Below are 57,671 nucleotides of genomic sequence, written 5' to 3'. Positions count from 1 at the left end.
GTACCTTGCCTACCTGGAAGAGCAGCTGGCAGAAGATAAAAAAGCAGATCAGCTGATACAAAAGAAGAAATATTATAACGGCTTCTTCAAGCAGCTGGCCAATGGCATTGCTTACTATCGCGGGTTATCCGCCGAAGCAGTGATCACGGATAATGGCTTTTTGCCAGGGCTGGATGCAGCAGAAATACGCCTGAATGAAATAAAACAGGGTTATGACATCTGTAGCATAATACCCGCAGAAAAATAAAACAACTTAATAAAAGACATTTTTGTCTTTTATTAGATTTGGCTGTACCTTTGAAATAAATAAACCAGTTTATTATGACTACCACATCAACACTGGATGTTACACTGATTGAGCCAAGATTGAAACATCCTGTTATTTTCAATTACTTTGATGCACTACAGCCAGGGGAGAGTTTTATTATTCACAATGATCATGATCCCAAACCGCTATACTACCAGCTACTGGGAGAAAGAGGGAATATTTTTACCTGGGAATACCTGGAACACGGTCCTGAAAGCTGGGAGGTGAAAATTGAGAAGATCCCGGACGATAAAGAAACGGAAACCGTAGGCGCCCTTGCTGCTGCTGATTACCGCAAAGCAGAAGTGTTCCGGAAAATGGGAATTGATTTCTGCTGTGGAGGCAACAAAACATTGAAGCAGGCCAGCGAGCAGGCGGGCATTTCCGAAGCGGTATTAAAGCATGCGTTACAGGAAGCGGATAAAACACCTGCATCTCACTTACAGGATTTTAGTCAATGGGATCCCGGTTTCCTGGCAGACTATATCATTAACACGCATCACCGGTATGTGAAAGATAATGCAGCGGTCATCAGCGCCCTTGCGCAAAAAGTAGCACAGCATCACGGTAACGCACATCCGGAATTGCCAGAGCTGGCCACAAGAACCGGCCTTTTCTTAAATGACCTGTTAAAACATTTGGCTAAAGAAGAAGAGAGCGTGTTCCCGGCAATTAAACAGCTGGCAAGCAAGGGGAAAAGCACACCGGACGCCTGTACGGTTTCAATAGCAGCAGCAATTGATAATATGGAAGAGGAGCATGAAGCGGCTGGTGATGACCTGCGTTTCTTCCGCAACCTTTCCAATAACTACAACCTGCCGCCTGATGCCTGTAATTCCTATGCTTATCTCTTTGAAAAGATGAAGGAATTTGAAAGTGACCTGTTCCTGCACATACACCTGGAAAATAATATCCTGTTCCCAAAGGCCATCCGGCTGGAAGAAGAACAGGGCCAGCAGCCGCGTTAAAAAAAATGTCTGAAGATCATGTTCACCATTAATCAGCACTCGAAGATCGCCGCTATTATCAGGGCAAATAAAGACAGCATTCCCGCCATCGCTTCCCTGGCAAGGCCGCTTGAAAAATTGAAAAACCCGTTATTGCGGAAATTACTGGCAGCAAGGGTTACCGTTGCAGAAGCGGCAAAAATAGGCGGATGCACTTTGCAGGATTTTGCAGATGCGCTGGCGCCCCTGGGTTTTATATTTGAATTTACAGGGCCCGCGGAACATGAAGCGGAGGTGCAAAAACCGGCCTGGCTGCAACACATCCCTGAAGCAGCTATAAAGAGTTTTGATGTGAGGCCCATACTCACCACTGGCAATGATCCTCTGAAAGCAATATTGCAGCAGTACAGTGAGCTGGAAGGCGGCAGCATACTGCGCATTGTTAATTCATTCATCCCTTATCCGCTTATAAAGTTACTGGAAAAGAAAAAAGCGCTGTGTTTCACTACAGCTGTAAGTGCGGCAGAGTATCATACCTGGTTTTTAAAACCAGCAGAGGAAAACGCGCTGCAAACAGCTGCTGAAGGAAACGTGTTTGTTGAAACGGAGCAGTCGTTTGCGGCGGTTTGCGGTAATTTTTCAGGAGATCAGCTATCGGAAATTGATGTACGCCAGCTGGAAATGCCTGGCCCCATGCAAAGGATCCTGCAGTACCTGGAACAGCAGCAGGATGGGCAGGCTTTGTATGTATACCACAAAAGAGTGCCGGTATACCTGCTGGAGGAGCTGGCAGACAAAGCCTGGCATGTGCATATCCTTACGTATTCGGCAACAGATACCCGGTTGCTGATCTTTAAAAACTTCCCGGTCAATGGCTGATATTAGTATAGAAAAGGCGCCGCAGAACATAGCCGTGATCCCCTTTTACGGGACAGGCGCTTTTTTCTTTCTCCTGCTTACGGTCCTGCTCTTTCTTTCTGCTGATGACCTCCGGGGATTTTATTTCACGCCTCATTTACTGGCCATCGTACATACGGCAGCGTTAGGCTGGGGAAGTATGGTAATATTTGGCGCCGCTTATCAGCTGCTGCCGGTTATATGTGAAAGAGAGCTGTTCAGCGTACGCCTTGCCTTTATTTCGTATATACTTCTTTTCCTGGGTGTTAGCTGGCTGGTAGCGGCATTCTGGTACTTTATACCCGGCGGGCTGATGATCACAGGAGGTACATTGGTTTTCAGCGCTGCGGTATGTTACCTGGTGGATCTTGGTTTAACGGCCGGCGCCTGCAAAAAATATACGGTCATAAAGGGTTTTATCTTCAGCTCGGCAATCTGGCTGGTAATAACCACAGGCGTAGGTTTGCTGCTGGCTATTAACCTTCGTTATCCATTTATAACAGGGGATCATCTTAATATTTTAAAGCTGCATGCGCACGCAGGGCTGGCAGGATGGTTCCTGCAGCTGATAACAGGGGTAAGCGCCAAAATGGTTCCCATGTTCCTGCTGGGTAAATCAAAAAAAGAAAAGCTGCTGCAAAGCGCTTTCCTGTTGCAGAATGCAGGACTGGTACTCTTTGAGGCAGATGCCTTTTTTGCAGGTATAACAGCAAGGGTACTTTTATATGCATTGCTGCTGGCAGCAGGGGTAGGGTGCTGGCTGCTTTATTTATATGATGCGTACCGCCACAGGATGAAAAAAGTGATAGATACGGGGATGAAACATACAATGTTTTCATTCATAGGGCTGCTGGCCGCATTGCTGCTTATCCCGGTCATTTATTACAGCACAGCTCCCAAATGGAGTATCCTGTACGGAACATTACTGTTCCTGGGATGGATCAGCGGTATCATATTGGGCAAAACATTCAAAACATTGCCATTTATTATATGGAATGAGCATTACAGGAAATTGAACGGGAAGGTGAAGATTCCCATGCCTAAACATCTCTATGCTGAAGGGCTGCTGAAATACCAGTTCAGCGCTTATATCATTGCTTTGTTATTGCTGGTAGCAGGGATCCTCACCGGCAGCCTGCCTGTCATCAGGGTTGCCCTGCTTGTTTTTATAGGGGTGGCATGTTGTTATTGCCTGAACGTAGCAAAAGTTTTAATGCATAAAACTAAAACAGCAGATGGAAATATCAGTAAATGAGCCGTTCTATAATGAAAAGCTAAAAGCGTTATCTGCTTTGTACAGCGTAATGGATCCTGAACTGATGGTAAATATTGTTGACCTTGGATTGGTGTATGGCCTGCGCTTTGAAGAAGAAGGCGTGCTGCTGGTAACCATGACGCTTTCAACACCTCACTGCCCGCTTGGGGAGGCTATAACAACCGGCGTAAAAAATGCATTATCCCAGGTATTCCCCGAAAGAACGGTACAGGTAGAAATTGTATGGGAGCCCGCCTGGGATCCGGAAATGCTCACTGCTGAAGGCCGCTGGCAGCTGGGCAGGTAGTTATGCCTGCCCTGACTGACAAAAATTTCAGCTCCGCAGAAAAAATGACAGGATTGCTGAAAAAAGATCAGCCTCTGAGCGCCTGGCATTCCGGTTGCAAAGAACAAAATTGAAAGGTTGGCCAACCAATATTTAAAAACATTTATTGTTCACTTATTTAAAAGGAGGTTAACTATGTCACTGATCAAAAGGAACGGGAACACATTCCCTGCATTCCCTGCGCTGTTCGACGACTTTTTTGGCCGCGAACTTTTTAACTGGGGAAACAATAACTTCTCATCTACCAGCACCACCGTACCGGCCGTGAATATTAACGAAACTGCAGACGCTTTCGAAGTGGAAGTAGCCGCGCCCGGTATGGAGAAAAAAGACTTTAGCATTACGCTGGATGGGAACCTGCTCACCATTTCTTCCACAAAAGAGCAGCAGGAGGAAAAGAAAGAAAAGAACTATACAAGGCGGGAATTCAGCTACCAGTCTTTCCAGCGCAGTTTTGAGCTGGCAAAAGATGTGGTGGACGAAGACAAGATCAACGCCCGCTACGAGAACGGATTATTACACCTTACTATTCCAAAAAAAGAAGAAGCAAAACAAAAAGGACCACGCACTATCCAGGTAGCGTAAAAAAGTATTCATATGACCTCAGCCAGCTATGAAATCATCATGAATATGCGGGTGCCGGAAGGTTATATTGAAACAGGCAGGTTCTTTATTGGTCCTGATAAAGAAGCGGCCTGCGAAATGTTTGCCCGGTTGCAGGGGAAGCCCGCTCTCACCAGTAGTGCTATGCTGCGAATGGATCTTGTAGAGCAGCAGGAGGGTATTGCCACCGTGATACAAGCCCTGGGCTGTACCCTGTGTGAAGTGTCGGAGAATATGAAAACGATCCTGAGGGAAACATTCAAAATGCTCAATCTTGAGCCTTAAGAACCTGGAAACAAAATGGATAAAAGCTGTCTGTATAAGGCAGCTTTTTTTATGCCCGCGCTGTTTTCCCCGTATCAAACACCCCCAGTGGATCCGCCTGAGAAAATGCCCGGTTGAGGGGTTGTTCTGTCTAACTCGCCATAAAATCAGTTCTCATAGCCCAGGCCAGCAGCTACTTTTGTTAAACCTGAGGCACACAAAAACGATCAATTAAAATCTGAGAACATTATGGCATCTGAAAAAAATTTTAACCGCCGCCGCTTTTTAAGCATGGCCGCTTTAACCTTCACCGCAGCAAAGCTCGCCCCCTTAAATGTACTGGCCTCCACCGGAAGTGGGCACAGGGATCATTATAAAAGCACAAACCAATCTCAAGCCGTTTTTACTGAAATTAAGCAGGTGAAGGCCGGGCTGCTGGATGTTGGTTATGCCGAAACCGGCCCTGCAAACGGCCAACCCGTAATACTCCTGCATGGCTGGCCTTACGATATTAATAGTTACGCAGAAGTAGCGGCATTACTGGCAGCAAAAGGTTACCGGGTCATCGTACCTCATTTGCGGGGCCACGGCAGCACGCAATTCCTGTCAGCACAAACCTTCAGGAATGGCCAGCAGGCAGCAGTGGCACTGGATATTATTGCGCTTATGGACGCGCTCAATATTAAAAAAGCCATTATAGGTGGTTTTGACTGGGGCGCAAGAACCGCCAATATTATTGCAGCATTATGGCCCGAACGCTGTAAAGCAATGGTTTCTGTGAATGGTTATCTCATCAACAACCTGGAGCGGAACAAACAACCGCTGCCGCCAAAAGCAGAATGGGGTTGGTGGTACCAATACTACTTTGCCACGGATCGTGGGCAGCTGGGTTATACCGCCAATTGGCACGACTTCAATAAACTGATCTGGAAAAATGTTTCTCCGAAATGGGACTTTGATGATGCAACGTATGAACGTTCTGCCGCCTCTTTCAAAAACCCCGATTATGTTGCAATTGTTATTCATAACTACCGCTGGCGGCTGAACGCAGCGCCGGGCGAAGCACAATATGACCTGCTTGAAAAGCGGTTGGCCGCAGCACCGGTTATTACTGTTCCGTCAGTTACTTTGGATGGTGATTCAGATGGCGTGGTGCCTGCCAGCGATGGTTCGGCCTTTGCCAAAATGTTCACCGGCAAACATACGCACCACATTATCAAAGGAGCCGGCCATAACCTTCCGCAGGAAGCGCCCCGGGCATTTGCCGATGCGGTCATGGAAGCAGACAGTTACGCAAAATAATACCTGGAAAAAAAACAGATCATGAAGTTTACACGAAATACAAAAAGACTGGCCCTGGGAATAACAATCTTTGTATTGTTTGTAACCGGCATGCAATTCATTCAGCCGCCCGTTCAAAATCCGCCGGTAAATACGCCTCTGGCCGCACCTGGCGAAGTAGTGGAAATACTCCAGCGCGCCTGTTACGATTGCCACTCCAATCAAACTAAGCTAAGCTGGTATGATAAAGTAGCCCCGGTTTCATGGCTTGTTTCAGCGGATGTTAAGGAAGCCCGGTCACGCTTTAATTTTTCCACCTGGGACACACTCAGCCCTGCCGACCAACAAGGCAGGGTATGGGAAATGGTCAATATGGTACTGACGAAAAAAATGCCTTTAAGTACTTATGCAGCCATCCATCCCCGGTCTAAGCTCTCTGAAAAGGACATCGCTGTGTTGAAAAAATATGCAAATGACCTGAGCCCCGCGAATTATCATGATACCGCCATCATTAGCGAAGCAGACAAGGAATTTAAAAAGTTCCGGGAGATACCGGTCCCCACGGAAGCATTGCCGGTGGCCGCCAATGGTGTAAAATACATTCCCAACTACCAGGATTGGCAGGTGATCAGCACTACCAACCGGTTCGATAATCACAGCATACGGGTGGTATACGGTAATGCCATTGCCGCAAAAGCCATTAAGGACAAGCAGATCAGCCCTTTCCCCGATGGCAGCACCATTGTGAAAGTAGTTTGGAACAGCATTGAAGAAAAAAACGGAGATATTAAACCCGGTTCTTTGAACAGTGTGCAGATCATGACCAAAGACGGCAAAAAGTTCCCGGACAGTAAAGGCTGGGGATTCGCAAAATTCAACGGTATAGGGCTTAAGCCATATGGCAGAACACCCCTGTTCAATACCACCTGTTTCAATTGCCATAAAATTGCCGGTGCAAATGATTATGTGTTCAACCTCCCCCTGGAACAACCGGTGCCGGGTAAAACACCCGCCCGCGCAATGTTTGATGCCGGCAGCCTGCAGGTCATTACCTCGTTTGCAAACAGGAAACAGCAAACCATGTCTGTTTTATATGGGAATGCGGCCGCTAAAAAAAGCGCGTTGTCCGCATATAACACACACATCCCCGGCGAAGTATTTAAGCTGGTGGTGTATAAGCAGGCAGATAATAAATACTGGTACGGCAGTTACATAAATGGTGCAGTTGAAAGCGTTGAAACGGTTGCAGGTACGCAATCCGCAGCAGCGGCAGCTCCCTTAACCTACCAGCTGGATCAGGGGACTGCGCCCAGGGATAGCGCAGGTTATAAAATGAGCGCAGCTAACAGGATGGCCTATATATTTTCCCACAGGCCCTCTGTTTTCCCATGATCCCTTTCCGTGCGAATGCAAAAAGTATTAATAACTTTGTGAATAGTGAAAAGATCAGGTCTTAATATATCTCATGTTACTATTTGGATCAGCTCAATTTTTCTTGGGCTGTTGTCCTCTGTGCCACAAATTGCCGAACGTCATTTTAATATGGCAGAAGCAGCCGTTAATGCAGGTTTAACAGCCACCTTCGCCCTGCTGATGTGGTACTTCAACATCTTTATGATGTCGCGCCGGCCCAATAAAGCCCGGAAGCAAAGCATCTCGTATTCAAAACTTTTGAGCAGCCTGTTATTTGGCCTGGTGGTGATGCTGGGGCTTGCCTGGATCCAGCAGCTGATCCTGGCCCATATCAATTTTGGCCCGGTAATGCTGATGGTGGAAGTGCGGGGTATTCTGATCAACCTGGTATTTTATATGTTCCTGCACCTGCTGCAGCAGAATTATGAGAACCAGCACGTGAGCATGGAGCTGGAGCGCATCAAGAACGATCATCTCAGCGCCCAGTATGAGCTGCTGAAACAGCAGGTAAACCCTCACTTCCTGTTTAACAGCCTGAATACCTTAAAAGCAATGGTGGAAAGCGGCGACCAGGAATCGGTGGACTTTATTCTCAAGCTCTCTAATTTTTACCGTTTCACATTGGAAAGCCGCAAGCTGGATCTGATCCATGTGCATGAAGAGATGGATATACTTAACGCTTACCTCTTTCTTCAAAAGGCGCGGTTCGATGGCGGCTTCACTTTTGAAAGTACGCTTAGCAAACAGGCGATGGGTACGCTTATTCCTCCCTTCACACTGCAGCTGCTGGTTGAAAATTGTATCAAACATAATATTGTTTCCCTGGAAAAACCGCTGCACATCAGGATCTACGAAGAGCAGGACAAGATCGTTGTTGAAAACCAGATCCAGCAGAAAAAGGGGGAGGATAATTCATTGGGTGTAGGATTGAAAAATATAGACCTGCGCTATAGCCATTTGCTTGACAGGCACATTGAGATTATCGACGATCAAAAGGTTTTCCGGATCAAACTTCCGTTTATTTATGAACATCATCATCATTGAAGACGAGCTGAAAACAGCTAAGTCACTTGAGAATATTATACTGGGACTGAAGCCGGATGCTAAAATAGCCGGCCAGTACCAAAGCGTGGAAAGCTCCGTGAAGGCGCTGTCAGAAGGCCCCATGCCTGACCTGATCTTTATGGATATTCAGCTGGCCGATGGCCTTTGCTTTGAGATCTTCAAATTGGTGAAGGTCACCTGCCCGGTGGTATTCTGTACGGCTTACGACGAATATTCCCTGGAGGCGTTTAAAAATAACGGCGTTGATTATGTGCTGAAACCCTTTTCCAAACAGGATATCCAGGAAGCCCTGAAAAAGGTGGATGAGCTAAAGAACTTCTTTCAGCAAAAGACCCTGCCGGACCTGGGTGATCTGCTCTCAAAGCTGGCTGCCCCTAGCGGGAAAAGCAGCTTTCTTATTTTTCAGAACCAGAAGTACAAAACGGTGAACGTTGAAGATATTGCCTTCTTCTATGTACGGCATGATGCTACCTGGATCATGTGCTTCGATAAGCAGCAGTATACCATTAACCAGTCTCTTGACCAGGTAACAAATGCGGTTTCTGCCAGGCAGTTCTTCCGCCTCAACCGGCAGTACCTCATTAATTTTAAGGCCATCAAAGAAGTGGAGCCTTATTTTCTGCGTAAGCTGTATGTTAAGCTGATTATTGAAACGCCGGATAAGCTCCTTGTAAATAAAGAAAAGTCCCATAGCTTCCTGACCTGGATGGAGGAACGTTAAGTACGTAAAATGTTCCCGCTCTGTTATTCCGGGTTGGGGGCTGGATATGTCTAACCGGAGGCTTTTTCACTTACTGAAGGCGCAAATGAGTGATACTTTTGAGTTAAATAAAATTCAAAAGATATGAAATCAGTAAAGTTGTCGATATGCACCGCAATGGTGTGCACGCTATTAACCGCGGTAGCCTTTACCAGGAGTACCGCTTCAAAGAAACAGGATGATGCCGCCAAAGGCAATGGCTTTGCCGTGCTGGAGCTGTTTACTTCAGAAGGATGTTCCAGCTGCCCGCCCGCTGAAGAACTTTTAGCCCGGATCCAAAAAGAAGCCGGCAATAAACCCATCTATCTCTTAGCTTATCACGTGGATTATTGGGACCGTCTTGGCTGGAAAGATATCTTCAGCAACCCTCAATTCTCAAAGCGACAATATCAATACAGCCAGCAGCTGCCTGCCCAGGTATATACCCCCCAGCTGGTTGTTAATGGCAGCTCAGAGTACATAGGATCAGACGAAAGAGCAGTAAGCAATGCTATAAAAGCTGCGCTGAACGGCGCTAGCGGCGTATCCCTGAACATAACAGGCCAGCTGCAGCCCGGGAAGCTGAACCTCAATTACCAGGTTACAGGCAACACCGGCAAAAGCCAGCTGCTGGTAGCCGTGGTACAAAAGCAGGCTGTGAGTGAAGTGAAAAGAGGGGAGAACAAGGGGCGCACGCTTTCCCATGTGCAAATTGTGCGGGACCTTCATGTATTTAATATAAAACCCGGCCACCAGGGCGCTGAACAAATTAGCCTGCCTGCCGGCTTTAATAAAGAAGAATGGGAATGCATCAGCATGATACAAAACCCGGGAACAGGAGCAATCGAAGCAGCCACACGGGTTGCTATATAACTACCCCATTCATACTACGGGTAAGCAGCGCAGGAACACTGCTTACCCTGCCAATCATCTTCATTTCTTAGATACAAAATCAATAATTCAATGACAACGAGAAACATTTTGAACAACCTTAAAAAGGTTGTAATGGCTACTGTATTAGTAATGGCGCAGCTTTTAACCGGTTTCAAAAGCGGGAATGCGCAAAACAAACCTGTTAAGAACATTGTACTGGTGCACGGCGCATTTGCTGATGGTTCCGGATGGAAGCAGGTATATGATATCTTAACGAAAAAAGGATACCATGTAAGCATTGTGCAAAATCCTTTAACCTCGCTTAAAGATGATGTGAATGCTGCTAACAGTGTGATCGGCGCTCAGGATGGCCCTGTGATCCTGGTTGGGCATTCCTGGGGCGGTGCAGTAATTACAGCAGCTGGCGTAAATCCTAAAGTAGCCGGTTTAGTATATGTTGCCGCCTTTGCGCCGGACCAGGGTGAAACTGCCGGTAAATGGGTTTCAGCTGCTCCACAGGCCCCGGAGGCAGGTTTTACCAAACCGGATCAATTCGGGTTTGTATACTTTGATCCTGCAAAATTCCACGGCGGTTTTGCCGGTGATCTCAGCAAAGCCCAAAGCGATTTTCTCTGCGCTTCGCAGGTGCCTATCATCGGCCATTGCTTTGAAGAGCCGGTTGAGCAGGCCGCCTGGAAAACCAAGCCAAGTTATGGTATTGTTGCTACGGAAGATAAGGCGCTGGATCCCGGAACAGAACGTACTATGTACAAACGGGCCAATGCAAAGATCACGGAGATAAAGGGCAGCCATGTTATTTTTATTTCACAGCCGGAAGCAGTAGTCAGGGTAATTATGGCCGCAGCTGAGAATAAATAGGATCGCTTAGCCAGGAACTTTTCCGGAAGCGTTTACGCAGATCCTGCGTAAACGCTTTTTTGTTTTAAAGCACCTCAGGCACAAAAACAGCAGGCCATCTCAATTATTGAGACGGCCTGCTGCATTTAATGAAAGATGTTAAAGAATTTTATAATTCAGGATCGGGATACCGCGAAAACTGCATATTTAAACCGGGGTACACTTTTCTAAACATGGTATAAGTTACGGTTACCATAATAAATGCAATAATGGCGTCAAGGGTAGCCGGCAGGCCAAGTACACTCAGTTTGGAAGCAAACGCAAAAAGGATATCGAAAAATATTCCTGCAAACACCCATTCTTTTAACCTGAGCAGCTTGCCTGGAATTAAAAGCACGGCTACTCCGGATAGTTTGGCAATACCAAGTGTATAAATGAAATGCGGTGGGTATCCTAATTGCTGTGTGATGCCCCATACAATCGGGTTGCCGGTGATCTCAAAAAAGCCGCTTGCTCCAAACCACATAGAGGTTAACGCGGTTCCTGCCCAGTAGATTATTGTAGCTGTTTTCTGTGTCATAAGTTTATTGTTTTATTTGGTTAATGACACAAAATTGCGGCAGGGCCGTTGAACATGCCAGGCAATTCAATCTGAAGTGGACAATTTGAAATGCTGGTTAGACAATACAGGATGTAAGCATCCCCGTATCCATCAAAGACCTAGTGTATATTAGATCCTACATTTTTTCCTTAAATTACAAACCTGGAAAATTGAAGTGTGAGATCATTATACATTTTTTAAAGCCCAACTTTGTTATTATTCCCATGAATAGATCAACATTACTGCTGCTCCTGTTTTCTTTATTCACAACCCCCTGTTTTGCTCAAAGCCATGAAGAACTTGCCCAAAAGGCGCAGGACGCTTATAACAGGAAGGACTATGCGAACAGCGCAAACCTTTACAGTGAGGCCATTAAAAAAGGCGGCCTTGATGCAAACAATTATTACAATGCTGCATGCTCCTATGCGCTTGCAGGGGATAAGGAGAATGCTTTTAAGTTCCTGGACCAGGCTATCAGGTACGGTTATGTGAATACGGCCCATTTGCAAAAAGATACAGACCTGGATCCGCTGCATGCAGATCAGCGCTGGCCGCAGATGGTGGCAAATAGTGAATCCACGGGTAAGAGGATTAAAAAGTTCTGGGATGGCCCTGCATTAAAAACCCCCTATAAGCCGGATCTGACGGCAGAGGAAAAGATCGCAGGCCTGTCTAAGTTATGGTCGGAGGCAAAGTTCAGCTTTGTTAATTTTGAACTGGTGCCGCAGCTGGACTGGGATTCCCTTTACATGGCTTACCTTCCAAAGGTAACTGCTACAAAAAGCACTGCGGAGTATTATACCCTTTTATCCGCTATGATAGCACAGCTGCATGATAGCCACAGCAATGTGAACGCGCCCGGTGAGCTGAGTAATACTTTATATGCAAGACCTGCTTTCCGTACACGGCTTGTGGAAGATAAAGTAGTGGTGGTAACCATATGGGACAATGAGCTACGGAAACAGGGCCTTAAAGAAGGCGCAGAGCTGCTGGAGATCAATGGTATGCCTGTTAAGGAATATGCTGAAAAATATGTAAGGCCCTATCAAAGCGCTTCTACCCCGCAGGATCTTGATACCCGTACCTATGAGTATACCTTGTTTTGCGGCCCGCTGGATTCTGTGGTGAATACAGTGTTTGCTGATGAAAAAGGAAAGCGTTTTAATTTCCCTGTAAAACGTATCCCCGTAGCAGAAAACGGAAAGTACGCAAGGCCTGCATACCAGCTAACATGGCTGAAAGACAGCATTGCCCTGGTGGCATTAAATACGTTTGCTTCCGATGAAGCAGCCAACGCATTTCTGAAAGATTTTGATATAGTATCCAAAGCATCTGCTATTATTTTTGATGTGCGCAATAATGGAGGCGGCAACAGTGATGTAGGTTATGAGGTGCTGAGATGCCTTACCCGGGATACCCTTGCAACCAGCAGCTGGTATACCCGCGACTACCGCCCGGCCTACAGGGCCTGGGGTAACAATGAGGGAAGGTATGGTTACGGCAGTGGCGGTGTTACGCCTAACGAGAAGTATTGCTACACCAAACCTGTAGTAGTGCTCACAAGCCCCCGGACATTCTCCGCAGCAGAAGATTTTACCGTGGCTTTTGACGCCATGCACCGCGGATTGATTATTGGTGAGCCAACAGGAGGCAGTACCGGGCAGCCCATGTTCTTCTCGCTGCCGGGCGGCGGCAATGCAAGGGTTTGCGCAAAACATGATATGTATCCTGATGGAAAGGAGTTTGTAGGGGTAGGCATTCAGCCAGGTATGCTTGTAAAACCAACGTTGAGTGATCTTAGAAAAGGGAAGGATACGGTGTTGGAAGCAGCGATTGCGGAGCTGGGGAAAAAGAGGAAGTAAAGACCTTTCCCATCGGGAACGGCTATATGGTTTGCAATGCCCAGGCACTGCAAACCATATTTTTACGGTTCAGGCTAACCTTTAATTAAATGAATGCCGGAACTCCAGTGGTGAGAGGTTTGTTTTGGCTTTGAATAGTTTGCTGAATGATTGCAGGTGCTCGAATCCCAATTCGTAAGCGATCTCGCTTATAGAAAGGTTCGTAGTTGAAAGTTTTTCTTTTGCCAGCTCTATTAGCTTGTCGTGCAAATGCTGTTGTGTACTCTGGCCGGTTAAGGATTTAAGCAGGCTGCTCAGGTAACCCGGTGAAATATTTAAAGTTTCGGCGATGAGCGTAACGCTTGGCAGGCCCTTGCTGGCTAATGCTCCGCTGTTGAAATACCCTGATAAAAAATCTTCTAAGCGTGTCAGCAGTTCATGGCTGGTTACCTTCCTGGTAATGAACTGGCGTTGGTAGAACCTTTCCGAATAGGTCAAAAGAAGCTCCAGCTGGGCAATTATAACGTTCTGACTGAAGTGGTCTATGTTCGCATTATACTCCTGTTCTATCTGGCTGGCAATAGCCGTGAGCACGCCCTCCTCCTTATCTGAAAGATAAAGTGCTTCATATACAGAATAGCTGAAGAACTCGTATTGTTTGATGTTTTTTGCCAGCGGCGTATTCCATAAAAAGTCCGGGGGGATCAGGATCATCCAGCCTTCAGGCCGTTTTGCCTCACTTATATTCACCGGCAGATCAATACCGAATAGCTGACCTGGCGACATGAAGAACAATACACCTTCATCGAAATCACTTGCCTGCTGTCCATACTTATACCTGGTATGATGTGCCTTTTTTAGTGAGATCGAATAAAAGTCGAAGATCATGCTGAAAGGAATTTGGGCGATGGGTACATGAACATCGTCCATATGAACAACGCTGATCAAAGGGTGCGCAGGATTGGGCAAACCTGCGGCCCGGTGATATTCTGTTATCGTGTTGAAACGAAAAAGTTGAGGACTGTTCATCGGCATAAAATTACTACTTATAATCTTTCGCAAATTCATTGGCAAAATCGGTCAGCTTGATCTTACCCATTTGGGGTTTGTTCCGGTGAAAGTTCTCCAAAGCTTTACCGCTATGCATAGCAGCCTGCATTTCCACAAGCGTACCGGCCAGTTTTTCCGGCACTTTGGCCATCTTCAAACCTTGCAGCATTTCCTTGTCTGACAGCAGCACCCATTTCAGCCATGGTTTACCTACAGCAGTGCCTATGATCTTTGCCGCCTCGTTACAGGTCATTTCCTCGCTGCCCACATAACGGATCATTTTCTTTTCAGGATGTAATAACAATTCCTCCGCAACAGCATCCGCAATATCTTTTGGTGATACGAAAACAATCCGGTCCTCTCCGCCATAATTTCCCATCAGCAGGCCGGTTTTCCCGGTGATCAAAGCCCAAAGCCCCAGATACCGCAGTGTTAGGAACTTGCCTATCAGGCCTTTTCCTTTGATCAGGTCCATGGACTGATAGAAATTGGTATAAAAAACAGCCGGGCGCATGATCGTAAGAGAGGTTTTCAGATCATCAAAAACATCCTCTACATTTTCACCCTGGGTCAGGTCAGCTGCCCAGCCGCTCAGCAACACTACACGTTTGGTACCCGCCTGTTTTAGAGCCTGTACATAGTTCTGTGCCATCCGGCGTAAATAACCGCCCAGGTCAGGCTCTGTAAAACTCAGGGGTATCATGGCGTAAAGGGCATCCGCATCTTTGAGCGTGTCCGTTAAAAATTTAACATCGGAGATTGAGCCGATAGCAGGTGTGGCTCCCAGGGCTTCAATAGCCGCCTTTTTTTTCTGATCACTGCTAACCACTGTTACATGATGTCCCTGGGCAACCAGCGTTTCTGCCAATGGTTTACTGATGTTCCCTAAGGAACCGGTTACAATAACTTTCATCGCTTTTATTTGGTATAAATGCCATTATCAATATCAGAAAGCAGCGTTGAGTGCGTAGGGCGCCAGCTCAAACGTTCCTGCGTTAATTTACTGGATGCCGGGCAGTCGATCGCAGCCATCTGTGAGAACCAGCCAAAATGTTCGGCGGCGGCTTCAGGTGTTATTGATCTTACCGGGATATCTAGTTGCCTGCCTATTGCTTCAGCGATAGACCTGACCGTGATCGCTTCTTCGGCGGCAGCATGATAGCGGGCGCCCGGTTCAGCATTTTCTAAGGCCAGGCGGAATAAATGGGCAGCATCCAGCCGGTGCACCGCATTCCACTGATTGAGCCCATCGCCGATATAAGCGGAAAAACCTTTTTGCCGGGCAGTATTGATCAGGATCGGGATAAATCCATGTTTATCGTCAACACCATGCACCGACGGTGACAAACGGACGGCCGCCGCACGCACGCCCAACCCGCATACAGTATCAGCTGCTTGCTCAGAAGCACGTGGCCACGCCGGATTTAAAGGGGGAATAATATCTTCCGTAGCCAGTTTCCCCGGGCTAACCAGCGCAGTGCCGGAAGTAACGATAAATGGACGATCAGAACCGGCCAGGACTTCGCCAATAATTTCTATAGCTTTCCTATCTACATCGCAAACCTCCCGGAACCGGGTAAAGTCATGAATAAAGCCGGCATGGATAACGCCATCAGCTCCGGCAGCGCCTGTCCGTAAACTATCCAGGTCTTCCAGATCACCGCGTTGAACCGCCGCACCTGCTTCGGCCAGCTTTTGGGCAGAGGCATCTGAGCGGGCCAGTCCAAGTACCTGGTGGCCGGCGCTTATTAGTTCTTTCACGATGGCTGTGCCAACGAAGCCAGTGGCTCCTGTAACAAATACACGCATAAGTTTTTCTTTTGGTGCTACAAAGCTCACTTACTTGCGTCAAACGCATTTATCCAAATCTGCTTTTGGTTTAGCCGGATCCGTTATTAACAATTCAGAGCACTTAAAAAAACTTTTGGGGTCAGCATGTGGGGGAGGCACCTAACCCAATCATGTTTGATAATTGTAGTAACTTAATAAACCCCATTCTACTTAATCCAAAAACATACATTATGGAAGAAGCACAAATACGTGAAGCCCTGAATGCACATTGGCATGCGTCAGCAGCTGGCGAAGTCAATGGGTTCAGCAGATTGTGTGATGCGGTAATAGGACAAGCCTTTGAATAAAGCTTGTCCCGTTACTTAGACTAATTTTGATTGGCAGGTAGCGCTAATTGATTACGAAAACAGCTTTACCTGGTATGCTCCCTTTCATTACTTCGTCATAGGCTTTCCTGTAGTCACGGAAGTCATAGCGCTTGCTTATGAATAACTGCAAACCGGAGGCTGCCAGCATTTCAAGGTAGGAGGCAGCGGGTTTTAAAACCAGTAGCTTGTAGCGGCCGCCGGAAAACAGTGAACGGATCATTTCCAGTGGGCTTGGCAAGGTGTTTACATAGATCCCATGCTTCTTCAAAATGGTCTTGGCTGCCTTATAAGCCATTTTCCCGGACAGATCGATGACCGCATCGAAGGTTTTTCCAATTGTCAGTACATTTTCCTGTTTGTAGTTTACAACGGCATCGCTGCCCATCCTGGCTGCCATATCAATGGCGGCAGGTCCGGCAACCGCGGTAACAATGGCGCCGGCCTTTTTTGCCAGCTGAATAACAAGCGGCCCAATGCCACCACCTGCACCGTTGATCAGCACCTCCATGCCTGGTTCTATCTTCAGGAGTTTATTGAAGATCTGCAGGGCGGCAGAACCGGCCACCGGAAAGCCTGCCGCTTCTTCGAAAGTGATAGCTTCGGGCTTGTAGGTTATATCCTCCGCTTTTACAGCTACATATTCCGCGAGCGCCCCGCCTTTGAATATGCTGGTCATGCCAAATACTTCGTCGCCTTTATGATATTTTACGTTGCCCTGCTCTACTATGCCTGAGAAGTCGATCCCTACTGATTTTGGAAATTTCCGGCCGCTCATCAGCTTCATATCTCCCTGCCACAGCTTCCAGTCAAGTGGATTGATCGAAACAGCCTTCACTTTCACAATGATGTCTCCTGCAGGCATGGGAGCATCCGTCATTTGCAGTACTTCCGTTCCGCCGAAGCGGTTATACGTTATCTTTTTCATAATACAGAATAGTCTGTGTAGCCCACCGGACCGGGGGTATAGAGGGTGTTATAATCGGGTTGATTCAAAGCGGCCCCTGTTGCAATACGTTTGTCCAGGTCAGGATTAGCAAGGAAAGAGCGGCCAAACGCCACCAGGTCAGCAAAACCGGCATTCAGGGCTGCCTCCGCCGTTTCAGGCGTAAGATTGTTGCAAAGGATGATAGTGCCTTTAAATTCTTCCCGTATAGCGTCAAAAGTTTTTTGAGGAATAATGGCAGACACCCCTATATGCAGATAGGCAATATTGATCTTGTTCAGTTCTGCCGCCAGCAGTGAGTAGGTTTCATGCACCTCTTGTTCATCATAAGGTGTCAGGTCGCCCAGGGTGGAGTATGGCGAAAAACGCACGCCCACCTTGTCAGCTCCAATCGCAGCGGCCATTTCCTCAACAATCCTGATGGCCAGCCTGATCCTGTTCTTTATACTTCCGCCCCAGGCATCAGTGCGGTTATTGACATGCGGGTTCAGGAACTGTTCTACCAGGTATCCGTTGGCGCCATGCAGCTCAACACCGTCAAAGCCCGCTTCCATAGCGTTGCGGGCTGCGCTCACATGCTCGGCTATCACTGCCTCCAATTCTTTGTCCGTTAATGCCGCTGGTTCAGGGTAAGCCTGGTTGCCTGATACATCAGTCCAGATCTCGCCCGCAGCTTTGATAGTGGAAGCACCAACCAGGCGGGCGCCGGCAGGGAGATTGGCCGGGTGACCGATACGCCCGGTGTGCATGAGCTGTACGAAGATCTTACTTCCTCCCGCGTGTGCCGCATCAGTTACGGCTTTCCAGGCGATGGTCTGTTCTTTGGAAAAGATGCCGGGAATTCTCGAATAACCCAGGGCATTGGGTGATGGTGCAGTGCCTTCAGTAATGATCAGACCAGCTCCGTTCCTTTGCGCATAATAGGCTACCATTAATTCATTTGGCAGGTTGTTGATGGCCCGGCTGCGGGTCATGGGTGCCATGACCAGGTGGTTTTTCAGCTGCAAAGAGCCTTTGGTATAAGGCCTCAGTAATTTGTTCATGTTGTTATCGTTTTGATGACAACACAAAATTGCTCCAACCCAAAGGGGTAAAATAGCCGCTTGTGGCTGAAAATTAGTCCTATCCGCCGACGGCGTATTTTTTAGGCTTGACTCCGTGATACTTCTCGAAGAGGCGTCCAAAATGACTGAGATTGGCAAAGCCAAGCTGGTAGCCCGTTTCCGAAACAGATAAACCGCCATGTTTAAGGAGAAAGGCGGCTTCTTCCATCCTGGCCTGCTGATAATAGTTGTATATAGTATCGCCAAATACCTGTTTAAACAGGTCTTTCATCTTTGTTTCACCGAATCCTGCCATCTTTGCCAGCTCCGGCAAGCTGGGTGGTATAGAAAGATCTGAAAGAATGGCTGCCCTGATCAAAGACAGCTTTTCCACATCATCTTTATGAACAGCGCTATGGCGTTGGGTTTCCCGCTTTTGCAGCTTTTCAAATACCAGGTAAAGCAGTTCCTGCACCTTCAGCCGGTGGTAAAAATTACCCAGCTCATTGTCTTCACGGGCATCCGTCAATTGTTTGACGATCTTATGAATTTCAACACTCATGCTTTCATAGAACAGGAATCCAGGTGCTGCATTTAATATGGTTTGTACAACACGGTTAGGATCTTTGATAGCAAGCAGCTCCTTCAGGGCATCTTTCATAATGCCTACTACCACAAAGTAGATATCTGTGTTGGCCGGAAAACGGATCTGTGAGTTAAGGTCTGTTGATGCGATCTGTATGGCAAATGCACTGCTTCGTGAAAGCGGATTGGCCTTTTCCCCTGTATCCACGCTGGCTGTAGCTTCATTACTGTGAAATATTACACTTACAAGGTTGTTGGGCGTGTCGGTTCCTACCCTGTTCAGAATAAAGTCCTGCTTAAGCTTATAACGGTGAACTACGAGTTTGAGTCCGGCAGATAAAGCAATCTTTCTGATACTGCCCGTGCCCATAACAGGCGGAATGGTTAACCGGTCACCTTCTACAGGTACATTGAACTTTTGGGCAAAGCTCGTCAGAAAATCAAACTGCGGGTTGGGTACAAATTCAAAAAACATATATAAATATATAAGAACAGCGGGTAATTATTATAGTATTGGTGCCGGTCCCGGTTGCAGTTATCCGGGCGCTCTCCTGTACTATTTGATACCTTAATAAATTCAAATGGCTAAATTCAACATGAAAATTCAGAAAGGGTATGACTAAAACAGAAATTTCTGGCATTGCACCATTCTTTATCGTTAAGAATGTTCCCACCGCACTAAGGTTTTATCGCGACCGTCTGGGATTCGACATCACATTTCAGGGACCCAGTGAGGATGATATCTTCTTCGGCATCGTCCAACGGGGTGCGGCAATGATCATACTGAAGGACATTGGTGTTGATCCCGTGCCAAACTACACACGGGATGTCAAAAAAGGCATTGCCCGTTGGGACGCTTACCTCCATGTCCTGGAGCCGGATGCCCTTGCGGCAGAATTCTCGTCGCGTAATGTTGAGTTTTTTCAACCGCTCAGGGAGGACGGCGATGATGATTTGTGGGGATTTGAAGTCAAAGACGCTGACGGATATATCTTGTTCTTCGGGCGTCCAAAAGAAGGATAGCTATGTTTGAGGTTATATCGGGCAGGTTTCCTGCTTCAATGACCGTCTTCCCCGATGATATTTATTATAACGTGAAAAACATGCGTATCTAAGCAAAAAATAAATGGGTGCGTCCTCCCTTTTGCCTTCCTGGAGCGGGCTTCTGCTGAAAAAGAAAAAGGGAACTTCCAAGCCTGCCTTGAAAATTCCCTTTCAGTACCGCGTACGGGAATCGAACCCGTGATTCATCCGTGAAAGGGTTGCGTCTTAACCCCTTGACCAACGCGGCAAAACAATTTGGGATTGCAAAGGTAATATCTAACCGCATATTTCCAAAATAAATTTCCTTAACGCAAATTTCTATTGATTAATCCCTGTATAGCTTGTAAATTCGCATCTCTATTTTTCAATTCAAATCACAGTGTAAAATGGGAACGTCTCTTAAAATCGGTATTAACGGGTTCGGTCGTATTGGCCGTTTGGTATACCGCCAGATCTACAAAATGCCCGGTATTGATGTGGTAGCAATCAATGACCTTACCAGCCCTAAGGTGCTGGCTCATCTGCTGAAGTATGACTCCGCGCAGGGTAGATTTGACGCTGATGTAAAGTCTTCTGACAATGCTATCTCCGTTAATGGCGATGAAGTAAAAATATATGCACAGAAAGATCCTTCACAGATCCCCTGGAAAGACCACGGTATCGACGTTGTGATCGAGTGCACCGGCTTCTTTACCGATAAGGAAAAGGCCGAAGCTCACCTGAAAGCAGGCGCTAAACGCGTAGTGATCTCTGCCCCTGCTACCGGCGACCTGAAAACTATCGTGTTCAATGTAAACCATGAAATCCTGGATGGTAGCGAAACCGTTATCTCCTGCGCTTCCTGTACTACAAACTGCCTGGCCCCTATGGCTAAGGTAATGAACGATACATTCGGTATTGTGGCCGGTCAGATGACCACCATCCACGCATATACCAACGACCAGAACACCCTGGATGCCCCGCACCCCAAAGGTGATCTGCGCCGCGCCCGCGCTGCTGCCGCCAACATCGTACCCAACAGCACCGGTGCTGCCAAAGCCATTGGCCTGGTGCTGCCCGCGCTGAAAGGTAAGCTGGACGGTGGTGCACAACGTGTACCTACCATCACCGGCTCTTTAACTGAATTAACAGTTGTTCTGTCTAAGAAAACATCCGTAGAAGAAGTGAATGCAGCGATGAAAGCCGCAGCCAACGAATCTTACGGTTATAACGAAGACGAGATCGTAAGCACTGATATCGTAGGTATGCACTTCGGTTCCCTGTTTGACGCTACACAGACTAAGATTGTGACTGTAGGCGACACGCAGCTGGTGAAAACCGTAGCCTGGTACGATAACGAAATGAGCTACGTATCCCAGCTGGTACGTACCGTTAAGTACTTTGCAGGTCTGATCAGCAAATAATACAGCTTACCATAGTGAAAGGTGGAAAGTGAAAGGTGAATATAGTTCACACTTCGCTTTTCACCTTTTACGTTTTTCCGTTCACTTTATTAATGGAATTGTTATGAGTAAATTCTCCGGTTATAACTTCAAAGGCCATAAAGCCCTGGTGCGTGTGGATTTTAACGTGCCCCTGAACGATAAATATGAGATCACGGACGATACCCGTATGCGTGCCGCCGTGCCCACCATCAAAAAAATATTGAAAGATGGCGGCGCCGTGATCCTGATGTCCCACCTGGGTCGCCCCAAGGACGGGCCTACGGATAAGTATTCCCTCAAACACCTGGTATACCACCTGGTAAGTTTGCTGGATGGCACTACCGTTAAGTTTGCAGAAGACTGTATAGGTCCCAAAGCACAGGAAGCCGCCTCCAACCTGCAGATGGGCGAAGTGCTGCTGCTGGAAAACCTGCGTTTCCACAAGCAGGAAGAAAAAGGCGATGCCGCTTTTGCGCAGGAGCTGGCCAAGCTGGGAGATGTGTATGTGAACGATGCCTTTGGCACCGCCCACCGCGCACACGCCTCTACAGCCGTAATTGCACAATACTACCCTACAGACGCACGTATGTTCGGTTTGCTGATGGAAGCCGAAGTAAGCAACGCGGAAAAAGTGCTGCATAACGCTGAAAACCCCTTCACCGCTATTTTAGGCGGCGCTAAGGTGAGCGATAAGATATTGATCATAGAAAACCTGATGGAAAAAGCCAACAACATCATTATTGGCGGCGGTATGGCTTATACCTTCCTGAAGGCGCAGGGTAAAGAGATCGGCAACTCCCTGGTAGAAAACGATAAGCTGGACCTGGCAAAAGAGCTGGAAGCCAAAGCAAAAGCTAAAGGTGTAAACCTGCTGCTGCCGGTGGATTCCGTTGCGGCAGATAAGTTTGCAGCCGATGCCAATACACAGGTAGTATCCAACGACAACATTCCCGCCGGCTGGATGGGACTGGACATTGGAGAAAAGTCCATACAAAAGTTCAGCGAAGTAATTGCCCGGTCCAAAACTATTTTGTGGAACGGGCCGATGGGCGTATTTGAAATGGAAGCCTTCCAGAAAGGTACTAAAGCCGTGGCAGATGCTATTGTGAAAGCTACCTCACAGGGCGCTTTTTCCCTGGTAGGTGGTGGCGACTCCGTAGCTGCGGGGGATCAGTTTGGCCTGGCCGACAAGGGAAGCTAGGGATCCACAGGTGGTGGGGCTATGCTGGAATACTTTGAAGGTAAAGAGCTGCCGGGTATTGCTGCAGTAAATGCCTAAACGAAATACTACTTATACAAGTACAAGCCCTCCGCTTAGCGGGGGGCTTTCTTTTACGCTAAAGTGCCGCTCCCATCTTAAACTTTATTTGTATTTTGGAATATATGAAGAAGTTTTACCAACATCTCTATTTCCAGGTAATAGTAGCTATCATACTGGGTATTATAGCAGGGTTACTGTTTCCCGGGATAGCCGGCACTGCTAAGCTGATCAGCGATATATTCATTAACCTCATCAAAATGCTGATAGCCCCTATCATCTTCCTCACCATTGTGCTGGGCATTGCCCGCATGGGGGATATGAAAAAGGTAGGCCGGGTAGGCGGTAAGGCTTTATTATACTTTGAGATCGTAACCACCCTGGCCATTATTATTGGGCTGATAGTGGCCAATTGCCTGAAACCCGGTCATGGCGTGGCCTTTACGCATGTAAATGTAGCTGCTGCCGCCAAAATAGAAAAAGATGCAGCCGGCATGAACTGGGTGGAATTCTTCCTGCACATTGTACCCTCTAACGTATTTGAATCATTTGCCAAAGGCGATATTTTGCAGGTGCTGGTATTCGCCATCCTGTTCGGTTACGGTATTACCCGTATGAAAGATGCCGGTATTCCCCTGTTACATACCTTTGACCGTATATCACAGGTGTTCTTCAACATTCTGAAAGTGATCATGAAGCTGGCGCCCCTGGGAGCTTTTGGCGGTATGGCCTATACAATCGGCAACTTTGGCGCAGGAGCTTTAATCCCTTTGCTGAAGCTTATGCTGTGCGTGTACCTGACCATGTTCCTGTTTATTTTCCTGGTGCTGGGCAGCATAGCGCGTATTTACCGCTTCAGCCTCTGGAAGTATTTAAAATTTGTAAGTAATGAAATACTGCTGGTGCTGGGCACCTCCTCCTCAGAATCCGCATTGCCGGGTATGATGGAGCGCCTGGAGCAGCTGGGCTGTTCCCGCTCCGTGGTAGGGCTGGTAATACCTGCCGGTTATTCCTTTAACCTGGACGGTACCAGCATCTACTTATCCATGGCCGTTATATTCCTGGCGCAGGTATTTGGTGTAGATCTTACGCTGGCACAGGAGATAACCATCATAGGTATACTGGTTATTACCTCCAAAGGCGCAGCCGGCATTACCGGCAGCGGGTTTATTGTACTGGCATCCACGCTCACAGTTATTAAAGTAATACCGGTAGAAGGGCTGGCCATCCTGATAGGGGTGGACCGTTTTATGTCAGAAGCCAGGGCTATCACTAACCTCATAGGCAATGGCGTGGCCACTATTGTGGTGGCTAAAAGTGAAAGGGAGTTTGACGAAGCCCGCTACCAGGCAGCTATAAACGCATAAATTAAAATTTAACCGTTATGAAAACACAACACAATCCCCTTTTTGCCGGCCTGCTCATAGCCGCCGGCCTGCTGGGTGTATTACCCGTTACAGCCCAAGCACAAGTAACCCTGGAAAAACAATGGGAAACGGATACCACCCTCCGCGTGCCGGAATCCGTTTATTTTGATGCTAAAAGAAATGTGCTGTATGTATCCGATATTGAAGGCGATGGCGCTGCCAAAGATGGGCAGGGCTTCATTTCCCGCCTGTCGCCGGAAGGGAAGGTGCTGGACCTGGAATGGGTAAAAGGACTGAATGCACCCAAAGGATTGGGCGTGTACAGGAACTTTTTATACGTAGCTGATCTTACTGAAATAGTAGTAATAGATATTGATAAAGGCAGCATTGTAGAACATGTTCCTGTAGAAGGGGCTATATTCCTGAACGATATTACCGTTGACAATAAAGGCACAGTATACGTTAGTGATTCACGGACCGGTAAGGTGCACCAGTACAAGAATGGTAAGGTAACCACCCTGCTGGAAGGGTTAAAAGGCCCCAATGGCCTGCTGGCGCTGCCCAATGCCTTTTATGTGCTGGCAGATGGCGCTATGTTTAGCCTGGAAAAAGATAATAGCCTGAAAAAAATAACAGCCGTTAGTAAAAGTGTAGACGGTATAGAACAGGTAAAACCCGGCGAATTCATCGTATCTTGCTGGCCGGGTGAAGTGTTCTATGTAAACGCTTCCAAAGGTACTGCAGTTAAGCTGCTGGATACACAGGCGCAGAAACTGAATACGGCAGATATTGGGTACAATCCACAAAAGAAGATCGTATATATCCCTACTTTTTTCGGTAATAAGGTAGTAGCCTATGTACTGAAAGGGCTCTAGCAGCAGCAACCTACATCCGGTAATCCTGTAAATGTAAACTGTCAAAGTGAGTGAAAGTGTTTAATTGGCTGGCATATATCCCTGGCAACGCGCTGCTGACACGTGTGGCATTTTACATTTCACTCTGGTTATGGGTTTGTATGCAGCCCGCATGGGCGCAGGAACCGCATGTATCCTACAAATTCTCTCACCTGAACCTGGGCAACGGGCTGGCCAGCAACCACGTATCCGCCATTATGCAGGACCGTAAAGGCTTTGTATGGATAGCCAGCACCGCCCTGCAGCGGTACGATGGCAGCAACCTGCTTACCATAGCCAATTTTGACCGGGTGCCCGGCACCATTTATTACGATGATATTTGCCTGTGCGAAGACCGCAAAGGCCGCATCTGGATGGGCGCGCCGGATAATATACAATTCTACGACCCTGCCACCAGCGCACTAAAAGCACTAAAGGTAGATATACCACCCTCCTCGCAGGGCAATATACAATGCAGCCATATTGTGGAAGATGCGGAAGGCGTAATATGGGCCACCACCCAGGAAGGCCTGCTGCGCTTTGACGATAGTACCGGCATGTTTGAAAAAGCCACCATGGTTCCCGAGGCAGAACGCCTGCAAATGAGCAGCGCCATTACAGAAGACCATGAAGGTAACCTGTGGATCAGCGGCAGGCACGGTATTTTCCTGCTGGATAAACAACGTAAACATTTATATAACACCGCCTACAACCCGCGGCAGCTGCCGGTTTTCAGCATTGCTGCCAGCGTGCGTAAATTTTATATTGACTACCGCCGCCGTATATGGATAGCCGCCCGGGGCGAGGGGCTTTATTGTTACGACCCTGTAAGCCGGCGCCTGCAATCCTACCCGGTAGGAGAGGTGTTTGATATGACTGCAGACCCGGATCATAACATATGGATAGCTACTGACCATAGAGGCATTTACCGGTACGACAGTAACCTGGATGCTTTTTCCGTGAACATACGCGCTGAAAATACAGATGACCTGGGCCTGCACTACGACTTTGAAACCAACTGTTTTTTAACGGACCGTGAGGGGCATTTATGGATAGGTACGGACCTGGGCGTAAATATCCTGAGCCTGCATAACAGCGCATTCCGGATGATGGACCACCGTACCGTTTTTAACAGCACCACGCAGCGCCTGCCCCGCGCAGAAGTAACAGACCTGCTGCAAACCCGCAGTGGCGATGTGTTTGCCGGTTATTGGGGGCAGGGTTTCTGCTGGTTTAATGCCGGTCTTGAGCTAAAGCAGCATTTTACGCATAACAGTAATGATCCCGCACATTGCCTGCCGGAGCCCCGTGGCCTGGTATGGAGCTTTGCCGAAATGAAGAACGGGCATGTGCTGATAGGGCAGGAGAATGGTTTTTTATCAGAATTTGATCCGGAGCAGGGCAAATTTATATCCCACTACAACCCGCCCGCTTTCGAAGATCAAACCCTGATGAGCATGTACGTGGAAAATGACACCTCCATATGGGTGGGCCTGTATAAAAGAGGGCTGGCCCACTGGAACCCGCGTACGAAAAACGCCAAAGCCTATCCGCAGCTAATAACCAACCTGCAGCGGCAAACCTCCGTCATGGACATTGTGCCGGAGAACGATTCCCTGTTATGGCTGGCCACCAGCACAGCAGGGCTGGTACTGTTTAACAGCCATACCGGCCAGGTAGTGGTAAAAGAAAGTTTTAGCGGGGAGCAGCGGTTTGTAAATAACATTACCAGCTTATATAAACAGGATGATACTACACTGGTAGCCGGTACAGATCACGGGCTGTGGGTATTTAATCCCCGGCGCACTACCGTTAAACCCTTAAAGGTGAACGGGCTGTTATTTGATGAATGGGTGCTGTGCTTACAGGGCGATGGTAAACAGGGCATCTGGTTCACTACCGAATATGGCTTTTACCGTTTTAACCGCCGGCTGTTTAACCTTGAAACATTTATACAGGGCGATAATATTATTGATAACAACCGTAAAGTACGCCGCCGTATCCTGCCCCTGCAGGATGGGCGTTTAGTGGTAGGCAGCTCAGATCACTTTGTAGCTTTGGATCCCGCCGTATTAAAAGTGGCGCCGCCACCACCGGATGTAAGCATACTGGGACTTAAAGCGCTGGACAGCAGCATACAGATAGATGCAGCCATTGACACCCGGCAGCCGGTTACGTTAAACTACAAGCAGAACTTTATTTCCATTGAGTTTAAAAGCCTGCAATACCACCATGAAAAGATCCGGTATTATTACCAGCTGGATGGGCTGGATGAAGACTGGGTGAATGCAGAAGGGTTACTAATGGCCAAATACACTAACCTGCCGCCGGGCAACTATACGTTTAAAGTGCGCAGCGTGAACACCGCCGGTACTTTTTCTGCCAACACTACCATACTGCGCATAAACATAAAACCGGCCTTCTGGCAAACGAACTGGTTCCGCCTGTTGATACTATTGCTGGTAGCAGCCTTTATTTACATTTATTTCCGCGCACGCATTTATTTTATAAAAAAGGAGGCCAAACGCCGCACGCTGATGCAGCAACGTATGGCGCAACTGGAAATGAAAGCCCTGCGCGCGCAAATGAAACCGCATTTTATTTTTAATGCGCTCAACTCTATTCAAACATTTATGATGAAGAGCGAAACAGAGCAGGCGCTTGCTTACCTGAACCGTTTTGCCCGCCTCATTCGCAGCGTATTGGACCACTCCCAGCTCAACACCATTCCCATCTCAAAAGAGGTGAATATGCTGGAAAACTATATTGAATTGGAGAAGCTGCGCTTTGCAGACCAGTTTGATTATAAGATCACCATAGATCCCGCTATAGACGCGGATTTCACAGAGATCCTCACCATGATCATTCAGCCCTTTATAGAAAACGCCATCTGGCATGGGCTGCTGCATAAAAAAGAGGAGCAGGGAAAATTATTATTGACGTTCACCAAAATGCAGGATCGTATTTTGTGTACAGTAGAAGATAATGGTATTGGCCGTGAAAGATCGGCCGCGCTGAAACAGCTAAGCGGTTATACCCACGCCTCCCGTGGCCTGCAGATCACCCGCGATCGCTTATCCCTCTATAACAGCCGTTTTAATGTAGCGGCCTCCTTTGATATTGAAGACCTGTTTGATGCAGAAGGCCAGCCATGCGGCACCCGGGTTAATTTGTGGTTCCCGTTAGGGGAGGATTAAATTGCGTTCTACTCAATTCGTAATTTTTTACTGTTCCACTTTCACTACGTGCTTCCCCTCATCATCCCATCTCCACGGGTTATCCATCAGCTGCAGCCCACCCAGCCACCGGTGCTGCAGGGAAATATAATCTGTATAATTCTCTTCATTATTCAATACTTCCCGCCCCAGGCTGGTAATAGACAGCATTACATCCTGCTGTTCAATGATACCGGCGCTGCGCATACGCTGTATGTAAAGGTCCAGCTGAAAATCACCAAAGCCATAGATCTTCATATCATCCCAGAACTGCGCATACAGGTCATACCAGCGCAGGCTTGACAAAGACAGCTTACGCAGGAAATAGCTTTGAATGGCATTCAGGCCGTTGTCCAGTGCAGGCAAACGTTGCAGGTGTGCTATCAGGGCCGGGCCCAGGTAAGATAAGTGAGCGGTAGCATGCTGGCTGATGGTTTCCAGCTCCGGCGGATCGCCCTTGCAGTAGGCCTCCCAGGCATGTGCTGCCAGCTGCATGTCTGCTTCTTCCAGGTACACCCGCTCCTGTAATAATGCAGGGAAATGGTAAGGCATTAACAGCCCCAGTCCCCGGAAGTCTGCTACTTCAGGATGGTTCTCAATAGATACCAGGCTTATTTTGGGCAGGCGTATCACCTGCGTGCGCAGGTAATGGAGTATAAAAAGAAGGTTGATCTGGCAAAAGAGGTCAAACTCAAACCACAGCACTATTTCATTATATTCACCCGCTGTTTTAAGCTTTTCCAGCTCTTTAACTACGTTGGCAAAATAAGTTTGCCGGTCAATACCATAATACTGTTCCAGGTGTTTGGCGCGGGTTTCAAAAAATGCCGCCATATCATTGGTACATATCACTTTGCCTTCACACATCATTTCCCGGCATACTACAATCTCACCCGGGATATCACTTTGCCGGAACAAGGTCAGGGTAGCATCGCCGTTAAGAACATGCATATAAGACATGGTGTTACTTTTTTCAATGTCAACAGGGAGCTTACCAGCTGCCACTGGCGCCACCGCCACCGCCGGAGCCGCCGCCAAATCCTCCGAAACCACCACCACCGCCACCGGACGACCATCCGCCGCCTCCGCCGCCGCTACCCCATCCGCCACCAATGGGAAAACCTCCCAAACCTCCCAAACCGCCCCAGCCTCTCCGGCTGATGGTAGTATTACCGCCACGGCGGTTGTTGATAATAGATACAATGATGATAATAATAATGATCATCACAAAAATAGCGCCGCCCCCGCCGCTCTTCCTGGCTTTGGGGATGCCTTTATATTCGCCGGCAGCTGCTTTTTCAATAGCATCCACCGCTTCATCCAGTCCCTGATAATAGTGCCCCTGGCGGAAATTGGGCACAATGATCTGATCTATAATGCGGTTGGCTATAGCATCCGGTATAGCGCCTTCCAGCCCGTAACCGGTTTCTATGCGTATTTTCCGGTCGTCAATAGCAGCCAGGATCACCAAACCGTTGTTCTTGCCTTTCACACCCACTCCCCAATCGCGTAATATTTTCAACGCCACCTCGCTCACATCATAATCGCCGGTTGTTTTAACCGTTACAATCGCTATCTGGGAAGAGGTGCTGTCGCTATAGGCTACTACCTTACTCTCCAGCGCTTCTGCCTCCTCGCGTAACAGCACGCCTGCCATATCATTCACCAGCCGGGGTGGGTTAGGCCTGGTGGGAATCTCCTGTGCATAGGTATGTAAGCCTGTAACCAGCAACATACTGAACCATAACCAGCAAAATATCCTCATAAATAATCTATGCTTCATCGGCCAAAAATAATGTCGTCCGGCAATTCGTTTTCGTCGCCGGATGCGTAGGGGAAATGTGTGTGTAACGATTCCCCGATCTCTTTAATACATTCCTCCATACCCTCCACTACCCGTTGCTGGGAGAAATGAACCTTTAATAGATGGGCTTCTTTTTGCCAGAAATGATCACCTACTTTATCATGAATGCCTTTGTCGCCCAGGATGGCAAATTGCCGGTCTTTCAGGGCTACATATAACAGCACTCCGTTATGTTGTTTTGTTTTTTCCATACCCAGCGACAGGAATATTTCCTGCGCCCGGTCCATGGGATCTACATACGAGCAACGGCTTTCTACAAACAGCCTTATTTCGCCGCTGGTCAGCCTTTCCGCTGTACGGATGGCCTGCACCAGCCGCTCTTTTTCAGGCTCCTGCAAAAGCTCTTTTTTACCAAATGGAAATAAACCCATGAGTATTTGGGATTTTAGATCTTGGATGTACGATTTTAGATTTTAGGGAAAGCACTGCTCCGGAATTTAAGATCACCGCGCAAGTCCAGGGCCTGTTTGGGTCCCTTGGGCTTGTTTGGACCAGCGGCCGCCAGGGCCGTGTTGCATGATCTTAAATGGGAAAACCAGCGTCCTGAGATCTAAAATCGTACATCTGAGATCGTAAATCAGAAAATCTTTAGAACTGAACTTTCGGTGCATTCTCAGATCCGGCCTGCGCCTGGAAATATCCTTTCTGCTGGAACCCACTGATGCCGGCAATAATATTATTCGGGAAAGTACGTACAGAGCTGTTGTAGCCGTTCACCGCCTCGTTAAAATCATTACGGGCCACGGTTATACGATTTTCTGTGCCTTCCAGCTGCGCCTGCAGGTCCAGGAAGTTCTGGTTAGCCTTCAGCTGCGGATAGCTTTCCGCTACTGCCAGCAAACGGCCCAGGGCAGAACTCAGCTGGCCTTGCGCCTGCTGGAATTGCTGGATCTTTTCCGGAGACAGGTCATCAGCGTTTACAGTGATCTGGGTGGCTTTGGCGCGGGCTTCAATTACCTGCGTTAAAGTAGTTTGCTCAAAGTTGGCAGCGCCTTTTACCGTGCTTACCAGGTTGGGGATAAGGTCGGCCCGGCGTTGATACTGGCTTTGTACGGCGCCCCATTTATTCTTTACATTCTCGTCCTGCTTTACAAGGCCGTTGTACTTATTGCAGCCGAACATGCCTAATAATACAAGGACAACAACTACAATGATCCATTTTTTCATTTGTTAAACGGTTTAATTTTTATATTCACATTAGAAGATAATGCCGGTACATAGCGCGCTGGTTATGTGTCATTTAACCACGCCAAAGAGATACGAATGCACCAAACCTACACACATTTCACCAAACTGCAAAAACTATCTGTTGTCCCCATATGCTACAAATACCCGCAAAAAATAAGACTAAAAATCCTTTGTTTATCCATAATTTTGTGGAAATATTTTCCCCTCAGGTAACCATACGGGCTATAGAAATTCAATGTAGCAATGGGTTTATTGTTTGTAACTCATTTATTTTTATTAACTTAGAACTAAGGTCTCCTTGAAATGAGTGCGCAACACATCCATATTCTCTATATCGATGATGAGATAAACAACCTGACCGCTTTCAGGGCCGCCTTCCGCAGGCTGTATACCGTGTACACCGCCGCATCAGCAGCAGAGGCAGAACAATTGTTACTTGAACACGAAGTTCACATCATTATCTCCGACCAGCGTATGCCTAAAATGACGGGCATAGAATTCTTCGAAACTATTTTGGATAAACATCCGGAGCCTATCCGCATCCTGCTAACCGGTTATGCAGATATTAACGCGGTGATAGATGCTATCAACAAAGGCCAGGTGTACAAGTATTTTTCCAAACCCTGGAACGAGGAAGAGCTGAAGCATAATATTGAAAAAGCGTACGAAGTATTCTCCCTCCGGCGCGAAAACAAAGAGCTAACTGCTAAGCTGTTGGATGTGAATGAAAAGCTGGAATTCCTGCTCCGGCAAAAATTGATCTCCTGAAAAAATTAATCCTGCAACTTATTTCCTGGTGTTGAAGTGAATGGTGTTATCGTAAATGCGATAATCCAGCCGCAGCACATTGGCCAGCTGGTCCAGGAAGCCGGAAAGGGGTTTGTTCTTCTCCAGGCAGCCGCTGTATTCTGCACCTGCTATTGATTGGGGCTCAAAAGCTAATTTAAGGCCAAACCAGCGCTGTATAACCGGCTGCAGGTCTGCCAGGCGGGTATTGCGGAAACGGTAAATACCTTCCCGCCAGGAGAGGGTAATGGATTCATCAAAACGTTTTACCTTAAACCTTTCCCCGGTCCTGTAAATAGCTTCATAACCGGGTTTTAATGTAACATCCAGTGAATCCCCTACATCTGTTACGGCAGCACCCTGCACCAGCGAGGTAACTACCAGGTCCGCATTATAGGAGTTAATATTAAAAGCCGTTCCAAGCGCCTTTACAGAAGTGCTGGGGGTATGTACAATAAAAGGCTGGCTGGAATTCTTGGCCACTATAAAGTAAGCTTCGCCATCCAGGTAAACTTCTCTTGTTTTTCCCAGGAAAATGAATGGGAACCGTAGTGTAGAGCTGGCGTTCAGGTGCACTTCCGTACCATCGGCCAGCTCCAGCCGGTAATCCGTTCGGGGAGGTACGGTTAAGGTATTCCATTCCACCTTGGCAGGCGCACCTGCATCAGCCACCAATTCATTGTTATTAACGGAATCCGGTAGCTGGCGGGTTAAATAAATGCTGTCTGTGGCAGTAGTAGCAGCTGTTACACCAGGCATGGGGCCGGGCGTTACAGGAGCCATATTATTATTACTGCCGGCCAGCTGAATGTTTGGCGTTGTATAGTTGCTTACAGGCGATGCCGCTGGTGTTTTGCTGGTATTAACCACTGCCAGGGCAGGAGGTTGTGAGTGTGAGTAGTAATGATCATACAGGTAAAATCCCAGCCCGCCGGCTGCCAGCAATGCTGTAATAATAACTGCAGCAACAGCAACACGGTATTTTTTTATGAACAGCAGCACACGGTTGGGGAAAGGAGGTGCGGGCTTTAACAATGTTTCAATTTTACACCATACCAGGTCCGCCCGGAGATCTTCCAGGATATCTTCATTCGTGGCAACTTTGGCATTTTCCAGTTCCAGCCAGCAGTTGCGCACATGTTCGTCGTACTTCATTACCTGCTGCAGGTACCGGTCATTCTCTTTAGAGATCTCCCCCAGTTGTTTTTCCAGCAGCAATTGGTAAATGTATTCTTGATCAAATTTCATATGAATAAGCTCATAAGAAAGTTTCGAGGTTTAACTGTACCTGATGACGCGCAGATCTTCCAGCGCCTGTTTTAATTTATCTGCCGGCAGTCCGTCCAGTGCGCTTAACACCTGTTTACGCAGCTCCTGTTGTTCATTCGGATTTGTACCATTTGTATTTGTATGCTCGTTAGTTTGAGGTAAATGTTTTTCATCGCCCGCCTGGCTTTTCGGATCTTTCTTCAGCTGTTCCACACAATCCAGATGTACCTGCTGATAGAGAAAGCCACCTACGGATTGTTGTATATCAAGGTATAACCTTTGTTCCCATATACGTATAAATGTATGCTGCACCAGGTCCTGCGCTCTCCGCATGTTACCAAGCATCGTATGCGCTTTCAGGCATAAAGGCTTATAGTATTTCAGAAAAAAATACTGATACGCCTTTATATTACCCTGTTTTAGCTCTGACAACACAGCCAAATCATCAATACTGTTCATATTGTTTCTTTTTGCGAAAGTGTATACATATACATAGTGTAGGAGCTTAGCATATAGGAATGTAACCCCGGTCCCAGACAAAATTTTGGTGTTTCACTCTATTCGGCACCGAAAATTTCCTATTAAAAGTTACAAAAAAAAGTTAACTATTGGTTAATTAAGTTAATTATTTAATCTCTTTGCATCACCCCGCTTACAATCCGTCTATTAAGTATAAGGTTTATTTATTAATGGTTGATTTAGAAATGATCTGTTCGGGCGCTAATCGGCCCCCTTATTGGCTTTTATATTCATTCCATCAGAGGTAAAATGGCGGTTCATAGTTTTCCATTAAATTGCACCCCATTGAAACCTAATACTCCTGAATATGCAAGTTTGGAAAGATTACCAGGCACAACACCAAGACCGTTTTCTGGATGAATTATTATCGCTGTTGCGCATACCCTCTATCAGCGCAGATTCCCGTTACAGTCAGGATGTAAAAACATGTGCGGAAGCTGTACAGCAGCGCCTGCAGGAAGCCGGCGCCGATAAGGTGGAAATATGCCCTACCGCCGGCCACCCGATTGTGTATGGCGAAAAGATCATAGATCCCAAATTACCTACCGTATTAGTATATGGCCACTACGATGTGCAGCCGCCCGGCCCGCTGGAGCTGTGGCACAGCGGCCCCTTTGAGCCCGTGGTCAAAGACGGCCGCATTTATGCCCGTGGCAGCGCCGATGATAAAGGCCAGTTCTACATGCATGTAAAAGCATTTGAGATCATGATAAGAACCAACAGCCTGCCCTGTAATATTAAGTTCATGATAGAAGGGGAGGAAGAAGTAGGTTCATCTAACCTGGGCATTTTTATTAAAGAAAATAAAGAGCGCTTAAAAGCAGATGTAGTGCTGATCTCCGACACCGCCATGTTAAGCCTGGAAAATCCTTCCCTGGATACCGGTTTACGCGGCCTGTCCTATATGGAAGTAGAGGTTACCGGCCCTAACCGCGATCTGCATAGCGGTGTATATGGCGGCGCAGTTGCTAACCCGGCTACCATACTGGCAAAAATGATCGCTTCCCTGCACGATGAGAATAATCACATTACCATTCCCGGTTTTTATGATAAGGTGCTGGAATTAAGCAAAGCAGAAAGGGAAGCGCTGAATAAAGCGCCCTTTAATGAAGCGGAATATAAGCAGGACCTGGGCGTACAGGAGCTGTGGGGCGAAAAAGGTTACAGCACTATTGAGCGTACCGGCATCCGTCCTACGCTGGAAGTAAATGGCATCTGGGGCGGTTATACCGGCGAAGGCTCCAAAACCGTATTGCCCTCCAAAGCATCCGCCAAAATATCTATGCGGCTGGTGCCCAACCAGGATTGGCATGAGATCTCTGACATGTTCAAAGCGCATTTTGAAAAAATAGCGCCTAAGTCTGTTTCCATAAAGGTTACCGCCCACCATGGCGGCAGCCCCTATGTTACGCCAACAGATCATGTGGCCTTTAAAGCCGCCAGCCGGGCTATTGAAAGCACCTTTGGCAAATCGCCCATTCCCGTACGCGGCGGTGGCAGCATTCCCATTGTAGCGCTGTTTGAAAAAGAGCTGGGGTTAAAAACTATTTTAATGGGCTTTGGGCTGGATAGCGATAACCTGCACTCACCCAACGAAAAATACGACCTGGCGAATTTTTATAAAGGCATAGAAACCATCCCGTATTTTCATCAGTATTTTGCGGAGATGAGTAAAAAATAAAGCAGATCAAAGATCCCGGATAGATAAACAGCCTCCGCACAGGGGGCTGTTTTGTTTAATGAAAACATCTTATTTTTAGCAGGTGAATTAGTTCTAAAACTGAGTGAAGAGAATTTAAGTATGGCAACAGCTCCTGAAAAACTCCGTCTTGATAAATACCTCTGGGCTATCCGCGTGTTTAAAACCCGTAGCCAGGCATCTGCCGCTTGTGAGGCCGGCAAAGTAAAATTGAACGGGACCAGCGTAAAGGCTGCCCGCGCCGTAGGTATTGGCGATCAATATGATATTAAAACAGAAACCCGCAAGTGGAAAATAGAGGTCACCGGCCTGCTGCATAACCGCCAGCAATACACGGAAGCCATTAAGTTTTACGTGGATAAAACCACGGAAGAGGACCAGCTGTTTAACCAGCGCGTGGCCACTACCTTTTATACTGGTAAGCGCCCCAGCAAAATTGGCCGCCCTACCAAGCGGGAGCGCCGCAGCCTGGACGACTTTATGGACGGGGAGGAGGAAAAGCAACCCTGACCCTTTTACCACCCATTACGTTTTCTCGTATTTGCGTAGTAGATTTGCACATCTTTTTGATTTTAGATCAAAACGAACGTCTGGGCGCCCTTATAAATCCGGGCATCCTCCGCCGCCCAAAATCTAAGATCTGAGATCTAAAATCGTAAATTAATAAATGCCTAAACAAAGCGACGTGCTCTCCGCCGATTTCCTGGTGAAGATTGCAGAAGAATTTGGTACCCCGGTATATGTGTACCATGCAGAAAAAATAAAGACCCAGTACGAAAAACTGCAAAAGGCCTTTACTAAAACGGAAGCCCGTTTTTTCTATGCGTGCAAGGCACTTACCAATATCAACATCCTGAAATATATTAACTCCCTGGGCTGCGGGCTGGATACCGTATCCATCCAGGAAGTGCAGCTGGGGCTTAAGGCCGGCTTTGACCCTAAGAACATCATTTTCACACCCAACTGTGTGGATCTGCAGGAGATCATTGCGGCTAAGGACCTGGGCGTAAATATCAATATTGACAATATCTCCATCCTGGAGCAGTTCGGCAATAAGTTCGGCAGCAGTTATCCCATCTGCATCCGCCTGAACCCGCACATTATGGCCGGCGGTAACTTCAAAATTTCCACCGGGCATGTGGATAGCAAGTTTGGCATCTCCATTCACCAGCTGCGCCATATAGAGCGTATTGTAAAAAGCACTAAGCTAAAGGTAACCGGCCTGCACATGCATACCGGTTCAGAAATAAAGGATGTGGATGTGTTCCTGCGTGGTGTAGAGATCATGTTTGAAATGGCAGAACACTTCCCTGACCTGGAATCCATTGACCTGGGCAGCGGCTTTAAAGTAGCCTACCAGCAGGGCGATCCGGAAACGGATATTGACCTGTTAGGCAAAAAGCTGTCCGATGCTTTTAATGGTTTTAATAAGAACTACCACCGCCCGCTGCAGCTGTGGTTTGAGCCGGGAAAGTTCCTGGTAAGCCAGAGCGGTTATTTTGTAGTAAAGGCCAACGTGATCAAGCAAACTACGGCCACCGTATTTGTTGGGGTGAACTCCGGGTTTAACCACCTGATCCGCCCTATGTTCTACGATGCCTTTCACCTGATCCGTAACATCTCCAACCCGCATGGTACAGAACGGATCTATACCGTAGTAGGTAATATCTGCGAAACAGACACCTTTGGCTGGGACCGTAAGATCAATGAGGTACGGGAAGGCGATTTCCTGGTGTTCTATAACGCCGGCGCCTATGGGTTTGAAATGTCGTCTAACTTTAACTCCCGCCTGAAACCTGCAGAAGTGCTGGTAAAAGAAGGCAAACCTCACCTGATCCGCAAAAGAGATACCCTGGATGATATTCTGAAGAACCAGGTAGAGATAACATTCTGAAGAATGTAAAATGTAAAATTTTAAATGTAAAATGTAAAAGTCAATGTAGGACCCATCCGCTGCATTCAACTTTTACATTTTACATTTATCATTTATGATTTTACATTTTTCATTGCCCTCCGATTGCAGTGCAACTGGTACCCTTCCCTCCTAAAACAGCCCCGTAATTGCTGCGACATTGCTGCGCAACTCCTCCCCCCTACATAAAACCCTACCCATAACCCACCCCATCGTTTCACCGCAATTTTCCCATGTCTTTCCCATGAGTTTCTCATGAGTTTCCCTACTAGATCCCATGTTTTCCCTAGTGCATCCCTAGTCAGGGTAACCGCCCATCATCCCCGGGCCTATGTCACTATGGCACACCCAACCGCACGGCATACTTCTTGAATTATACTGTTTAGAAATATTGTAACTTTGTAGCTAATTACTTCTTCCCAAACTGCTTAATCCTGCACACATACACTGTCACACGATAACTGATGCCGAATCAAATATTCGCAAATGAATTAAACTATACTTAAGTTGACTATGAGAGTTTTAACCGCACAAAAAGGTATTTTTAAGGATGAAGGGATCATCGAAAGCAGGATCTCCTTTGCGCCTTTTGTAAGGTTCCTGAAGGAGAAGGCTGCCAACGAAGCAGATACGAGAGCGTTCTACTACCGCAAGCTGGTTGATAAGTTTGAACAGATCCCTGCCGCACTGGTTCCGTTGAACGGACCTGAAGAAGTGGCTGCCCACCAGGAATTACTGGACATTGTGGCGGCCAGCGTTTTTCCCGTTACGGCAGACATGGATAAAGATATTTACGGAATTGGCATGCCTTACAAGTTTGCCATCTTCTATTATTCTGAGCAGTTCAAGAAAGTTTTCACCAAAGACGGAGAGCACCTGGCCACTGTGCCACATGGTTTTGGTACGGATAAGGTAGCAAGAGATAAAAAGGAATGGCTGTATAAGCTCATTCTGCAAAGGGTGTATAAGTTCCCGGTGAACTATGACACAGAGATCATTCATACCGTAGCCACCCCTGAAAATGGCAGTGGCATTAAAGGATACGTAAAGGTAAAGGTAGACCCGCGCTTTGTAGATGTAAAGGTGAAAGGCGAGATCCCGGAGCTTACCTACGACCAGGTTTGCACCAAAAAGGTATGCCTGGACTGGCTGGAGGAAATATTGCCCCTGAGCATGTTTGCCCTGGAAGGCTTTGTGATCTGGACCGTAAAAGATGTTACCCAGGAGCAGGTGCTGAGCCGTGTGAAAGACCTGGTGATGAACATGAACGAAACCAACGAGATCCAGAGCTACCGTAAGCTGGAAGAGAACATCCTGGCTGCATCACAGCTGAAAGAAGCTGCGGTGCACCTGCTGCCAGTACCCAAGATCAACGGCCGTTATGTGCTGGAATCCCGCTTTAGTGAAACGGATATTGTGCTGGGCCTGAAGGGGAATGAAAAACAGCAGCAGCACCTGTTTCAGCAGCTGCTGGAATATATGCTGCACAACCCTCAGCCACTGGTGATACCGGATGTGAATGAAAGCACGGTGCAGCTATATAGCTTCCTGAAATACCTGCCGCTAAAAGGCATTAAGAGCATTATCATAGCGCCCATTATGCACGAGGATGAGCTGCTGGGCATTGTGGAGCTAGCATCTACTGTAGAAAATGGCATTAACCTTGAATCACTGGGCCAGCTGGAGCCAATACACCCTATGGCGGTGCTGCTGCTGAGCAGAAGCCTGGATATACTGAAAAGCCGTATAACCGGGGTTATCAAAGAACAGTTCACTGCCTTGCAATCCGCCGTGGAATGGAAGTTCACAGATGCCGCCTGGCAGTACCTGCACACGCCTGCCACAGAGCGTAAGGATATAGGCAATATAACTTTTGAAGACGTATACCCTTTATATGGGGCCATTGATATCCGCAACTCTTCTGTAGAGCGCAGCAATGCCATACATGAAGACCTGCGGGAGCAATTGCTGCTGATAAAAGATACCCTGCACCAGGTAGATGGTACTATTCACCTCCCTTTGCTGGAAGAAGTGCGTTTTAAGAACGAAGCCCTGCTGGGTGATATCAGCAACAACATGGTATCTGAAGAAGAACAGCAGATCAACGATTTCCTGAACCAGGAAATAGCCCCGCTGTTCAGGCATTTATATGATAGCCATACACAGCTGCAACCCGCGCTGGACACGTATTTTAAAACCATAGATAAATCAGAAGGGCACATTCTTCACCACCGGCAGGAGTATGAGGAAAGCCTGGCCAGCATTAACATGGCCATCAGCAAGTACCTGGATAAAGAGAAGGAGAACATCCAGCTCTCTTTTCCCTGTTACTTTGAAAAGTACCGTACAGATGGTTTGGAGTACAACATTTACATAGGCCAGTCTATTTCACAGCGGCAGAAGTTTGACCTGCTGTACCTGCGTAACCTGCGCCTGTGGCAGCTATCGTCCATGGCAGAAATAGCCAGGCTTACACATAAGCTGAAAGGCGAGCTGAAAGTACCCCTGCAAACCACGCAGCTGATACTGGCGCACAGCAACCCGATAGATATCAGCTTCCGGCAGGATGAAAGACGTTTTGATGTGGAAGGCGCTTATAATATCCGTTACGAGATCATGAAAAAGCGTATTGATAAAGTGCATATTCAACCGGGCGGAGAACGGCTTACACAGCCTAATACCATTGCAGTAGTATATTCTTACGTAAAGGAAATGGAAGAGTACCGCAAATACATACACTTCCTGCAAAATAAAAATGTCCTGAAACCAGGCATTGAAATGCTGGACCTGGAAGAGCTGCAGGGCATCAGCGGTTTAAAGGCCATGCGGGTTGAGGTGAACCTGGAACAGGAATAAGGCTGGTTATACACCATAAATTAAAAGCCCCGTGCAGTATAAGCTACACGGGGCTTCTTTATTATATAAAGCGCTTAGAACTTGAAACCAAATGTAATGTAAGGCAGCAGCCCCTCCGGTGAGTTAGCCACCGTAGCGGTAATAATGAACATATTCACCGGTGAGCAATATAAGCCGCCGCCATACCCATCATGCCATGTACCGGAGCTTTCGCCTTTTGCCCATACACGTCCCACATCATTATAGGCAATTAAACCTACCGTAGCGGGGAACAGGTAAGAGCGGAACTGGAACAGCCGCAGGCGCAGCTCCGTATTGTTATACACCATGCTGTTGCCCGCAAAGCGGTTATTGCGGTAGCCGCGCAGGTTTTGCACGCCGCCCAGCATCATGGCCTGGAAAAATTCATAATGCCCCCATATAACGCCGCCGCCAAAGCGGGTTACAAATACCAGATTGGCCGGCACGTTAAAGCTGGTGTAAATGCTCATGTCTGACTGCAGCTGCAGGTAATGGTGCTGCTCCTGGTTCAGGCCCTGGTTGCCAAGCAGGCTGGTGGTCCACAGGATACCGCGGGAGGGTAGTATATCATTGTTACGGGTGTCTATCTGCAAACCCACCCGCAGGCCGGCGTATTGTTTGGTAGCATACACGCCTATGGAATCCAGCCCATTCTGCGGAAACTTGCTCACATACCGGTCGCTGTTCTCATCTTTATCCAACGCATAATAAGTAAAGCTGGGGCCGTAAAAGAACTGTAAGCTGGAAGCCAGCTTGCTTTTCAGCAAAGCCTCTGCATTATACAGGTTATAACGGGAACGGTAGTACCAGATATCCTTTCCCCCGGTTTCATCAAACACGGTTTCATTACCCAGCCCAAAGAAGTTGGTGGTATTATGTGGCGCTTTGGCGCTGGCTGCCAGTGAAAGGTCTGTGCTGCCAATAAAGTCCGTGAATTCGCCCAGGTAGCGGAACTGGAATGCCTTGGTAGCCAGCGCATGGCCGGCTGTAAAGGTATGCCGTACGGCAAAAGGCTCTTTACGGAAACCTTGTTTTGTGTACTGGAAGCCCAGCCCCAGCAGCACCCCGTCATCCTTGTTAAAGGCTGCGGTAGCCAGCGGCATCAGCTTATCGTATTTAAACGCCATCCGGTTGTAACGGATCACATCCGGGCTGGAGGAGAGCATCCGTTTATCATTACGGTTCAGGTCAAAGCTGTCCTTACCTTGTTTCAGATCGTATATCAGGATCCGCTTGCCACCGGTACCGGAGCTATCCACATAAGTATCTTCATTTTTACCGCCAATTAAGCGAATGCGTATAGGCGTGCTGTTTTGCCCCGTTACTACAAAACGGTCATTACCGCCCAGGCCAAATACACGCACCTCTTTGGTAACGTCAGGGTCAAAGGTGCGGGAATAAATGGGTTGTTCTGTTTCCCCATCTTTGCTGATCTTATAGCTGGTTACAGCCACCTTCCCGTTCTCTAATTTTTGAATGGAGAACAGCTCATTTTTCTTGGTGCCGGGTATATCCACCTCTTTGGAAAGGAAGCGGTAGTATTTCAATCCTTCTTTTTCCAGCACAGCGCGCCGGCCTTTTAACCCGGCAATGGTTCTGTCGCCTGCCAGCAGGCGTACGGTATCCGGGAAATGGTGCACCGCATCCTGTATTACACTGTCGCTCATTTGCTGCACCAGCTGGTGGGCATGCTGTTGCCAGTCATCCTGGCTCAAAGTGTTCAGGAAAGAGCGGTCAAAGTAGCGGGCATTAAAGCCCAGCCCTTCAATATCCTGGAAGTGTGCGCGGAAGCCCTGAAACTTGGGCATGATCCAGCGCCGGGAGGCTATGCGCGGTAATACGCCTTCATTCACAAAAAAGGCCTGATCACGGTCGCGGGGAATGGGGTAAAAATCTTTACCCTTGTCCTTCCCTTTTTTCACTACGCCCCAGCGCCACTGGTCGTCATGGCGGTCCCAGTCGCCTATCAGCATATCCAGCAGGCGGGCATGTAATACCGCTTCCTGGTCCACACGGTTATCATTATCGCTTTGGATCTGATCCAGCAGTTTTTCCGTGTTATAGGTTTTATCCTTTACCGGCTCCCGCTCTTCAAACAGGTACACATCACCCCCAAAATCATTTTCATATATTCCAAGGGAAGTATCTTTTGGCAGGTATACAAAGGCGGGGTTGGCATGTGGTACGCCTGCAGCTTCAGCCAGGGCGCTTACTACCGGCGGCGCATATGGGTTGGAGGCAGAGATCTGGTCCTGCACCACTTCCAGGGCCACGGTTTGCCGCAGCTCTTCCGGCAGCGCATTGCGCGGGTCTTTTTTCAGGGAGCGTAATACCCACTCATTCCCTTCTTTATCCTCCAGCCGCAGGGAGCGGGTTTGCATGCCGCCGCCGCGCTTCAGTATTTTCAGGCCGTCTTTTTCCTTATGAATATCAAACACGGGGAAGTTCAGCGGGGCAGCCCATACGTTGCGGTAGTTATTGCCTAACCAGAAACGCTGCAGGCTGCTGGCTTTTTCATACCGCGTATCAGCAGCCACTTTAATGGCTGCCGGTAATGCGGATGCCGGGGTACCGGAAACGGCTGCACGTTTTATAGTTTGTATGTTAAACAGGTTGGCTGCATATACGGGCTGGGGCAGCTTGTCTATAAGGTAGTACCGTATGCGCAAAGTACCGTCCTGCATAAGTTCCAGGGCGCTAAAGCCATTACCGGAAGTAGCGTATCTGGAGTTTTTGCCCATCTTCACCCGGTCCTGTTTGGCGCCGCTGCCGCTTACCACGTAATAATCCTGCCCATCCTGCAGCAGCTGCAGCGCATGGTCATGGCCGGCCACAAATACAGAGGGGCCATGGCCTTTAAAAGCTTCTTCAATACCTTTTACCATTTGCTGGTACTCCGGGTGGGGCAGGTCCTGTATGCTGCCAAACACGCCGCGGGCCAAAGGATAAATGGAGCCTATTACCGGCAGCGGTATGTATAAAGAGGGCTTCAGGTCGGTAAAAGGAAAAATATGTTGTTTAATGGTGTAGTAACCGCCATGTATGCCATGGCTGCGCAAAGGGTGGTGGGTGGCAAACACCAGCAGCTTACCGGCATTACGGTTTACAATATCATGCAGGGCCGCCATCACCTCTACTTTATCCTTACAGTCGCAGGCTGAGTTGGCGCCCGGTTTTGCATAGGGGAACAGCCACCATTCACTATCCATTACGATCAGGGTTACATTATCGCTGATGTGCACTTCTACCGGCCCGGGGCAGCCATCCTGCGGCAAAAAACGCACATTGGGCAGCTGCTGGCCATCCACATACTGCTGTTCATTGAGGATGGTTTCCCAGCCATTGGGTTTGCCTTTGGCCCAGTCATGGTTGCCGGGAACAAAAATGGCCTGTGCGGCCTGGTTACGCACCAGGTTCACCTGGTAATCGAGTATTTCTTTGGAAAGGGGGTAACGGGGCGCCGTTTCATCGGGTAACCCGTACGGGTATACGTTATCGCCCAGGTAAAGCACGGTATTACGTGCATCCTGCATATTGAATTGCCTGCGCACAGCATCCACCACCGGGTTGTGGCCATCCTGGTGCAGCTCGCCTGCATCGCCTATCAGTATAATACGTTGCAATACGCTATCCGTCTGTGCATGCGCTAAAGCGCTACAGCCGGCAGCTATCAACAATAAAGTAAATTTCCGCAGCATGGGATGTTGGTTTTAAGCGATACGTTGGTTGGCATCAATAGCTAAGGCCATACACAGGCCTTAGTTTTTCGATGGATGATTTAATGTTTCCGGTGTATGATCTACTATGGTTTGTAGCTGAATTTTAAAATGTCCGCTACACCGTCTCCTGCCTCATTTGAAACATACATATCCCCGTTGGGTGCAAAGGAAATGCCTTCCGGTTGATTGAACAGCTTATGCTTCAGGTGGTATACCTCCTGTATCTTGCCTTCCCGGCTGGCAATTACCAGCAGGCGGTTAATGGAGGATATAATGTACAAACGATGCTCTATGGGGTGCATGGCTGCGGCAGAAGGCCGGAAATGATTGATCTCAATACCTGCCAGCCTTTCAATATCATCCACGCTCAGGTGGTAGGCGGCTTCCTTATCAAACTGCAGGTTATCCAGCCGGAAGCGGTAGGCGCTGGATACAGATTCATTCTTATCTTCCGGGCAATCTTTACAGATCATGATCACGCTGTTGGAAGGGGTATCCACATAAACGCTTTCAAACTCCTGCTTGCCTTTTTTGGAGAACTTGTATTCAGTGGCAGATACGCTGTCCGTGAACATATCATGCACATGGAACAGGATGCCGTTGCTTTTGAGCACAAACCAGCCCTGGTTGGTCTTCACCAGGTCTTCATAATCACCGCTTTTGCCGAATTTGGTGGTAGGGTAGGGCTTGTCCGTATTCACATCAACAACAAATATTTTGCCCTGTTCATCATTAATGGAGTAAATATGGCGCTCATCGGGGTCCAGCACAATACCGGATATTTCCTGCATAGACTCCCTGACACGGTACCGGTGGGGTTCCGTAAGTTTATAACCCTTGGGGGATTGATATTGGCGGTCCTGCCGGTCACTGAAGGCATTGCAGGAAATAAAGGCCAGTGATAATATCAGGGTAAGGCGTATGCTCATAATACATGAATGCTTGTGCCGATGCTTAACACGAATGCCGCCGGTACTACAGGTTAGCGTGCAACATTATGCGTTAGGCGTTAAGGCGGTTCTTCAATTTACGGGTAAATTTAAATCAAAAATGCAGTAACTTGCTGTTCTTCAGAATTGTTATTTATGCAAACAGGTTCTCTCATTGAAGCAGCCGGCCAATATGTTAAGACACAATATCAGCAACATCCGCATCCAAACCTGGTTTATCACAACTTACTGCATACCCAGCAGGTAGTACAGGCAGCGGACCAGATAGCTTCTCATTACCGGTTGCAGGAACAGGACCTGATGGTAGTAATGGTAGCCGCCTGGTTTCATGATACGGGTTATTTAATGGGCCAGTCTAAAGAACATGAAGAAAACGGCGCCGCCATGGCACGGGAATTTATGAACAGCCGGCAGGTACCGGCGCCCGTACAGCAGCAGGTAGTGGATTGTATTATGGCTACCAAAATGCCCCAGTCGCCGCATAACCTGTTGCAGCAGATCGTCTGTGATGCAGACCTGTTCCACCTGGGCTCCAAACATTATAAGGAACGTAGTAAATTAATGCGGCAGGAAGCAGAAGCGGTTACAGGCCAGCATATACCCGGTGTTACCTGGACGGCCAATAACCTCCTGTTCCTGGAAGGCCATCAGTATTTTACAGATTATTGCCGCGTGCTGAACAAACAGCAGAAGGATGAGAACATCCGCTGGCTGCGGCGCAAGCTGGAGAAAAAGTCAGAGGACGGAGAACCTTTACAGATCATACATAACAACGAAGCAGTGGCCACACATAAAGAAAAAGACAAAAAAGAAAAAGACAAGGATAAGGATAAAGAGCAGGAAAAGGAGAAAAAGCCCAAGAAGCCGGACAGAGGTATTGAAACCATGTTCCGCATGACCTCCACCAATCATATCCGGTTGAGCTCCATGGCCGACAGCAAGGCGCATATCATGATCTCCACCAACTCTATTATCATCTCCATCCTGTTATCAGTACTCCTGCGTAAGCTGGAAGATAACCCGAACCTCATCATACCCTCCTTTATACTGCTGGCCACCAGCGTGGTTACTATCATATATTCCGTGCTGGCCACCCGGCCCAATATTACACAGGGCCGTTTTACCCGGGAGGATATTGAAAAGAAAAAAACCAACCTGTTGTTCTTTGGCAACTTCCACGGCATGGGCCTGGAAGAATACAGCTGGGGTATGCAGCAAATGATGCAGGATGCTGATTTCCTGTATGGCAGCATGATCCAGGATATTTATCACCTGGGCGTGGTGCTGGGACAGAAATACCGCCTGTTGCGTATTGCCTACAACATTTTTATGTTTGGGCTCATCATTTCCGTAATGGCCTTCATTATTGCAGTTATCTTCTTCCCGGTAAAGGAGTAGTTTTTCATTTTTATTTTTTAGCATGGCAATCGAAGTTCCTTTATACGATCGTGATCTGAGCTGGCTTTCATTTAACTACCGGGTGTTATGCATGGCCAAAGACCAACGGGTACCCTTATACGAACGTATCCGTTTCCTGTCCATCTTTTCTTCTAACCTCGATGAGTTTTTCCGGGTGCGTATGCCCGCTGTGCTGGCCGTAAACCACCTGTTAAGGAAAGATCCCGGCGTAGCAGGGGAGGAGCCTGTATCTGAAGAAACCCTGCATGCCATACAGCATGAAATAGACCGCCAGCAGCAGGAGTTTGGTACCATACTAACGCAAACCCTGCTGCCGGAGCTGAACCGCCAGCAGGTACATTTATATTATAAAGAAGCCATACCGGAAGTGCACCATCCCTTCCTGAAAGAATATTTCCTTACCCGGGTATTGGCTTACCTGCAGCCCGTATGGCTGCACCGCAAACAGAATTTTTTCCTGGAAAATAACATGCTGTACCTGGTGGTAACCCTTACACCGGACAATAACCCGGATAAGCAGCGCTACGCAGTAGTGAATATTCCCAGCCAGCACCTGCCCCGTTTTATGGAGCTGCCCCCGCAGGAGGATGTGTATTACATTGCCATGCTGGATGATGTGATCCGCGAAAACATCAGCTTCCTGTTCCCGGAATATACCGTTACCGGCTGTTACAGCATTAAAATAACCCGGGACGCAGAAGCAGATATGAATGAGCTGAAAGGGGATGTGCTGGAGCAGGTGGAAACCATGATCAAAAAAAGAGAGCTGGGTATTCCCACCCGCTTTTTGTATGATGCTGTTATGCCGGAAGCTGCCCTGCACTACCTGGTAGCCTACTTTAACATACAACCCGGCGAGCCGGTAGCCGGCGGCTGTTATCATAACCTGAAAGACCTGGCGGACCTGCCCATGCCTGTTAAAGCGCCTGCGCTTACCTATGGCAAGCTGCCCCCGGCAAGGGTACCGGTGCTGGAAAATGCACCGCGTATATTGGATGCCGTTATGCAGCAGGATGTATTGCTGCATGTGCCTTACCAGCGGTATGATTATATACTGCGCTTTTTTAATGAAGCCGCCGCTGACCCGGATGTGCGGGAGATCTACGTTACCTTATACCGTATAGCCTCCGGCTCCCTGATAGCCAGCGCTTTGATCAGCGCTGCCCGTAATGGCAAACAGGTAACCGTGTTTGTGGAATTGAAAGCCAGGTTTGATGAGGAGAATAACATCCGCTGGTCTAAAAAAATGAAGGAAGCCGGGGTAAAGATCGTATACAGCATACCCGGGCTGAAGGTGCATGCCAAAACCGCGCTGGTAAAACGCAAACGCGGCCACCAATGGGATTATATGGGGCTGATGGCCACCGGTAACTTTAATGAAAGCACCGCCCGCTTTTATACTGATCATGTGCTGCTGACCGCCCATCCGGATATTACCCGGGAAATGGAGCTGCTGTTCCTGTACCTGCAAAGCCGGGAACAGCCCAAGGAGTATGGCTTTATGACGTTCAAACACCTGCTGGTAGCCCAGTTTAACCTGGTAGCCCGTTTTACGGAGCTCATTGACCGGGAAATTGAAAATGCCAAAGCAGGTAAGGAGGCACGCATTACCATTAAGCTCAATAACCTGCAGGAAAAACAAATGATCGCCAAGCTGTATGAGGCCGGGCAGGCAGGCGTACAGGTGCAGCTGATCGTGCGCAGCATTTGCTGCCTGCGCCCCGAGCTGCCGGAAAGTGTGAATATAACGGTAACGCGTATAGTAGACCGTTTCCTGGAACATGCCCGCGTGTTCATTTTCCATAACAATGGCCGGGAAGAGGTGTACATGGGCTCAGCCGACTGGATGAACCGTAACCTGCACCGCCGCATTGAAGTATGCTTTCCCTTATACGACGCCGCTTTACAGCAGCAGGCTAAAGAGATCATACACCTGCAGCTGGCAGATAATACCAATGCCGTAAGGCTGGATGCCAGCATTCAGAACATTCCGGTACCTGCACCGGCAGAAGGCCCGGGCGTGAATGCGCAAACAGCTATCCATGCCTATACCATGTCGTTAAGTAACCCGGCATAATACCTATCGCACATATGCGCGCCTTTTCTTATATTGGGATATGATGAAGCTCTTTTGGATCTGCAGCGCCTGTTTGCTGTTACAGCTACCAGTGCTTAAGGCCCAGGCCCCGCTGGACCTGGAACATATTTATGACCCTGCCGCCAATGCATCCGCTGATCTGGAGAAGGTAACCCAACAGGCGGCTAAGGAACATAAATATGTATTATTACAAATAGGCGGTAACTGGTGCATCTGGTGTAAAAGGCTGTACAAGTTTATGCATGATGATGCGGAGCTTACCAGTGCCGCACAAAAGAATTATATAGTGTACCACCTGAATTACAGCAAGGAAAACAAGAACCTGCCCATCCTGCAAAAGCTGGGTTACCCGCAGCGTTTTGGCTTCCCCGTGCTGGTGATACTGGATGATAAAGGTAACCGGCTGCATACGCAGAACAGCGGCCTGCTGGAATCGGCGGACAGCTATGATAAACAAAAGGTGCTGGAAATGCTGAAGCAATGGTCGCCGGCAGCATTGAACCCCGCCAATTATGTAAATCAATAATACGCACCATGGGCTTTATTGATAAAGTAAAACACCCGCTGAAATTTTCCCTGTTCCTGTTATGGAAGCTGCCCAGCGCCTGGCTTGCAGGCGTAAGGGTAAAAAATATACAGCCGCATACCTGCACCACGGTAGTACCCTACCGCTGGTTATCACAAAACCCTTTCCGCTCTACTTATTTTGCCTGCCTGGCTATGGCCGCAGAAATGAGCAGCGGTTTGCTGGCCATGCTGCATGTGGCAGAAGCCCCGCAGCGTGTATCCATGTTAGTAACAGGCATGGAAGCAGGTTTTATGAAAAAGGCTAAAACCAAAACCTGGTTCACCTGCCGGGACGGCGCCGCCATACAGGCAGCTATAGCGCACACCCTGGACACCGGTGAGCCGGTAACCCTTACCGTGCAAAGCACCGGCGAAAGTAAGGACGGTACATTAATTGCCACTTTCGCCATCACCTGGTCATTTAAGCGGGCTGCTAAAAGTGAAGCCTGACCCACCACAACTATAAACAAAAGCGGATAAGAGAATGAAAATTGCTTTTCACGGCGCCGCCCGTACCGTTACGGGCTCCAAACACCTGGTTACTTTACAGAATGGAAAAAAGATCTTACTGGACTGCGGTATGTTCCAGGGCATGGGTAAGGATACGGATGCGCTGAACCACGACCTGGGTTTTGATGCTTCGGATGTGGATTACATGTTGCTGTCACATGCCCACATTGATCATACCGGCTTAATACCCCGCCTGGTAAGGCTGGGCTACAAAGGCCGTATTTACTGCACATCCGCCACGTATGATCTGACAAGGGTGCTGCTGATGGATTCTGCAGAGATCCAGGAAGATGATATTAAATACACCAATAAAAAGCGCGCCCGGGCCGGCCTGCCGCATATAGAGCCTTTGTACACGACAGATGATGCAGAACGCAGCCTGCGTGCCTTACAGGCGGTAAAATACCAGCAATGGTTTAAGGTATGTGATGGGGTAGAGGCTATGTTCACAGATGCCGGCCATATTATAGGCAGCGCCGCTGTGCATTTACGTGTAACGGAAAATAGTAAGACCACCCAGCTTACTTTCAGTGGCGATATTGGCCGTTATGGCGATGCCATCCTCCGCTCCCCGGATCCTTTTCCGCAGGCAGATTATATTGTAATGGAATCAACCTACGGCAGCACCCTGCACGCAGAAGCAGCTCCCTCTGACGATGCGCTGGTGGAGCACATCCGCCAGACCTGCACCGTAAAAAAAGGCAAGCTCATTATCCCGGCCTTTAGCGTTGGCCGTACCCAGGAGCTGTTATATGCGCTGAACCGTGCACAGTTACAGGGCAAGCTGCCTGAAGTGGATATTTTTGTAGACAGCCCGCTGTCTATGGAAGCTACACAGGTAGTACGCACCCACCCGGAATGTTTTAATAAAACAGTAGCCCGGCTGCTGGAAATAGACGATGATCCGTTTGACTTCCCGGGCCTGCAATACATTCATACCATAGAGGAATCCAAATCACTTAACTTCCGTAAGGAGCCTTGTGTTATTATCTCCGCCAGCGGTATGGCGGAAGCAGGCCGTGTAAAACACCATATTGCCAATAACATTGATGATGAGCGTAACACCATTCTGCTGGTAGGTTATTGCGAGCCGGAATCCCTGGGTGGCCGCCTGATGCGCGGTATGAAAGAAGTTTCAATTTACGGCACCTGGCACCAGGTGCGGGCAGATGTAGCTTCCGTGCGCTCCATGAGCGCCCATGGCGATTATGAAGACCTGGGGCAGTGGCTCTCCTGCCAGGATCCTGCGGCCGTTAAAAAATTATTCCTGGTACACGGTGAATACGAAGTACAAACCGTTTTCCGCGAATGGCTGCATAAAAAAGGCTTCGCCGATATCCAGATCCCCGAACGCCACCATGAGGTAGAATTATAATTACGAATGAATAAAAAAAGCCCGCCGGTATATTGATGACCGGCGGGCTTTATTATTAATTATTCATTCGTAATTATTAATTATCGCTGCCTGCGGCACTCGCCTTCAGCTCCTGTATCACTTCCTTAATGTGAGTACTTTGTTTGGTCAGCTCCTCTTTCACTGCCCCATTGCTGCCATCTGCTTTCTGTTGCTTTTGCTGGGCTATAGGGGTCATCATGCTAACCAGGTAATTGTACACCATGTTATTCTTAAACTGGTCTGCCATTGCTTTTATCTGGTCAATGCCTTTGGTTACGGCAGCAGTATTATCCACATCATTCAATATTTTCAGGTATTGAATGGCTGCCTCAAATTTAGGCTGGCCGTTAGCCGCATCCTCAAAGGACTTGGCAAAGAAGGCAATATCATTCTTGTCGCCTTTTTTAGCATACACATCGCCAATGCTGGCAGAAAGCGCGCCTTTGGCAGTGCTTTCCATTTGTTTGGCCAGCTTATAGGCTTTATCCATATCCAGCTCAGACAAGCCTACCAGCGCGGCGCCGGCAGCAGCGTAAGAGCTGTCTTTGGTAGCAGTTTCCAGTAAAGAGGTATATTTCACATCTTTCAGCTTGCCCAGCTGTTGTAAGGCAGCTGCACGCACCAGCGCATTTTCATCGCTCTTGGCCAGGTTTTCCAGGGTGCTCAGGGTAGCTGCTTTTACATCAGCATTATCCAGCTTTAAACCATTGATGGTAAGCACGCGCAGGCCATGGAACTTATCCTTCAGCGCTGCAGCCACTACCTTACGTGCATCTGCATTGGAGGTTTGCTGTTTCAGGCAGGCATCAATAGCTTCCCGGCGGTCCATGTACAGGGGCGCATGCGCAAACTGGAAAATGTAGGTATTAATATCGCGGTGGTCTGTTTTGGTGGCCAGGATCACTTTATCCGCATCCACATTCACAAACTCCGGTTTTTTATCGTAAGAGAAAGTAAAGGTATCTGCCGCATCGCTCATGGTCACCAGGTGTCTTTCTTTTTTACTGCCGTTATATACGTCAATGGCTAGGGGCAGCTGGAAGATCTTACCGGTTGTTTGTGTTTGCTTCAGGATCACGCTTACGGTTTTAGCCGCGTCGTTGTATGCATAGTTAATATCCAGCAGGGGAAATCCTTGTCCAAAATACCATGGGTAAAAGAACCAGTTCAGGTCTTTACCGGTCACTTCTTCAAAGGCCAGGCGCAGCTGGTGCGCTTCTGTAGCTTTAAAGGCATTGGTTTTCAGGTACAGGTTCAGGGATTTAAAGAAGGCATCATCCCCCACATAATTACGCAGCATGTTCAGGATCCGGCCGCCTTTCTGGTAGCTTACCGCATCAAACATATCTTCTTTATCATGGTAGTGAAAACGTACCAGGTCACGGTCGCCGGCGTATTGGGAGAACTGGATATAGTTCTGGGCAGATTTATAGTTGTGATCATCCGCCATATCTTTTCCGTATTTATGCTCAAACCACAGGTATTCGCTGTAGTCTGCAAAAGATTCGTTCAGCGTCAGGTTGCTCCAGGATTCACAGGTAGCCAGGTCGCCAAACCATTGGTGGAACAGCTCGTGCGCAATTACGCTTTCGCCCTGTTTGTTATCATCCAGCAGCTCGCGGTTGTTCTTTTGAAGAAAATCGCCGTGTAGGGTAGCAGTAGTGTTTTCCATAGCGCCGGATACGTAATCCCTTACTACCACCTGTGAATATTTGGGCCAGGCATAGTCATAACCCAATGCGGTAGAGTAAAAGGTGAGCATTTCCGGTGTATTGCCAAAAATACTTTTAGCATAAGGCTCGTACGCATGTTCTACATAATAGTTCACTTCTTTGCCGCGCCATTTATCTTTTACAACAGCAAAATCGCCTATAGCCATCATAAACAGGTAAGGGGCATGGGGCAGGTCCATTTTCCAGGTATCGGTACGGGTACCATCGGCATTGTTCTTCTGGCTGGCCAGCACGCCGTTGGAAAGGGTTACATATTTTTTATCCACGGTCATGCTGATCTCGTCCGTGGTTTTCTGGTTGTTTTTGTCAATAGTGGGGAACCATACAGAGGATGCCTCTGTTTCGCCCTGCGTCCATATCTGGATGGGTTTATTGGGTTCAGTACCATCGGGGTTAATGAAGTACAGGCCTTTGGCGTCATTAATGGCCGCGCTGCCTTTAACCTTCAGCTCATTTGGTTTGGAGGTATAGTCTATATATATAATATAAGAATCAGTGTTCTGGTATGTTTTATCCAGCTTTATGTGCAGCTCCATCCCGTCATAGGCATATTTAAGCGTGCTGTTTTTACCGCCTTTTACCACCGCCACCTGCTTAATATCCATGCCTTTGGCATCCAGCGTCAGGGAATCAGTAGGGTAGAAATGGGGTTTCAGGGTGATCCAGGCCTTTCCGTACATATATCGCTTGGCATAATCAAAACGTACATCCAGCTTGGTATGTACCAGGTCATTGACCTTGGTTGCAGAAGCCCGGTATATCTTTAATAAGGGATCATTCTGTTGGTCCTCCATGTTGCTTTGGGCCATGGCAGGCGCATAACAGGCCGCCCCGGCCATTCCTCCCAGCAATATGCTCAGCAATGTTTTCTTCAATACATTCATGTAAAAACTGTTTTAAATCAAAAGTAGCAGGTCTGTTTATGGTAAAAGCCCAAATTTAAACAAATGGCCCAAATACGAGCCAAGTGGTTAAAATTCCTATTTTTGTTCATAAGACAAGCAACTAATGATAAAGGCAACCGTTAATGGGCAACCACCTTTTACTATTCAAACAGGCAAGGAAATAAGCTGCAATGAGCAGGTCGTGAGCTGGTCTGCCATACAGGTGCCGGCAGGGAGTTATAGCATTATTATGGATGGGCATAGTTATACGGCGCAGGTGCTAAAGGTAGACCGGGACGCCAAAACCGTGACCCTGGAAATAGCACAGCAGGTATACGAAGTAAGCCTGGAAGAGCCAATAGACCAGCTGCTGGCCGCTATGGGCATTAAAGATGCCCTGACCCATAAGGTAAATGATATTAAAGCGCCTATGCCAGGGCTGGTATTAAAAGTACTGGTGGAGCCGGGACAAACCATCCGCAAAGGCGATCCGGTATTGGTACTGGAAGCCATGAAAATGGAGAATGTATTTAAATCAGCAACAGATGCCGTTGTTAAGGCCATCAAGGTAAACCCCGGGGTAGCCGTCGAAAAAGGGGAAGTCTTAATAGTGCTGGAATAATATTTGCATAGCAGAAGGAGCAATAACGCGTTTTTAGCAATTTTATATGATCCGATATTTTAAAAGAAGCATATATGTGCTGCTTTGCCTGTTGGCAGCAGGTCAGCTGTTTGCCCAGGAGCAGCAGTATTTTGTATATATACAGAACGAGAAGCCACAGCCTTTTTATGTGAAGTATAATGGAAAAGTGCTCAGCTCATCAGACCGGGGCTACATTATTATAGCAGAATTACCTGCCGGCACCACGCCCTTAACAGTAGGCTTCCCGAAAAATGAAGCACCGGAACAGCAGTTCCAGGTAAAGCTGGGTAAGGGCGATCAGGGGTACCTGCTCAAACAAACCGACGAAAAGAATTTTGCCTTATATAACCTGCAAACGTTTAGCGTAACCAAAGCCAATACCGCAGAGAAAGCGCCGGAACAGCCGATAGCCGCTGCAGGAGGGGAAATGGCAGCAGCTTTGACAGATACCAATACTACGCCAGCTGCCCCTGTAGCTACGGAAACACCGGCAGCAACAGCCGATACCACCGGCCAGGCTATGATGGCCGCCCTGAGAAAAGACCTGGATACGGCATTGGGAGGTAAAGCAGAAATTACCACTACGGGTAAACCCGCGCCACCCAAAAAAGCCAGTAATAAATTTGCTGAAACCCTGGATAAAGTAGTGCATGACGATCGTCCGGAAGAAATAGCCGTGGAAACACCGCCAGCAGCTGCACCTGCCGCCGCTGCAGCTACCGGCGCTGTGGTAGATGCCAGTGGAGTTGTATTAACGCCCGAACCTAAAAAGAACCGCCGTAAACGTAAGCAGGAAAGAGCCGCATTAACAGACGAAGAACAGGCCCTGTTAAAACAGGTGATGGATGATGAGCATAAAGCTGCACAGGCAGATAGTACTGCTACTGCCGATGCGCCTGCAGCTCCTGCAGAAACACCCGTTGCGCCGGCCAATACGGATGCTGCCGCGCCGGCAGCAACAGATACCGGGAAACCGGAAGCCGTTGCAGAAACACCGGTATTACCGGTTACCGATACCGCGGCAGTGGTAAAAGAAGAAGCGCCCAAAAAGGCAAAGAAGGGCAAAAAGAAAAAATCATCTGATCCGGAGTTCATAGAATTTATGGATGATAGCACCGGGCAGCGTAGCACCGTACCTGCTACGGAAGCTGCTGCAACACCACCAGCTGCAAAAGAAACTGCAGCCGATGTATCGGCGCCCGCAGCAAATGCAGCAGCACCGGCAATTACAGACGCTTCCGCAGTTACGCTGGAAACACCCAAAGTATCTAAAAAGAAAAAGCGTAAGCTGGCTGAATTGGCGAATGGAGAAGAGCATCCTAATAATATAGTAACAGACAGTGTTGATTATTCTGCCCCTGTGCGTAAGGAAAAAGCTGCCAAAGAAGAAGGCGTAAAAATGATCAACTCCGATTGCGCCAATACCATGGACGAAACCGCCTTCCGTAAGCTGCTGCGCAAGTTTGTATCAGCTAAGGATGATGATGGGATGATAACAACCTTTCAGCGTAATACCCGTGGTTATTGCCTGGAAACCGCCCAGGTTAAAAGACTGGCCCAGCTGGTAGGTACAGATGAATACCGCTACAGGCTCCTGGATATGGCCTATCCTAAAGTATATGATTCAGAAAAGTTTGCGGATCTGGGCAGCTTGCTGATCGACAATTATTACCAGAGCCGTTTTAAAGCTATGCTGCGTAAATGACCGGAGCTGTAACCCGCCGCTATTTCATAGATGTTTCCTATAAAGGCACTCAATACAGTGGTTTCCAGGTGCAGGAAAATGCGCTTACCGTGCAATCCGTGCTGGATAAGGCATTGAGTACATTATTGCGCGCACCAGTGGTTACCACAGGCTCCAGCCGTACTGATGCGGGGGTGCACGCCTTGCAGAACTTCCTGCATTTTGATACGGAGCTAACCCTGCATCCGCAGTTCCTGTATAAGATCAATGCTATTTTGCCGCCGGATATTGTGCTGAAGGCTATTCACGAAGTACCCCCGGAAGCCCATGCCCGCTTTGATGCGCTGGGCCGCTCTTATGAGTATTATCTGTATAAAGAGAAAGACCCTTTCATGCGGGACCGTGGTTACTTTTTTCCTTACACGATGGATACCGGGCTTTTACAGGAAGCCGCCGCTATTATAAAAGAGTATTCAGACTTTACTACTTTCTCCAAACGCAATACACAGGTAAGGACTTTTATTTGTAAGATCCAGGAATCGTACTGGACCCTGCACGACAAACAGCTGGTATATAATGTAAGCGCCAACCGCTTTTTGCGGGGAATGGTGCGGGGCCTGGTAGGTACTATGCTGAGGGTAGGGCGGGGCAAGCTTACCCTGCAGGAGTTTCATGATGTTATTGCCAGCAAAGACTGCACCCGCGCAGATTTTGCGGTGCCTCCGCAGGGATTGTTCCTGGTAAAGGTTGCTTATCCGGAAGGCTTGCTCAAACCCTCTCCCACAGCCCTTCTCTAAAATTATTTTAAAATCAGCCGCTAAAATATTTGGAAGTGATCAAAAACTCCTTACCTTTGCGTCCCGCTTTGATAGAAAGCACACCACACAAAGTTCTTCTCACTACTGATTTTTACAAGCATACATGGATAACAGTTATACGCTGAAAAGCAGGTACCTGTTGGGTTTGATGGATTTTAGCAAGTAAAAAAAGAATCTGAAAAATCTTCAAAAAAGATTTGGAAAGAAAAGAAGAAAATGCATATCTTTGCAACCCCAAAACGACGAATACAAAAGCAAGTTCTTCGAAACAAAATAACAGATGTGACAGCAGGTCTAACGGTTCATAACCGTAACATCAACGAAGTTAGTACGCAGGTATTAACATAAGTTCTTTGAAAGATTGGAACAGCAGAAGTCAAAACCTTTTATAAGGATGCGACACACAGGTAATGTACAGCGAAAACATTAATTGAATATCGTCTGATTTTCTTGAGAAAATTAGTCAGTTCAAACAACTTCTTTACAATGGAGAGTTTGATCCTGGCTCAGGATGAACGCTAGCGGCAGGCCTAATACATGCAAGTCGAGGGGCAGCACGGTAGCAATACTGGTGGCGACCGGCAAACGGGTGCGGAACACGTACGCAACCTTCCTCTAAGCGGGAGATAGCCCGGAGAAATCCGGATTAATACCCCATAGGATTGTGGATTGGCATCAATCAGCAATTAAAGATTTATCACTTAGAGATGGGCGTGCGTCTGATTAGGTAGTTGGTGAGGTAACGGCTCACCAAGCCGACGATCAGTAACTGGCGTGAGAGCGCGACCAGTCACACGGGCACTGAGACACGGGCCCGTCTCCTACGGGAGGCAGCAGTAAGGAATATTGGTCAATGGACGCAAGT

At 47.9% G+C, this 57,671-nt stretch carries 48 protein-coding genes, 1 tRNA gene, 1 rRNA gene and 1 pseudogene (1 of these 51 running past the window's edge); 34 read left to right on the top strand and 17 right to left on the bottom strand.

Features of this window, described 5'->3' with window-relative positions:
- The 13 genes from KVT36_RS27030 to KVT36_RS26970 all read left to right on the top strand — a co-directional run.
- Positions 1–247, top strand: partial view of a hypothetical protein gene (locus KVT36_RS27030; RefSeq protein WP_217606559.1) — the 3' end only. The gene continues 1,562 nt to the left of window position 1, outside the view; the window shows 247 of its 1,809 coding nt (coding positions 1,563–1,809); its start codon lies beyond the left edge, outside the window; it ends in the stop codon at positions 245–247.
- A 74-nt stretch (positions 248–321) separates the two neighbouring features.
- Entirely contained in the window at positions 322–1,275 is a 954-nt protein-coding gene (gene ric, locus KVT36_RS27025) for an iron-sulfur cluster repair di-iron protein (RefSeq protein WP_217606558.1), read from the top strand.
- Positions 1,276–1,293: 18 nt separating this feature from the next.
- Entirely contained in the window at positions 1,294–2,133 is an 840-nt protein-coding gene (locus KVT36_RS27020; RefSeq protein ID WP_217606557.1) for a DUF2249 domain-containing protein, read from the top strand.
- A complete protein-coding gene (locus KVT36_RS27015) occupies positions 2,126–3,406 on the top strand; it encodes a hypothetical protein (RefSeq protein ID WP_217606556.1) in 1,281 nt (426 codons plus the stop codon). The genes KVT36_RS27020 and KVT36_RS27015 overlap by 8 nt, the downstream gene beginning before the upstream one ends.
- Entirely contained in the window at positions 3,387–3,713 is a 327-nt protein-coding gene (locus KVT36_RS27010) for a metal-sulfur cluster assembly factor (protein WP_217606555.1), read from the top strand. The genes KVT36_RS27015 and KVT36_RS27010 overlap by 20 nt, the downstream gene beginning before the upstream one ends.
- Positions 3,714–3,887: 174 nt before the next feature.
- Positions 3,888–4,337 (top strand): Hsp20/alpha crystallin family protein, encoded by a 450-nt coding sequence (locus tag KVT36_RS27005; RefSeq protein ID WP_217606554.1) that lies wholly within the window; start codon positions 3,888–3,890, stop codon positions 4,335–4,337.
- Between the two features lie 12 nt (positions 4,338–4,349).
- Positions 4,350–4,640, top strand: coding sequence for a hypothetical protein (locus tag KVT36_RS27000; protein ID WP_217606553.1), 291 nt, complete (start codon positions 4,350–4,352; stop codon positions 4,638–4,640).
- A 228-nt stretch (positions 4,641–4,868) separates the two neighbouring features.
- Positions 4,869–5,921 carry an alpha/beta fold hydrolase gene (locus tag KVT36_RS26995; protein WP_217606552.1) on the top strand — a complete coding sequence of 351 codons (1,053 nt, stop codon included), beginning with the start codon at positions 4,869–4,871 and terminating at the stop codon, positions 5,919–5,921.
- 21 nt (positions 5,922–5,942) lie between these two features.
- Positions 5,943–7,292, top strand: coding sequence for a heme-binding domain-containing protein (locus KVT36_RS26990; protein WP_217606551.1), 1,350 nt, complete (start codon positions 5,943–5,945; stop codon positions 7,290–7,292).
- Positions 7,293–7,442: 150 nt separating this feature from the next.
- Positions 7,443–8,357, top strand: coding sequence for a sensor histidine kinase (locus KVT36_RS26985; RefSeq protein ID WP_217606550.1), 915 nt, complete (start codon positions 7,443–7,445; stop codon positions 8,355–8,357).
- Positions 8,338–9,099 (top strand): LytTR family DNA-binding domain-containing protein, encoded by a 762-nt coding sequence (locus KVT36_RS26980; protein WP_217606549.1) that lies wholly within the window; start codon positions 8,338–8,340, stop codon positions 9,097–9,099. The genes KVT36_RS26985 and KVT36_RS26980 overlap by 20 nt, the downstream gene beginning before the upstream one ends.
- 123 nt (positions 9,100–9,222) lie before the next feature.
- Complete coding sequence (locus KVT36_RS26975; RefSeq protein ID WP_217606548.1) at positions 9,223–9,990, top strand: thioredoxin family protein; 768 nt, start codon at positions 9,223–9,225, stop codon at positions 9,988–9,990.
- 132 nt (positions 9,991–10,122) lie between these two features.
- Complete coding sequence (locus tag KVT36_RS26970; protein ID WP_254640224.1) at positions 10,123–10,869, top strand: alpha/beta hydrolase; 747 nt, start codon at positions 10,123–10,125, stop codon at positions 10,867–10,869.
- 148 nt (positions 10,870–11,017) lie between these two features.
- On the opposite strand, the gene KVT36_RS26965 is transcribed toward KVT36_RS26970, so the two are convergent.
- Positions 11,018–11,428 carry a DoxX family protein gene (locus KVT36_RS26965; protein ID WP_217606546.1) on the bottom strand — a complete coding sequence of 137 codons (411 nt, stop codon included), beginning with the start codon at positions 11,426–11,428 and terminating at the stop codon, positions 11,018–11,020.
- Positions 11,429–11,673: 245 nt separating this feature from the next.
- Between KVT36_RS26965 and KVT36_RS26960 the strand changes: the two genes are divergently transcribed.
- On the top strand, positions 11,674–13,311 hold the full coding sequence (locus KVT36_RS26960; RefSeq protein WP_217606545.1) for a S41 family peptidase: 1,638 nt from the start codon (positions 11,674–11,676) through the stop codon (positions 13,309–13,311).
- 81 nt (positions 13,312–13,392) lie between these two features.
- Here KVT36_RS26960 and KVT36_RS26955 read toward each other — a convergent pair whose 3' ends face one another.
- The 6 genes from KVT36_RS26955 to KVT36_RS26930 all read right to left on the bottom strand — a co-directional run bounded on the left by KVT36_RS26955 (position 13,393) and on the right by KVT36_RS26930 (position 19,545).
- Entirely contained in the window at positions 13,393–14,319 is a 927-nt protein-coding gene (locus KVT36_RS26955) for an AraC family transcriptional regulator (protein WP_217606544.1), read from the bottom strand.
- A 13-nt stretch (positions 14,320–14,332) separates the two neighbouring features.
- On the bottom strand, positions 14,333–15,253 hold the full coding sequence (locus KVT36_RS26950; RefSeq protein WP_217606543.1) for an NAD(P)H-binding protein: 921 nt from the start codon (positions 15,251–15,253) through the stop codon (positions 14,333–14,335).
- Positions 15,254–15,258: 5 nt separating this feature from the next.
- Positions 15,259–16,149, bottom strand: coding sequence for an SDR family oxidoreductase (locus KVT36_RS26945; RefSeq protein ID WP_217606542.1), 891 nt, complete (start codon positions 16,147–16,149; stop codon positions 15,259–15,261).
- Between the two features lie 372 nt (positions 16,150–16,521).
- Positions 16,522–17,424, bottom strand: a complete 903-nt coding sequence (locus KVT36_RS26940) for an NAD(P)-dependent alcohol dehydrogenase (protein ID WP_217606541.1) — start codon at positions 17,422–17,424, stop codon at positions 16,522–16,524.
- Positions 17,421–18,485, bottom strand: coding sequence for an alkene reductase (locus KVT36_RS26935; protein ID WP_217606540.1), 1,065 nt, complete (start codon positions 18,483–18,485; stop codon positions 17,421–17,423). Before KVT36_RS26935 ends, KVT36_RS26940 begins: the two co-directional genes overlap by 4 nt.
- Before the next feature lie 79 nt (positions 18,486–18,564).
- A complete protein-coding gene (locus KVT36_RS26930) occupies positions 18,565–19,545 on the bottom strand; it encodes an AraC family transcriptional regulator (RefSeq protein WP_217606539.1) in 981 nt (326 codons plus the stop codon).
- A gap of 140 nt (positions 19,546–19,685) precedes the next feature.
- Between KVT36_RS26930 and KVT36_RS26925 the strand changes: the two genes are divergently transcribed.
- The gene (locus KVT36_RS26925) at positions 19,686–20,093 is read left to right on the top strand and encodes a VOC family protein (RefSeq protein WP_217606538.1); all 408 of its coding nucleotides are present in this window, start codon (positions 19,686–19,688) and stop codon (positions 20,091–20,093) included.
- A gap of 196 nt (positions 20,094–20,289) precedes the next feature.
- Here the strand turns inward: KVT36_RS26925 and KVT36_RS26920 are convergent.
- Positions 20,290–20,361, bottom strand: a tRNA-Glu gene (locus KVT36_RS26920).
- A 139-nt stretch (positions 20,362–20,500) separates the two neighbouring features.
- On the opposite strand from KVT36_RS26920, the gene gap reads away from it, so the two are divergent.
- The 5 genes and pseudogenes from gap (at position 20,501) to KVT36_RS33290 (ending at position 28,253) form a co-directional block, all read left to right on the top strand.
- Entirely contained in the window at positions 20,501–21,517 is a 1,017-nt protein-coding gene (gene gap, locus KVT36_RS26915) for a type I glyceraldehyde-3-phosphate dehydrogenase (protein WP_217606537.1), read from the top strand.
- Positions 21,518–21,620: 103 nt separating this feature from the next.
- A pseudogene (gene pgk / locus KVT36_RS26910) lies at positions 21,621–22,817 on the top strand (phosphoglycerate kinase).
- Between the two features lie 104 nt (positions 22,818–22,921).
- Entirely contained in the window at positions 22,922–24,163 is a 1,242-nt protein-coding gene (dctA, locus tag KVT36_RS26905) for a C4-dicarboxylate transporter DctA (protein WP_217606536.1), read from the top strand.
- Positions 24,164–24,180: 17 nt separating this feature from the next.
- Entirely contained in the window at positions 24,181–25,038 is an 858-nt protein-coding gene (locus tag KVT36_RS26900; RefSeq protein ID WP_254640223.1) for an SMP-30/gluconolactonase/LRE family protein, read from the top strand.
- Between the two features lie 50 nt (positions 25,039–25,088).
- Complete coding sequence (locus KVT36_RS33290) at positions 25,089–28,253, top strand: sensor histidine kinase (protein ID WP_217606535.1); 3,165 nt, start codon at positions 25,089–25,091, stop codon at positions 28,251–28,253.
- Between the two features lie 27 nt (positions 28,254–28,280).
- On the opposite strand, the gene KVT36_RS26890 is transcribed toward KVT36_RS33290, so the two are convergent.
- The 4 genes from KVT36_RS26890 to KVT36_RS26875 all read right to left on the bottom strand — a co-directional run bounded on the left by KVT36_RS26890 (position 28,281) and on the right by KVT36_RS26875 (position 31,302).
- Complete coding sequence (locus KVT36_RS26890; protein ID WP_217606534.1) at positions 28,281–29,222, bottom strand: hypothetical protein; 942 nt, start codon at positions 29,220–29,222, stop codon at positions 28,281–28,283.
- Positions 29,223–29,262: 40 nt separating this feature from the next.
- Positions 29,263–30,054, bottom strand: coding sequence for a YgcG family protein (locus tag KVT36_RS26885; RefSeq protein WP_254640222.1), 792 nt, complete (start codon positions 30,052–30,054; stop codon positions 29,263–29,265).
- Entirely contained in the window at positions 30,051–30,506 is a 456-nt protein-coding gene (locus KVT36_RS26880; protein WP_089920034.1) for a TPM domain-containing protein, read from the bottom strand. The genes KVT36_RS26885 and KVT36_RS26880 overlap by 4 nt, the downstream gene beginning before the upstream one ends.
- Positions 30,507–30,723: 217 nt before the next feature.
- Positions 30,724–31,302 (bottom strand): LemA family protein, encoded by a 579-nt coding sequence (locus KVT36_RS26875; protein WP_217606533.1) that lies wholly within the window; start codon positions 31,300–31,302, stop codon positions 30,724–30,726.
- 324 nt (positions 31,303–31,626) lie between these two features.
- Between KVT36_RS26875 and KVT36_RS26870 the strand changes: the two genes are divergently transcribed.
- Positions 31,627–32,091, top strand: coding sequence for a response regulator (locus tag KVT36_RS26870; RefSeq protein ID WP_089920030.1), 465 nt, complete (start codon positions 31,627–31,629; stop codon positions 32,089–32,091).
- 18 nt (positions 32,092–32,109) lie between these two features.
- On the opposite strand, the gene KVT36_RS26865 is transcribed toward KVT36_RS26870, so the two are convergent.
- The gene (locus tag KVT36_RS26865; protein WP_217606532.1) at positions 32,110–33,357 is read right to left on the bottom strand and encodes a FecR family protein; all 1,248 of its coding nucleotides are present in this window, start codon (positions 33,355–33,357) and stop codon (positions 32,110–32,112) included.
- A 30-nt stretch (positions 33,358–33,387) separates the two neighbouring features.
- Positions 33,388–33,837, bottom strand: a complete 450-nt coding sequence (locus tag KVT36_RS26860) for an RNA polymerase sigma factor (protein WP_217606531.1) — start codon at positions 33,835–33,837, stop codon at positions 33,388–33,390.
- A gap of 367 nt (positions 33,838–34,204) precedes the next feature.
- Here KVT36_RS26860 and KVT36_RS26855 point away from each other — a divergent pair, with 367 nt between their 5' ends.
- The 4 genes from KVT36_RS26855 (at position 34,205) to KVT36_RS26840 (ending at position 40,364) form a co-directional block, all read left to right on the top strand.
- A complete protein-coding gene (locus tag KVT36_RS26855) occupies positions 34,205–35,578 on the top strand; it encodes a dipeptidase (protein ID WP_217606530.1) in 1,374 nt (457 codons plus the stop codon).
- A 120-nt stretch (positions 35,579–35,698) separates the two neighbouring features.
- Positions 35,699–36,106: an RNA-binding S4 domain-containing protein gene (locus KVT36_RS26850; RefSeq protein WP_217606529.1), complete on the top strand. Its 408-nt coding sequence runs from the start codon at positions 35,699–35,701 to the stop codon at positions 36,104–36,106.
- Positions 36,107–36,263: 157 nt separating this feature from the next.
- A complete protein-coding gene (gene lysA, locus KVT36_RS26845) occupies positions 36,264–37,490 on the top strand; it encodes a diaminopimelate decarboxylase (protein WP_217606528.1) in 1,227 nt (408 codons plus the stop codon).
- A gap of 531 nt (positions 37,491–38,021) precedes the next feature.
- Positions 38,022–40,364: a GAF domain-containing protein gene (locus KVT36_RS26840; protein WP_217606527.1), complete on the top strand. Its 2,343-nt coding sequence runs from the start codon at positions 38,022–38,024 to the stop codon at positions 40,362–40,364.
- Between the two features lie 74 nt (positions 40,365–40,438).
- On the opposite strand, the gene KVT36_RS26835 is transcribed toward KVT36_RS26840, so the two are convergent.
- Both KVT36_RS26835 and KVT36_RS26830 read right to left on the bottom strand, forming a co-directional pair.
- Complete coding sequence (locus KVT36_RS26835) at positions 40,439–44,083, bottom strand: BamA/TamA family outer membrane protein (protein WP_217606526.1); 3,645 nt, start codon at positions 44,081–44,083, stop codon at positions 40,439–40,441.
- A 104-nt stretch (positions 44,084–44,187) separates the two neighbouring features.
- Positions 44,188–45,033, bottom strand: coding sequence for an SdiA-regulated domain-containing protein (locus tag KVT36_RS26830; RefSeq protein WP_217606525.1), 846 nt, complete (start codon positions 45,031–45,033; stop codon positions 44,188–44,190).
- 156 nt (positions 45,034–45,189) lie between these two features.
- On the opposite strand from KVT36_RS26830, the gene KVT36_RS26825 reads away from it, so the two are divergent.
- The 5 genes from KVT36_RS26825 to KVT36_RS26805 are packed head-to-tail and all read left to right on the top strand — an operon-like array spanning position 45,190 to position 51,023.
- Entirely contained in the window at positions 45,190–46,452 is a 1,263-nt protein-coding gene (locus KVT36_RS26825) for a Pycsar system effector family protein (protein ID WP_217606524.1), read from the top strand.
- 22 nt (positions 46,453–46,474) lie between these two features.
- Positions 46,475–48,550, top strand: a complete 2,076-nt coding sequence (gene ppk1 / locus KVT36_RS26820; protein WP_254640221.1) for a polyphosphate kinase 1 — start codon at positions 46,475–46,477, stop codon at positions 48,548–48,550.
- 40 nt (positions 48,551–48,590) lie between these two features.
- Positions 48,591–49,097 (top strand): thioredoxin family protein, encoded by a 507-nt coding sequence (locus tag KVT36_RS26815; protein ID WP_217606523.1) that lies wholly within the window; start codon positions 48,591–48,593, stop codon positions 49,095–49,097.
- An 8-nt stretch (positions 49,098–49,105) separates the two neighbouring features.
- Positions 49,106–49,588 (top strand): DUF4442 domain-containing protein, encoded by a 483-nt coding sequence (locus KVT36_RS26810; protein ID WP_217606522.1) that lies wholly within the window; start codon positions 49,106–49,108, stop codon positions 49,586–49,588.
- 34 nt (positions 49,589–49,622) lie between these two features.
- Positions 49,623–51,023 (top strand): MBL fold metallo-hydrolase, encoded by a 1,401-nt coding sequence (locus tag KVT36_RS26805; protein WP_217606521.1) that lies wholly within the window; start codon positions 49,623–49,625, stop codon positions 51,021–51,023.
- A 76-nt stretch (positions 51,024–51,099) separates the two neighbouring features.
- On the opposite strand, the gene KVT36_RS26800 is transcribed toward KVT36_RS26805, so the two are convergent.
- Positions 51,100–53,661, bottom strand: a complete 2,562-nt coding sequence (locus tag KVT36_RS26800; RefSeq protein ID WP_217606520.1) for a M1 family metallopeptidase — start codon at positions 53,659–53,661, stop codon at positions 51,100–51,102.
- 124 nt (positions 53,662–53,785) lie between these two features.
- Between KVT36_RS26800 and KVT36_RS26795 the strand changes: the two genes are divergently transcribed.
- From KVT36_RS26795 to KVT36_RS26780, 4 genes are all read left to right on the top strand, one after another.
- Positions 53,786–54,283, top strand: a complete 498-nt coding sequence (locus KVT36_RS26795) for a biotin/lipoyl-containing protein (RefSeq protein WP_217606519.1) — start codon at positions 53,786–53,788, stop codon at positions 54,281–54,283.
- Between the two features lie 46 nt (positions 54,284–54,329).
- Positions 54,330–56,009 carry a DUF4476 domain-containing protein gene (locus KVT36_RS26790; protein WP_217606518.1) on the top strand — a complete coding sequence of 560 codons (1,680 nt, stop codon included), beginning with the start codon at positions 54,330–54,332 and terminating at the stop codon, positions 56,007–56,009.
- The gene (gene truA, locus KVT36_RS26785; protein ID WP_217606517.1) at positions 56,006–56,785 is read left to right on the top strand and encodes a tRNA pseudouridine(38-40) synthase TruA; all 780 of its coding nucleotides are present in this window, start codon (positions 56,006–56,008) and stop codon (positions 56,783–56,785) included. The genes KVT36_RS26790 and truA overlap by 4 nt, the downstream gene beginning before the upstream one ends.
- Before the next feature lie 504 nt (positions 56,786–57,289).
- Positions 57,290–57,671, top strand: a 16S ribosomal RNA gene (locus KVT36_RS26780); the annotation flags it as partial.

The sequence above is a fragment of the Chitinophaga sp. GbtcB8 genome, from assembly GCF_019091455.1.
Lineage (GTDB): Bacteria > Bacteroidota > Bacteroidia > Chitinophagales > Chitinophagaceae > Chitinophaga.
The sequence above is the reverse complement of the archived record's forward strand: the minus strand, read 5'-3'. Positions and strand labels throughout refer to the sequence as shown.

Coding starts and splice junctions, on each gene's coding strand:
- ric (WP_217606558.1), top strand. CDS start 322: ATGACTACCACATCAACACTGGATGTTACACTGATTGAGCCAAGATTG.
- KVT36_RS27020 (WP_217606557.1), top strand. CDS start 1,294: ATGTTCACCATTAATCAGCACTCGAAGATCGCCGCTATTATCAGGGCA.
- KVT36_RS27015 (WP_217606556.1), top strand. CDS start 2,126: ATGGCTGATATTAGTATAGAAAAGGCGCCGCAGAACATAGCCGTGATC.
- KVT36_RS27010 (WP_217606555.1), top strand. CDS start 3,387: ATGGAAATATCAGTAAATGAGCCGTTCTATAATGAAAAGCTAAAAGCG.
- KVT36_RS27005 (WP_217606554.1), top strand. CDS start 3,888: ATGTCACTGATCAAAAGGAACGGGAACACATTCCCTGCATTCCCTGCG.
- KVT36_RS27000 (WP_217606553.1), top strand. CDS start 4,350: ATGACCTCAGCCAGCTATGAAATCATCATGAATATGCGGGTGCCGGAA.
- KVT36_RS26995 (WP_217606552.1), top strand. CDS start 4,869: ATGGCATCTGAAAAAAATTTTAACCGCCGCCGCTTTTTAAGCATGGCC.
- KVT36_RS26990 (WP_217606551.1), top strand. CDS start 5,943: ATGAAGTTTACACGAAATACAAAAAGACTGGCCCTGGGAATAACAATC.
- KVT36_RS26985 (WP_217606550.1), top strand. CDS start 7,443: ATGGCAGAAGCAGCCGTTAATGCAGGTTTAACAGCCACCTTCGCCCTG.
- KVT36_RS26980 (WP_217606549.1), top strand. CDS start 8,338: ATGAACATCATCATCATTGAAGACGAGCTGAAAACAGCTAAGTCACTT.
- KVT36_RS26975 (WP_217606548.1), top strand. CDS start 9,223: ATGAAATCAGTAAAGTTGTCGATATGCACCGCAATGGTGTGCACGCTA.
- KVT36_RS26970 (WP_254640224.1), top strand. CDS start 10,123: ATGGCTACTGTATTAGTAATGGCGCAGCTTTTAACCGGTTTCAAAAGC.
- KVT36_RS26965 (WP_217606546.1), bottom strand. CDS start 11,428: ATGACACAGAAAACAGCTACAATAATCTACTGGGCAGGAACCGCGTTA.
- KVT36_RS26960 (WP_217606545.1), top strand. CDS start 11,674: ATGAATAGATCAACATTACTGCTGCTCCTGTTTTCTTTATTCACAACC.
- KVT36_RS26955 (WP_217606544.1), bottom strand. CDS start 14,319: ATGAACAGTCCTCAACTTTTTCGTTTCAACACGATAACAGAATATCAC.
- KVT36_RS26950 (WP_217606543.1), bottom strand. CDS start 15,253: ATGAAAGTTATTGTAACCGGTTCCTTAGGGAACATCAGTAAACCATTG.
- KVT36_RS26945 (WP_217606542.1), bottom strand. CDS start 16,149: ATGCGTGTATTTGTTACAGGAGCCACTGGCTTCGTTGGCACAGCCATC.
- KVT36_RS26940 (WP_217606541.1), bottom strand. CDS start 17,424: ATGAAAAAGATAACGTATAACCGCTTCGGCGGAACGGAAGTACTGCAA.
- KVT36_RS26935 (WP_217606540.1), bottom strand. CDS start 18,485: ATGAACAAATTACTGAGGCCTTATACCAAAGGCTCTTTGCAGCTGAAA.
- KVT36_RS26930 (WP_217606539.1), bottom strand. CDS start 19,545: ATGTTTTTTGAATTTGTACCCAACCCGCAGTTTGATTTTCTGACGAGC.
- KVT36_RS26925 (WP_217606538.1), top strand. CDS start 19,686: ATGACTAAAACAGAAATTTCTGGCATTGCACCATTCTTTATCGTTAAG.
- gap (WP_217606537.1), top strand. CDS start 20,501: ATGGGAACGTCTCTTAAAATCGGTATTAACGGGTTCGGTCGTATTGGC.
- dctA (WP_217606536.1), top strand. CDS start 22,922: ATGAAGAAGTTTTACCAACATCTCTATTTCCAGGTAATAGTAGCTATC.
- KVT36_RS26900 (WP_254640223.1), top strand. CDS start 24,181: ATGAAAACACAACACAATCCCCTTTTTGCCGGCCTGCTCATAGCCGCC.
- KVT36_RS26890 (WP_217606534.1), bottom strand. CDS start 29,222: ATGCATGTTCTTAACGGCGATGCTACCCTGACCTTGTTCCGGCAAAGT.
- KVT36_RS26885 (WP_254640222.1), bottom strand. CDS start 30,054: ATGAAGCATAGATTATTTATGAGGATATTTTGCTGGTTATGGTTCAGT.
- KVT36_RS26880 (WP_089920034.1), bottom strand. CDS start 30,506: ATGGGTTTATTTCCATTTGGTAAAAAAGAGCTTTTGCAGGAGCCTGAA.
- KVT36_RS26875 (WP_217606533.1), bottom strand. CDS start 31,302: ATGAAAAAATGGATCATTGTAGTTGTTGTCCTTGTATTATTAGGCATG.
- KVT36_RS26870 (WP_089920030.1), top strand. CDS start 31,627: ATGAGTGCGCAACACATCCATATTCTCTATATCGATGATGAGATAAAC.
- KVT36_RS26865 (WP_217606532.1), bottom strand. CDS start 33,357: ATGAAATTTGATCAAGAATACATTTACCAATTGCTGCTGGAAAAACAA.
- KVT36_RS26860 (WP_217606531.1), bottom strand. CDS start 33,837: ATGAACAGTATTGATGATTTGGCTGTGTTGTCAGAGCTAAAACAGGGT.
- KVT36_RS26855 (WP_217606530.1), top strand. CDS start 34,205: ATGCAAGTTTGGAAAGATTACCAGGCACAACACCAAGACCGTTTTCTG.
- KVT36_RS26850 (WP_217606529.1), top strand. CDS start 35,699: ATGGCAACAGCTCCTGAAAAACTCCGTCTTGATAAATACCTCTGGGCT.
- lysA (WP_217606528.1), top strand. CDS start 36,264: ATGCCTAAACAAAGCGACGTGCTCTCCGCCGATTTCCTGGTGAAGATT.
- KVT36_RS26840 (WP_217606527.1), top strand. CDS start 38,022: ATGAGAGTTTTAACCGCACAAAAAGGTATTTTTAAGGATGAAGGGATC.
- KVT36_RS26835 (WP_217606526.1), bottom strand. CDS start 44,083: ATGCTGCGGAAATTTACTTTATTGTTGATAGCTGCCGGCTGTAGCGCT.
- KVT36_RS26830 (WP_217606525.1), bottom strand. CDS start 45,033: ATGAGCATACGCCTTACCCTGATATTATCACTGGCCTTTATTTCCTGC.
- KVT36_RS26825 (WP_217606524.1), top strand. CDS start 45,190: ATGCAAACAGGTTCTCTCATTGAAGCAGCCGGCCAATATGTTAAGACA.
- ppk1 (WP_254640221.1), top strand. CDS start 46,475: ATGGCAATCGAAGTTCCTTTATACGATCGTGATCTGAGCTGGCTTTCA.
- KVT36_RS26815 (WP_217606523.1), top strand. CDS start 48,591: ATGATGAAGCTCTTTTGGATCTGCAGCGCCTGTTTGCTGTTACAGCTA.
- KVT36_RS26810 (WP_217606522.1), top strand. CDS start 49,106: ATGGGCTTTATTGATAAAGTAAAACACCCGCTGAAATTTTCCCTGTTC.
- KVT36_RS26805 (WP_217606521.1), top strand. CDS start 49,623: ATGAAAATTGCTTTTCACGGCGCCGCCCGTACCGTTACGGGCTCCAAA.
- KVT36_RS26800 (WP_217606520.1), bottom strand. CDS start 53,661: ATGAATGTATTGAAGAAAACATTGCTGAGCATATTGCTGGGAGGAATG.
- KVT36_RS26795 (WP_217606519.1), top strand. CDS start 53,786: ATGATAAAGGCAACCGTTAATGGGCAACCACCTTTTACTATTCAAACA.
- KVT36_RS26790 (WP_217606518.1), top strand. CDS start 54,330: ATGATCCGATATTTTAAAAGAAGCATATATGTGCTGCTTTGCCTGTTG.
- truA (WP_217606517.1), top strand. CDS start 56,006: ATGACCGGAGCTGTAACCCGCCGCTATTTCATAGATGTTTCCTATAAA.